46 protein-coding genes (2 of these 46 only partly in view) are annotated in these 57,671 nt (G+C 71.5%); 26 read left to right on the forward strand and 20 right to left on the reverse strand.

The window, feature by feature from the left end:
• On the reverse strand, positions 1–1,995 hold the 5' portion of the coding sequence (locus ACH4ZA_RS19525) for a SpoIIE family protein phosphatase (RefSeq protein ID WP_398430584.1). It extends 225 nt beyond the left edge of the window; the window shows 1,995 of its 2,220 coding nt (coding positions 1–1,995); its start codon is at positions 1,993–1,995; its stop codon lies off the left edge, out of view.
• A gap of 151 nt (positions 1,996–2,146) precedes the next feature.
• Here ACH4ZA_RS19525 and ACH4ZA_RS19530 point away from each other — a divergent pair, with 151 nt between their 5' ends.
• From ACH4ZA_RS19530 to ACH4ZA_RS19545, 4 genes are all read left to right on the forward strand, one after another.
• Positions 2,147–3,577, forward strand: a complete 1,431-nt coding sequence (locus tag ACH4ZA_RS19530; protein WP_398430585.1) for a HEAT repeat domain-containing protein — start codon at positions 2,147–2,149, stop codon at positions 3,575–3,577.
• Between the two features lie 116 nt (positions 3,578–3,693).
• Positions 3,694–4,416, forward strand: a complete 723-nt coding sequence (locus ACH4ZA_RS19535) for a hypothetical protein (RefSeq protein ID WP_398430587.1) — start codon at positions 3,694–3,696, stop codon at positions 4,414–4,416.
• A 268-nt stretch (positions 4,417–4,684) separates the two neighbouring features.
• A complete protein-coding gene (locus tag ACH4ZA_RS19540; RefSeq protein WP_398430588.1) occupies positions 4,685–5,392 on the forward strand; it encodes a sigma-70 family RNA polymerase sigma factor in 708 nt (235 codons plus the stop codon).
• Positions 5,393–5,547: 155 nt separating this feature from the next.
• The gene (locus ACH4ZA_RS19545; RefSeq protein WP_398430589.1) at positions 5,548–6,645 is read left to right on the forward strand and encodes a magnesium and cobalt transport protein CorA; all 1,098 of its coding nucleotides are present in this window, start codon (positions 5,548–5,550) and stop codon (positions 6,643–6,645) included.
• A gap of 40 nt (positions 6,646–6,685) precedes the next feature.
• On the opposite strand, the gene ACH4ZA_RS19550 is transcribed toward ACH4ZA_RS19545, so the two are convergent.
• Positions 6,686–7,456: a methyltransferase domain-containing protein gene (locus ACH4ZA_RS19550; RefSeq protein WP_398430590.1), complete on the reverse strand. Its 771-nt coding sequence runs from the start codon at positions 7,454–7,456 to the stop codon at positions 6,686–6,688.
• A 351-nt stretch (positions 7,457–7,807) separates the two neighbouring features.
• Here ACH4ZA_RS19550 and ACH4ZA_RS19555 point away from each other — a divergent pair, with 351 nt between their 5' ends.
• On the forward strand, positions 7,808–8,392 hold the full coding sequence (locus ACH4ZA_RS19555; RefSeq protein WP_398430591.1) for a TerD family protein: 585 nt from the start codon (positions 7,808–7,810) through the stop codon (positions 8,390–8,392).
• 85 nt (positions 8,393–8,477) lie between these two features.
• On the opposite strand, the gene ACH4ZA_RS19560 is transcribed toward ACH4ZA_RS19555, so the two are convergent.
• The 5 genes from ACH4ZA_RS19560 to ACH4ZA_RS19580 all read right to left on the reverse strand — a co-directional run bounded on the left by ACH4ZA_RS19560 (position 8,478) and on the right by ACH4ZA_RS19580 (position 14,474).
• The gene (locus ACH4ZA_RS19560; protein ID WP_398430592.1) at positions 8,478–10,478 is read right to left on the reverse strand and encodes a ricin-type beta-trefoil lectin domain protein; all 2,001 of its coding nucleotides are present in this window, start codon (positions 10,476–10,478) and stop codon (positions 8,478–8,480) included.
• Between the two features lie 132 nt (positions 10,479–10,610).
• Positions 10,611–11,312: a response regulator gene (locus ACH4ZA_RS19565; protein ID WP_398430593.1), complete on the reverse strand. Its 702-nt coding sequence runs from the start codon at positions 11,310–11,312 to the stop codon at positions 10,611–10,613.
• Positions 11,313–11,407: 95 nt separating this feature from the next.
• Entirely contained in the window at positions 11,408–12,055 is a 648-nt protein-coding gene (locus tag ACH4ZA_RS19570; RefSeq protein ID WP_398430594.1) for a CBS domain-containing protein, read from the reverse strand.
• A 59-nt stretch (positions 12,056–12,114) separates the two neighbouring features.
• Positions 12,115–12,579 (reverse strand): Crp/Fnr family transcriptional regulator, encoded by a 465-nt coding sequence (locus ACH4ZA_RS19575; RefSeq protein ID WP_398430595.1) that lies wholly within the window; start codon positions 12,577–12,579, stop codon positions 12,115–12,117.
• A gap of 182 nt (positions 12,580–12,761) precedes the next feature.
• Positions 12,762–14,474 carry a SulP family inorganic anion transporter gene (locus tag ACH4ZA_RS19580; protein WP_398430596.1) on the reverse strand — a complete coding sequence of 571 codons (1,713 nt, stop codon included), beginning with the start codon at positions 14,472–14,474 and terminating at the stop codon, positions 12,762–12,764.
• A 332-nt stretch (positions 14,475–14,806) separates the two neighbouring features.
• Between ACH4ZA_RS19580 and ACH4ZA_RS19585 the strand changes: the two genes are divergently transcribed.
• The 3 genes from ACH4ZA_RS19585 to ACH4ZA_RS19595 all read left to right on the forward strand — a co-directional run bounded on the left by ACH4ZA_RS19585 (position 14,807) and on the right by ACH4ZA_RS19595 (position 18,920).
• Positions 14,807–15,829, forward strand: coding sequence for a zinc-dependent alcohol dehydrogenase (locus ACH4ZA_RS19585; protein ID WP_398430597.1), 1,023 nt, complete (start codon positions 14,807–14,809; stop codon positions 15,827–15,829).
• 5 nt (positions 15,830–15,834) lie between these two features.
• The gene (locus ACH4ZA_RS19590; RefSeq protein WP_398430598.1) at positions 15,835–16,707 is read left to right on the forward strand and encodes a universal stress protein; all 873 of its coding nucleotides are present in this window, start codon (positions 15,835–15,837) and stop codon (positions 16,705–16,707) included.
• A 494-nt stretch (positions 16,708–17,201) separates the two neighbouring features.
• Positions 17,202–18,920 (forward strand): GAF domain-containing protein, encoded by a 1,719-nt coding sequence (locus ACH4ZA_RS19595; protein ID WP_398430599.1) that lies wholly within the window; start codon positions 17,202–17,204, stop codon positions 18,918–18,920.
• An 80-nt stretch (positions 18,921–19,000) separates the two neighbouring features.
• On the opposite strand, the gene ACH4ZA_RS19600 is transcribed toward ACH4ZA_RS19595, so the two are convergent.
• Entirely contained in the window at positions 19,001–19,666 is a 666-nt protein-coding gene (locus tag ACH4ZA_RS19600; protein ID WP_398430600.1) for a CBS domain-containing protein, read from the reverse strand.
• An 82-nt stretch (positions 19,667–19,748) separates the two neighbouring features.
• The gene (locus ACH4ZA_RS19605; RefSeq protein WP_398430601.1) at positions 19,749–20,351 is read right to left on the reverse strand and encodes a hypothetical protein; all 603 of its coding nucleotides are present in this window, start codon (positions 20,349–20,351) and stop codon (positions 19,749–19,751) included.
• Between the two features lie 463 nt (positions 20,352–20,814).
• On the opposite strand from ACH4ZA_RS19605, the gene ACH4ZA_RS19610 reads away from it, so the two are divergent.
• Complete coding sequence (locus tag ACH4ZA_RS19610) at positions 20,815–22,047, forward strand: PP2C family protein-serine/threonine phosphatase (protein ID WP_398430602.1); 1,233 nt, start codon at positions 20,815–20,817, stop codon at positions 22,045–22,047.
• A gap of 14 nt (positions 22,048–22,061) precedes the next feature.
• Here ACH4ZA_RS19610 and ACH4ZA_RS19615 read toward each other — a convergent pair whose 3' ends face one another.
• Positions 22,062–22,472, reverse strand: a complete 411-nt coding sequence (locus ACH4ZA_RS19615; RefSeq protein ID WP_398430603.1) for a hypothetical protein — start codon at positions 22,470–22,472, stop codon at positions 22,062–22,064.
• A 290-nt stretch (positions 22,473–22,762) separates the two neighbouring features.
• On the opposite strand from ACH4ZA_RS19615, the gene ACH4ZA_RS19620 reads away from it, so the two are divergent.
• Positions 22,763–23,437: a potassium channel family protein gene (locus tag ACH4ZA_RS19620; protein WP_398430604.1), complete on the forward strand. Its 675-nt coding sequence runs from the start codon at positions 22,763–22,765 to the stop codon at positions 23,435–23,437.
• A 51-nt stretch (positions 23,438–23,488) separates the two neighbouring features.
• On the opposite strand, the gene ACH4ZA_RS19625 is transcribed toward ACH4ZA_RS19620, so the two are convergent.
• The gene (locus tag ACH4ZA_RS19625) at positions 23,489–24,514 is read right to left on the reverse strand and encodes a 6-phosphofructokinase (RefSeq protein WP_398430605.1); all 1,026 of its coding nucleotides are present in this window, start codon (positions 24,512–24,514) and stop codon (positions 23,489–23,491) included.
• A 431-nt stretch (positions 24,515–24,945) separates the two neighbouring features.
• On the opposite strand from ACH4ZA_RS19625, the gene ACH4ZA_RS19630 reads away from it, so the two are divergent.
• On the forward strand, positions 24,946–25,422 hold the full coding sequence (locus ACH4ZA_RS19630; protein ID WP_398430606.1) for a 4-oxalocrotonate tautomerase family protein: 477 nt from the start codon (positions 24,946–24,948) through the stop codon (positions 25,420–25,422).
• Positions 25,423–25,497: 75 nt separating this feature from the next.
• Here ACH4ZA_RS19630 and ACH4ZA_RS19635 read toward each other — a convergent pair whose 3' ends face one another.
• Positions 25,498–26,211: an SDR family oxidoreductase gene (locus ACH4ZA_RS19635; protein WP_398430608.1), complete on the reverse strand. Its 714-nt coding sequence runs from the start codon at positions 26,209–26,211 to the stop codon at positions 25,498–25,500.
• A 171-nt stretch (positions 26,212–26,382) separates the two neighbouring features.
• Here ACH4ZA_RS19635 and ACH4ZA_RS19640 point away from each other — a divergent pair, with 171 nt between their 5' ends.
• The 7 genes from ACH4ZA_RS19640 (at position 26,383) to ACH4ZA_RS19670 (ending at position 36,053) form a co-directional block, all read left to right on the forward strand.
• The gene (locus tag ACH4ZA_RS19640) at positions 26,383–26,952 is read left to right on the forward strand and encodes a TetR/AcrR family transcriptional regulator (protein ID WP_398430609.1); all 570 of its coding nucleotides are present in this window, start codon (positions 26,383–26,385) and stop codon (positions 26,950–26,952) included.
• A gap of 253 nt (positions 26,953–27,205) precedes the next feature.
• Positions 27,206–28,297: a LacI family DNA-binding transcriptional regulator gene (locus ACH4ZA_RS19645; RefSeq protein WP_398430610.1), complete on the forward strand. Its 1,092-nt coding sequence runs from the start codon at positions 27,206–27,208 to the stop codon at positions 28,295–28,297.
• 391 nt (positions 28,298–28,688) lie between these two features.
• Positions 28,689–30,077, forward strand: a complete 1,389-nt coding sequence (locus ACH4ZA_RS19650; protein WP_398430611.1) for an ABC transporter substrate-binding protein — start codon at positions 28,689–28,691, stop codon at positions 30,075–30,077.
• A 98-nt stretch (positions 30,078–30,175) separates the two neighbouring features.
• Positions 30,176–31,120 (forward strand): carbohydrate ABC transporter permease, encoded by a 945-nt coding sequence (locus tag ACH4ZA_RS19655; protein ID WP_398430612.1) that lies wholly within the window; start codon positions 30,176–30,178, stop codon positions 31,118–31,120.
• The gene (locus ACH4ZA_RS19660; protein ID WP_398430613.1) at positions 31,117–32,055 is read left to right on the forward strand and encodes a carbohydrate ABC transporter permease; all 939 of its coding nucleotides are present in this window, start codon (positions 31,117–31,119) and stop codon (positions 32,053–32,055) included. The genes ACH4ZA_RS19655 and ACH4ZA_RS19660 overlap by 4 nt, the downstream gene beginning before the upstream one ends.
• Positions 32,056–32,101: 46 nt before the next feature.
• Positions 32,102–34,228 (forward strand): beta-galactosidase, encoded by a 2,127-nt coding sequence (locus ACH4ZA_RS19665; protein ID WP_398430614.1) that lies wholly within the window; start codon positions 32,102–32,104, stop codon positions 34,226–34,228.
• A gap of 127 nt (positions 34,229–34,355) precedes the next feature.
• Entirely contained in the window at positions 34,356–36,053 is a 1,698-nt protein-coding gene (locus ACH4ZA_RS19670) for an RICIN domain-containing protein (RefSeq protein ID WP_398430833.1), read from the forward strand.
• A 166-nt stretch (positions 36,054–36,219) separates the two neighbouring features.
• Here the strand turns inward: ACH4ZA_RS19670 and ACH4ZA_RS19675 are convergent, their stop codons facing one another.
• The 3 genes from ACH4ZA_RS19675 to ACH4ZA_RS19685 all read right to left on the reverse strand — a co-directional run bounded on the left by ACH4ZA_RS19675 (position 36,220) and on the right by ACH4ZA_RS19685 (position 39,185).
• Positions 36,220–36,846 (reverse strand): HAD family hydrolase, encoded by a 627-nt coding sequence (locus tag ACH4ZA_RS19675; protein WP_398430615.1) that lies wholly within the window; start codon positions 36,844–36,846, stop codon positions 36,220–36,222.
• A 35-nt stretch (positions 36,847–36,881) separates the two neighbouring features.
• A complete protein-coding gene (locus tag ACH4ZA_RS19680; RefSeq protein ID WP_398430616.1) occupies positions 36,882–37,871 on the reverse strand; it encodes an LLM class flavin-dependent oxidoreductase in 990 nt (329 codons plus the stop codon).
• Positions 37,872–37,976: 105 nt separating this feature from the next.
• Positions 37,977–39,185, reverse strand: coding sequence for an MFS transporter (locus ACH4ZA_RS19685; protein ID WP_398430617.1), 1,209 nt, complete (start codon positions 39,183–39,185; stop codon positions 37,977–37,979).
• Between the two features lie 89 nt (positions 39,186–39,274).
• Between ACH4ZA_RS19685 and ACH4ZA_RS19690 the strand changes: the two genes are divergently transcribed.
• Entirely contained in the window at positions 39,275–40,036 is a 762-nt protein-coding gene (locus tag ACH4ZA_RS19690; RefSeq protein WP_398430618.1) for a DeoR/GlpR family DNA-binding transcription regulator, read from the forward strand.
• 20 nt (positions 40,037–40,056) lie between these two features.
• Here the strand turns inward: ACH4ZA_RS19690 and ACH4ZA_RS19695 are convergent, their stop codons facing one another.
• Complete coding sequence (locus tag ACH4ZA_RS19695; protein WP_398430619.1) at positions 40,057–41,637, reverse strand: GMC family oxidoreductase; 1,581 nt, start codon at positions 41,635–41,637, stop codon at positions 40,057–40,059.
• A gap of 194 nt (positions 41,638–41,831) precedes the next feature.
• Between ACH4ZA_RS19695 and ACH4ZA_RS19700 the strand changes: the two genes are divergently transcribed.
• Positions 41,832–43,415, forward strand: coding sequence for a GMC oxidoreductase (locus ACH4ZA_RS19700; protein WP_398430620.1), 1,584 nt, complete (start codon positions 41,832–41,834; stop codon positions 43,413–43,415).
• A 28-nt stretch (positions 43,416–43,443) separates the two neighbouring features.
• On the opposite strand, the gene ACH4ZA_RS19705 is transcribed toward ACH4ZA_RS19700, so the two are convergent.
• The gene (locus tag ACH4ZA_RS19705) at positions 43,444–45,051 is read right to left on the reverse strand and encodes a PucR family transcriptional regulator (RefSeq protein WP_398430621.1); all 1,608 of its coding nucleotides are present in this window, start codon (positions 45,049–45,051) and stop codon (positions 43,444–43,446) included.
• Between the two features lie 126 nt (positions 45,052–45,177).
• Between ACH4ZA_RS19705 and hisD the strand changes: the two genes are divergently transcribed.
• From hisD to ACH4ZA_RS19735, 6 genes are all read left to right on the forward strand, one after another.
• On the forward strand, positions 45,178–46,503 hold the full coding sequence (hisD, locus tag ACH4ZA_RS19710) for a histidinol dehydrogenase (RefSeq protein ID WP_398430622.1): 1,326 nt from the start codon (positions 45,178–45,180) through the stop codon (positions 46,501–46,503).
• Between the two features lie 95 nt (positions 46,504–46,598).
• Positions 46,599–48,209 (forward strand): APC family permease, encoded by a 1,611-nt coding sequence (locus ACH4ZA_RS19715; RefSeq protein WP_398430623.1) that lies wholly within the window; start codon positions 46,599–46,601, stop codon positions 48,207–48,209.
• Entirely contained in the window at positions 48,206–48,874 is a 669-nt protein-coding gene (locus tag ACH4ZA_RS19720; protein ID WP_398430624.1) for a ThuA domain-containing protein, read from the forward strand. Before ACH4ZA_RS19715 ends, ACH4ZA_RS19720 begins: the two co-directional genes overlap by 4 nt.
• Before the next feature lie 36 nt (positions 48,875–48,910).
• A complete protein-coding gene (locus ACH4ZA_RS19725; RefSeq protein ID WP_398430625.1) occupies positions 48,911–50,698 on the forward strand; it encodes a thiamine pyrophosphate-binding protein in 1,788 nt (595 codons plus the stop codon).
• A 173-nt stretch (positions 50,699–50,871) separates the two neighbouring features.
• Positions 50,872–51,603, forward strand: coding sequence for a hypothetical protein (locus ACH4ZA_RS19730; RefSeq protein WP_398430627.1), 732 nt, complete (start codon positions 50,872–50,874; stop codon positions 51,601–51,603).
• A 936-nt stretch (positions 51,604–52,539) separates the two neighbouring features.
• Entirely contained in the window at positions 52,540–53,673 is a 1,134-nt protein-coding gene (locus ACH4ZA_RS19735) for an SGNH/GDSL hydrolase family protein (RefSeq protein ID WP_398430628.1), read from the forward strand.
• Positions 53,674–53,934: 261 nt separating this feature from the next.
• Here ACH4ZA_RS19735 and ACH4ZA_RS19740 read toward each other — a convergent pair whose 3' ends face one another.
• The 3 genes from ACH4ZA_RS19740 to ACH4ZA_RS19750 all read right to left on the reverse strand — a co-directional run.
• Positions 53,935–54,342 carry an FKBP-type peptidyl-prolyl cis-trans isomerase gene (locus ACH4ZA_RS19740; RefSeq protein WP_398430629.1) on the reverse strand — a complete coding sequence of 136 codons (408 nt, stop codon included), beginning with the start codon at positions 54,340–54,342 and terminating at the stop codon, positions 53,935–53,937.
• 203 nt (positions 54,343–54,545) lie between these two features.
• Positions 54,546–56,171, reverse strand: coding sequence for a serine hydrolase domain-containing protein (locus ACH4ZA_RS19745; RefSeq protein WP_398430631.1), 1,626 nt, complete (start codon positions 56,169–56,171; stop codon positions 54,546–54,548).
• On the reverse strand, positions 56,168–57,671 hold the 3' portion of the coding sequence (locus ACH4ZA_RS19750; RefSeq protein WP_398430632.1) for an alpha/beta fold hydrolase. It continues 359 nt past the right edge of the window; 1,504 of the gene's 1,863 nt are visible here — the last part of the coding sequence; the start codon falls outside the window, past its right edge; it ends in the stop codon at positions 56,168–56,170. The genes ACH4ZA_RS19745 and ACH4ZA_RS19750 overlap by 4 nt, the downstream gene beginning before the upstream one ends.

Genomic DNA, 57,671 nt, shown 5'->3' on the forward strand with positions numbered 1-57,671 from the left:
GACCTCGGTGGACGAGTAGGACACGTCGGGATCGATGCCCAGCAGCAGCCCCGGCGGCAGCCGCAGGATCTCCACGCCGCCGTCGGGACGGCGCAGCAGCGGGGGCGGGTGCCCGGCGGTGGCCAGGCACGCGCGCTGCTCCATGAGATCGATCTGGGCGTAGAGACAACTGGTGAACAGTCCGGGGTCGAGATCGGTGAGCAGCCGGTTGGTGCGGGCGAGAACCTCGTCCGGGGGCGCGCCCGCCGTGGCGTGGACGGCGGTGCGGACCTGCCCCATCAGGGCGGCGGCCGTCATGTTGTGACCCTGGACGTCGCCGATGGCCGCGGCGGCGGTGGTGGCGTCGAGGCGGATCAGGTCGTAGAAGTCGCCGCCGACGTCCATGCCGCGGGTGGCGGGGAGATAGCGGGCGGCCACCTCCAGGCCGGGGACGTCGGGCAGCGCGTGGGGCAGCAGGGCGGCCTGGAGGTCGTGGGCGAGCTGGTGCTTGGTGTCGTACAGGCGGGCGCGGTCGAGGGCCTGCGCGATCAGTCCGGCGGTGGAGGTGAGGACGGCGCGTTCCTCGGGGGCGAAGACGCGGGGCCGGCGGTAGGCGAGCACCAGGGAACCGACCGGGTGGCCGGAGGTGATCAGCGGCAGGAAGGCCCAGGCTCCCATGCCGTCCTGCAGCACCGCGGGCGGATAGGCGCGCTTGAGCTCGGCGAAGTCGCCGAAGAAGGCGGGCACGCCCGTCGCCAGGGTGCGCACCGCCGGGGTGGCGGAGGTGAGCGGTTCGGCGTCGAAGCGCTCCATGATGTCCGCGGGGTAGCCCCGGGAGCCGATGATTTGCAGCCGGCCGTCCTCGGCCGTCATCAGTGCGAGCGCCCTCGCGCCGAAGGCCGGCAGCACCTGGTCGGCGACCTGGTCGACGACGTCCCGCACACCGACCGCCTCGGTGAGCGTGGCCGCCAGATGCATCAGGTGGTACAGGGTGGCGGCCCGCCCTGGAGCGCCGGTGGACGCGACGCCGTCCGCCGACACCTCGTCCGCCGACACCTCGTCCGACGGCGCCTCCTCCGAGGCGACCCCGCCCGGCGCGACCCCTCTGGGCCGGGACGGGACGGCGGACGCCGCGTGGGCGTGGGCCGAGTGGGTGGGCGTGATGTGCACGCTGACGCCCGAGGCGTCCGGGGTGAGCCGGAACGACAGCCACCGGTCGGGAGGGCGCAGGGCGGTGAAGGACACCGGCTCCCTGCTGAGCACGGTCGCCCGGTAGCTGTCCTCGGCGATCGGCTCGTCCAGCCAGGGCAGGGCCTCCCACGGCTTCCGGCCGAGCAGGCCCTCGACATCGGCGCCGAGCAGTTCGGCGGCCCCGGTGCTGACGAAGGCGATACGGCCGTCCACGCCCAGTGAGCAGCAGCCGCCGGGGATGCGCTCGACGAAGTCGACGGCCGCCTGCGCCTCGGCGGGTCCCGTGACGCGGGCGCGCAGCGGCGGCAGCATCAGCGGTTCCGCCCCGGGCCGCACGGGCCGCCCGTCCTCGGCGGCGTGCCGCAGGATCAGTCCCAGCCGGTGGCACGCCCCGGTGATGGCCTCCCGTTCCTGCGGGCTCAGCTCCGGCGGGTGCGAGGCGGGCCAGTGCAGCACCAGCCCGCCCCAGGTGTCGGCGCCGGTGGCCACCACGGCGGCGGCCAGCGCGAAGCGGTACGGCACGACGAGCGCCAGTCGCGGGTAGCGGCGCGCCATCTCCTCCTGCCCGCCCACCCACACCAGGCGCCGCTCCCGGACGGCGTCGGAGACCGGTGAGACGGTGTTCAGGGCCACCCGCGCCCACGGCATGGAGATCTCCCACGGGGTACCGCCCAGCGCGGCCAGCCGCAGGACCGGCTCGTCCTCCCGCAGCAGATAGACGGCTGCGACGGAGGCGCCGGTGCGCCGCGCGAGATCGACCAGCACCGGCTCCAGCAGCTCCGGACCGGAGCCGGCACGGCGGTCTTGGGCGGCGGCGTCCGCCACGTTCTCACCTTCCCCAAAACGCAGGGCCAGGGAGCGCGGTCAGAAGTGACTCCCTCACCATCGGACCCTACGCCCCCTGCGCGCGCCGGTCTCGCAGTACGCGAGCCGAGTGGCGGCATCGATGTCAGTGCCCGGGTATACCGTCCCCGTCGTGGACCGAGACTCACTGATCGAAAGGCTCTCCGGCTCCTGGGAGGAGACCCGGTCCGCCCGGGACGCCCTCGTGGAACGAGGCGCCGAAGCCGTGGCGCCCGTGCTGGAGGCGCTGTGCGACGAGCAGTCGCCCGTGGACTGGACCGTTTCCGCCGACGTGCTGTGCCGGATCGGCGAGCCCGCGCTGGCCCCGCTGGCGTCGGCTCTCGCCCGGGCCTCCTCGGCCGGCTCCCGCGAAACGGCCCGCAGGGCCGGCTGGGCGCTCGGGCGCCTGAAGGTCGCGGGCCCGGGGGCGTACGTACCGCTGCTGAGCCACCCGCATCCCAGGGTCCGCGAGGACGCGCTGTTCGCCTTCCAGTGTCAGAAGGAAGCGGCGCTGGAGTTCACCGATCAGCTTCTCCCGCTGCTGGGGGATCCGCAGCACAGTGTCCGGCAGCGAGCCGTATGGGCGTTCGTGGCCGTCGGCGGCGGAGCCGTGCCCGCACTGCGGCGGGTGCGCCGAGATCCCGCGCCCGGACCGCGGCTGAGGGCCGGCGCGCTGGAGGCGCTCGCGGCCGTCGGCGGTCCGGCCGCGCTGGAGGCGGGGGACCTGGCCGCATGGCGACGGTTGACGAGGATCAGGCGGAGCGCGGAGGTCCCGGAGGCCATGCACCTGTGCGGGTCCTGGTACGCGGTGCCGAGCGCCGATCAGAGCGCGGTGCTGGACGCCTTCGATCTGGGAGCCGCCGAACCGGTCACCCTGCGCACCGGGGCGGCCGCCTGGAACCACGACAGCCACGACTGGCGGTCCGGCGGCGGACACGCCGGCTGCGCCCGGGTGTTCGTCAGCCCGGCGCTGGACGGCTGGACGCTCGTCTTCGGCGACCCGTCCGAGGACGCCCACCGCATGGCGGACGCCGACGAGGCCCTGCGCGACGAGGTCCGCGAACGCGTGGTGCGCGAGCGGTGCGCGGAGCTCGGCAAGCGGTTCGGGGCGGCGCACTGGTATGGGATGAGCTGCGGGGACGACTGGACCGCCTGGTGCATCGCCGAGGGCGGCGAGGTGGTGCGCTACTACGACGCCTTCGACGCGGCCGAGGGCGACGAGGACGCGGACGGTGTCGACGCGGAGCCGGTGGGCGGCGCCGGCGACGGGCGAGCGGCCCACCCGGCCGAGGCCGGGTATCTGTTGCCCCATCAGGACGGCTTTCCCGACGATGCCTTCGACGGAGTGGACCTCTCGGACAGCGAGGCGTTCCAGGCCCGATACCGCCAGGTGAAGGAGGAACTCGCCGTCCCCGACACATGTTACGCCGTCGACGTGGCGCGCAGGCTGTCGGTCGACCCCGGCTCCCTCGGAGCGGAGACGGCCGTCAGCGGGCACGGGGTGCTCGCACTGACCGCGTGCGGCCGCCGGCACGGCCATCCGGCAGGGGCGCTTCCGGTCTGAGGCATCGCCTCATGTCGCTGTGTCCTGTATCACTCTTCTCGGAGTGAGTGACGGGCCGGGGTGCTGTGCGTACCCACCCGTGACGAGCGGAGCCCGGATGCGAGGATGAGGCCGTCATGACTGCTGGGTGGGGTGCGCGCACGGTACGCGCCGCGGTGTTCGCGGCCGTCTGTGTGCTGCTCGCTGCTCTCGGACACGTACTCATGTCGGGCGGCGCCGTGCCGTGGTGGACGATGTCCGCCGGTTTCGCCGCGACGAGCGGCGTCGGCTGGACGCTCGCGGGCCGGGAGCGCGGACTCCCGCTGGTGGTGTCCGTCGTGGTCGTCGCACAGGGGGCGCTCCACTCGGCCTTCTCCTGGAGCCGTTCGGCGGCGCCGGCGTCCCTGGACGTCTCCACGGCGCAGGACATGAGCGTCCCGTCGACGGGGTCGATGTCCGCGGGTTCGATGTCCATGGACGCGATGGACATGGGCTCGATGGCTTCCATGGGCGCCATGGGTTCCGGGCACATGGGTCACGCGGCGCAAGCCGAGCACCTCGGTCACCTGGTTCACGGCGCCGGCGGCATGTCGTCGCTGGGCATGCTCGCCGCCCACACGCTGGCCGCCCTGCTGACCGGTCTGTGGCTGGGGCACGGTGAGCGGGCCGCGTTCCGGCTCCTGCGCGCCGTGGCCGGACGCCTTGCCGCTCCGCTGTTCCTGCCGCTCGCGGCCCTGCCCGTGCCACCGCGCCGGCCCCGCCTGCGGCCGGCGCGCGAACGCGCCGAGCGGATCACGCGGCTGACGCTCACGCACACGATCATCTCTCGGGGGCCTCCGGCCGGGACCGCTGTCGTCTGAGACAGCCGGTTTCCCGAACCGCCTTGCCGGCCCGCGTCCGTCGCGGCCGCCGGCTCCGAGGCTTCGGGCACGGGACGTGCACAGGTCGTACGTCCCCATCCCCTCCCGTCCCGGGACCTTCCGCGGCGGCGGACCCCGCCCACCATCCCGTGCACCATCCCGCACACCCGTCCGGGCGCCCGCCCGGGCGTCGTGCCGTGCGTGCTGGGCCGTGCCGTGCTGGGCCGCGTCGCGTCGATCGTCCCGGACCACTCGAGAAGGACATCAGGTGATCACTCCTGTCCTCCCCCTGTCGTCCGAGCAGCGCGACACAGGGCGAACGGCAGCCGGTCGGCGGCCCACGACGACGTCGCCCGACGACGCGGCCACCGGCTGGGCGCTCGCCGCCCGCACCGGCGACCCCGACGCCGTCGACCGGTTCGTACGGGCCCTGCATCCCGACGTCGTCCGCTACGTCACGTACCTCTCGGCCGACCGCCAACTGGCCGACGACCTCGCGCAGGACACGTTCCTGCGGGCGCTCGGCAGCCTGCACCGGTTCGAGGGGCGCTCGTCGGCGCGCACCTGGCTGCTGGCCATCGCGCGCCGCACGGTCGTCGACAGCCTGCGGCACGCCGCCGCCCGGCCGAGGCGGGCCGACGTGGACGACTGGACGCTCTCGGCCGAACGCGCACAGCCCGGCGGCCTGCCCGGCTTCGACGACGGCGTGGCGCTGCTCGACCTGCTCGACACGCTGCCCGCCGAGCGCAGGGAGGCGTTCGTCCTCACGCAGTTGGCGGGCCTGCCCTATACCGAGGCCGCCGAGGCCGGCGGGTGCCCCGTCGGGACGATCCGCTCACGGGTGGCCCGGGCCCGCGCGACCCTCCTCGGCCTCCTCGAGGAAGCGGAGGAGGCCTCGGGGGCCGCGGGGGGCTCAGCGGCCTCAGCTGCCGCGGCCGGGCAGGCCGCCCGGGTCGTGGCCGCCGTCGCCGCCTGAGGGGAAGTCCCGTCCTGCCCGGCGCCGCGAGCGCCGGGCAGGACGCCGGAGCCTCCGTGCGCCGTCCGGGGACCGGGGTGTTCCGGCGGGTCCGGTTCACGTCCGGCTCATGGGTGTTTGGCACACTGTCCGGACCCCGGTGAAAGAGGTCCCGCATGTCGATGGTCGGCCACCTGCGCAAAGTCGCGAACCTGGCGCGGCGCAGCCGACGGCGCGTGGACCTCAGCCATCCGGCCCGCTCGCCGCTCGGCTCGACGGTCGTCAACTGCGTCGTCTACCGCGACGGAGTCCGTCGACCGGCGACCGACTCCGTGGACGAGGCGGTGCGGTACGCCCGCAAGCACCGGGGCGCATTCGTCTGGCTGGGGCTGCACGAGCCGAGCGTGGAGGAGTTCGCCGGAGCCGCGGAGCTCTTCGGACTGCATCCGCTCGCCGCCGAGGACGCCGTCCACGCCCGCCAGCGCCCCAAGGTCGAGCAGTACGGCGACGTCCTGTTCGCCGTGTTCAACACCGTGACCTATGTCGAGCACGCCGAACTGACCGCGACCAGCGAGGTCGTCGACACCGGGTCGATCATGGTCTTCACCGGCCCCGACTTCGTCGTCACCGTGCGCCACGGCCGGCACGGCTCCCTCGGGCCCCTGCGGGAGGACCTGGAGGCGGATCCGCAGCAACTGGCCAAGGGCCCCTCCGCGATCCTGCACGCCGTCGCCGACCACGTCGTCGACGACTACGTCACCGTCGCGGACGCGGTGCAGGGCGACATCGAGCAGGCCGAGACCGACGTGTTCTCCCCGCTCAGCCCGCGAACCGCCGACGCCGGCCGGATCTACCAGCTCAAACGCGAACTCCTCGAGTTCAAGCGCGCCGTCGTCCCGCTCACCCGCCCCCTCGACCGGCTCGCCACCGAGCCGAGGAGCTGCGTCGACCCGGAGATACAGACGTACTTCCGCAACGTCGCCGGCCATCTCCTGCGCGTCACCGAGCAGATCGCCGCGTTCGACGCCCTGCTCGACTCCATCCTGCAGGCCCACCTGGCGCAGGTCACCGTCGCCCAGAACGAGGACATGCGCAAGATCACCGCCTGGGCCGCGATCATCGCGGTACCCACCATGGTGTGCGGTGTGTACGGCATGAACTTCGACCACATGCCCGAGCTGCGCTGGCGCTTCGGCTACCCCCTCGCGCTCGCCGTCATGGCCGCGGCCTGTGTCGTCATCCACCGCGGCTTCAAACGCAACGGCTGGCTCTAGAAGGCTTGTCGCCCCCACCGCCGCGCCGAACGCGGACGGGTCACTCCGCCTTGCGGAAGACGAGCACCTCCGTGGAGGCGACGCCCAGGGGCGCGGTGAAGGCCGCCTCCAGGCTGCAGCCGAGCGACGCGAAGAGGTCCACGCACATGGTGCGGGGCAGGGCGGCCGGAAAGGAGCCGTGCCCCGTCCCGCCTTCCGTCGCCCAGGTGCGCACCGCGGCCGGGTCCAGGCAGGTCTCGGTCATCACGTCGAAGACGATCCGGCCGCCGGGCCGCGTGACCCGTGCCATCTCGAAGAAGTAGCGGACGGCGCAGAGGAAGGTCACGGTGTTGAAGACCTTGTGCGCCTGAACGAGGTCGACGCTGCCGTCGGGAGTCGGCGCGAGACTGGACCCCTCGGTCGGCCGGGCGATCACGCCGAACGTGTTCACCAGGTACTCGGCCCAGGGCTGCGCCGTCTCGTAGATCTCGTAGCGGTCCGGCGAACACTCCTTCAGCGTCTTCTCCAGGTACCGTCCGGAGCCGGGGCCGATCTCCAGCACCGTCTTCGGGCCGGCGGCGAAGACGCCGAGAGCGCGCAGTTCGTCGATGGTGGACTGGGTCGCCCCGGGTGTCCCGTTCATCACCGCGTCGATGTGGTCGCCGACCGACAGACCCGACGCCCGTGCGGCCCGCATCGTCGCCTCGAAGGGGATGAAGTCGTCGACGCCCCCCAGGTTGTTGCTGCTGCGCACGATGTCGAATCCCGTGCGGCTCAACAGCCGCCTGGCCCCGGACTTCCATGCCGACGTGCCCTTGCCTGCTGCGCTCATCAGGCATCTCCCCAGGTCGTTGCCACCCTCGCGGTCAGCATAGGATTTTCGGACTCCGGTGCGCAGCAAGACGGCGAATTAGCCCATTCGGCGAGATACCGCCCCACCGCGACCACCGCCCCGCCGCACGGGTGTTCGGCGGTCGGCCGTGCCGGCCCGCAGGCGCCCACGCCGACCAGCCCGGTCTCGTGGGCGGCGATGACGGCCTGGACGCGGTCGCGCAGTTGCACTCTGCCGAGGACGCGCGAGACAGGGGTCGCCGTCCGCCGAGCCGACCGCGATGCGGGAACCGCGGAGGCACCAGGCAGACTCTGCGTGTAGTAGTCACTTCACGCAAAGGATGAGCCACGGATGATCACCCTCACCAAGGAAGACGGCCCGGCCGACCTGGACGGCGTCACCCGCCTGTCCATCGGAGTCTCCTGGGACCCGACCGCCGGCAGCAGCGGCGGGGTGCTGGGCAAGCTGCGCCGCAAGACCGGCACCGACCTCGACCTGATCGCCGTCGCCATGCAGGGCGGGGATCCGGTACGCCTCGCGGGGCTCGACTCGCTCGACCCGATGGGCAACGGCTCCCTGGTGCACAGCGGTGACAACCAGACCGGGCACGGGGACGGGGACGACGAGACGGTGACCGTCGAGTTCGCCCGGATACCGGCCAACGTCACGTCGATCGTGTTCATCGCCGCGGCCTACAAGAAGGGCAGTTCCTTCCAGAAGGCGCGCAACATCAGCTTCAAGGTCTATGACGCGACCGGCGGCACCTCCCAGCAGGTCGCCGACATCTGGCCGAGCCTGCTCACCCAGGACAACGGCTGCGCCGTGGCGAAGGCCGTGCGGGACGGCGGCAGCTGGAAGCTCGAGGTGATCAACGTGACGGGCAAGGTCAAGCAGGGCGACGAGCACGCCCTGATGCGTTTCGCCGTCAGCAAGTAGCGCGGTGCGTTCGTGTGACCGGCGAGGGCGCTGTCGCGCCCTCGCCGGTCAGGCCGAGCCGTGGTGACGGGTGCTCAGCGGGTGCTCAGTCGAGCGTCCACTTCTGGTTGCTCTGCCCGTTGCAGGTCCACAGGAGCAGCTTGGTGCCGTTGGCGGTCGCCGCGTTCGAGGCGTCGAGGCACAGACCCGAGAGGTTGTTGGTGAGGGTGCCGTCGGAGTGGGTCGTCCACTTCTGGTTCGCGCCGCCCGTGCAGTCCCAGATGATGACCTTGGTGCCGTTCGCGGTGCCGCTGTCGAGGGCGTCGAGGCACTTGTTGCCGTAGACGACGAGTTCTCCGCGCGAGGTCGGGGTGAAGGTCTCGTTGCGTCCGCCGGAGCAGTCCCAGATCTGCGCCTGGGTGGCGTTGACATAGGTGTTCTTGTCGATGTCCACGCAGCGGCGGGAAGCGGACCCGACGAGGGCGACGCCGTCGGTGCCGGGGAGGGCCTGGACGCGGAGGGCGTCGACGTCCGGGGCGGCGCCGCCCGACACCGCTGCGAACTTCACCGTGTTCGCGCCCTTGGCCAGGTGCGCCAGCACGGACACGGTGCGGTAGGTGCCGGCCGAGCCGGTCGGGGGGAAGGAGACGACGTACGGGTACTGGCCGCCCACCTGGACGGTGGCCTTGCGGGCGGTGGCGCCGCCGTTGGCGTAGGTGATGTCGATGAGCTTGGTGCCCGCCGACGAAGCGGTGACGCCCGTGAAGGTCGGGGTGGTGGCGGTGGTGGTGTCCTCGTAGGTGCTGCCGGAGGTCTCGGTGCCGGTGACGGTCAGCAGCACCGCGTCGTTCGCGGGGACGGACGTGGTGTAGCCGGTGGCGAACGATCCGGCGTCGGTGCGGGTCCAGGCGTTGCGCACGGCGGCCGATGCGCCGGTCAGGCCGAGGTCGGCCCAGCGCACGGTGATGTCCGCGGCGGAGCCGGTGCGGTTGAACAGCATCACCGCGCGCTTGCCGGCGCCGGAGAGCACCTTGCCGTAGACCTGCAGGCCCCGGGTGTCCTCGGCGACCTTGACGCCCTGCAGTCCGCGCGGGTCCTGGTCGACGGCGAGGACCTCGGGGTTGGTGAGGATGTCGCGGGTCTCCGTGCTCATGGTGGCCACGTTGTTGCCGGCCAGCAGCGGGGCGCCGGCGATCGACCACAGGCTCATGTGCAGCCGGTTGCGGGCGGCGGTCATGCCGCTCAGGCCCACCATCATCATGTCGGGGTCGTTGTAGTAGCCGGTGTGCTGGGCGGCGGGCTGCAGGGCCTGGTCGAAGTTGCGGTACATCTTCGTCAGCCCCGGCGTCTCCTTGTAGAAGAGGACGTCGTCGCTGGTGCGCCACAGGTCGCCGTGTCCGGTCGCCCAGTTCCAGGGCAGTCCGGTGCCCCACTCGCAGAAGGACAGCACCAGCCTGCGTCCGGTGACCGCCGACGCGGCCTCGTTCGCGGCGGCGATCTGCTTGTACTGGGTCTCCTGGTTCAGGCCCTCCACCCGGCCGCCGCACCAGTCGATCTTGACGTAGTCGAAGCCCCAGCGCTGGAAGGTCTCCAGGTCCTGCTGGTAGTGGCCCTCCATGCCGGTGTTCGGGGCGGCGGGGCGGGTGGTGGGGTAGTAGTAGCCGCAGCCCTGCTTGCCCGCGTCGGTGTAGATTCCGGCCTTCAGGCCCTTGCCGTGGAGGTAGTCGGCGATCGCCTTCATGCCGCCGGGCCACAGCTTCTCGTCCACGACGATGTCGCCGTTCGCGTCACGGGCGCCCTGCCACCAGCCGTCGTCGAGATTCACGTACTTGTATCCGGCCGCCGCCATGCCCGAGGAGACCAGAGCGTCGGCCTGCTGCTTGATCGCGCCGGAATCGATGCTGCTGAACAGCGAGTTCCAGGACGCCCAGCCCATCGGCGGGGGCGTGACGTCGATCTGACCGGTGCTCACGGCGACCGGTTCGGCGGGCAGGGACGCCGGCTGCCCCTCCCGGTCGAGGGTCGCCAGGCCGGCGACGGCGAGACCGACGGCGAGGATGCGGGCGGTGATACGTCTGACCCGGAGTCGGGCAGCGGTGGCGGGCATGCGGCTCTTCCCTCTTCTGTCCGATATTTCGGATGCCATTCGGTAATTCGGTCAGAAGGTAGAGCTGGGCCCGCTGAGGGTCAATGGTTTTGTCGTTTCGCGTGGGATTTTGTGTGACTGCCGGACGTCACGTCACCGAGCCCGGCGTTCCCCCGCGTCCGGCTGCTCCAGGTGGGAGGCGAGGACCGCGGCCTGCACCCGGCGCTGCACGCCCAGCTTGGCCAGCAGACGGGAGATGTGGTTCTTCACGGTCTTCTCGGAGAGGTAGAGCCTCTGGCCGATCTCGCGATTGGTCAGCCCCTCGCCGATCAGGGCCAGAATGTCCCGCTCGCGCGGTGACAGGCCCGCCAGCTCGGACGGCACGGCGGGCGCGTCCGCCGGGTCGGCCCGCAGCGAGCGCATCAGCCGGGCCGTGGTCGCCGGGTCCAGCATCGACTGGCCCGAGGCCACCGTGCGCACCGCCGACACGAGGTCGGATCCCTTGATCTGCTTCAGGACGTAGCCCGACGCGCCGGCCATGATCGCGTCGAGCAGGGCCTCCTCGTCGTCGAACGAGGTCAGCATCAGACAGGCCAGGTGTGGCATCTGGCTGCGCAGTTCCCGGCAGACCGAGATCCCGTCGCCGTCCGGCAGCCGCACGTCCAGGACGGCGACGTCGGGGCGCAGCGCGGGGCCGCGGGCGAGCGCGTGGTCGACGGTGCCCGCGTCGCCGATCACCGAGATGTCGGGCTCGGCCTCGAGGAGGTCCGCCAGGCCGCGGCGGACGACCTCGTGGTCGTCCAGCAGGAACACCCGGACCGGGTTCTGCTCACTGAACGTGCGAGGCTCTGGCATGGTGATCCCTCGTTTCCCGGCAAAGGACGGACCGCGACCGGCTCCTGATCCCGATCATCACGCGCCCGGGCCGGATGCACCAGGGCCGACCGGCCCTACTCCCGCGCCGGCGTCGGCCGTGCGAGGTCGAACGTCACGTCCACGACCCCTTCCACCGCGCGGACCAGCCGTGCCGCCACCGGCACCAGGGAGGTGTCCCTGACCCGGCCGGCGAGCGTCACGACGCCGTCCAGCACCTCCACGCGCACGCCGGAGTCCGGGGCGGGGAACAGGTACGACACGATCTCGCGCCGGACCTCCTCGGCGATCTCCTCGTCGGTGCGCAGGAAGACCTTGAGCAGGTCGGACCGGCTGACGACGCCCTGCAGCAGGCCCACGGCGTCGACCACGGGCAGCCGCTTGACCTTCGCACGGGCCATGGTCCGGGCGGCCTGGGCGAGCGTGGTGTCCGGGTGCACGGTGAGGGCGGGGGAGGTCATGAGTTCCCCCGCGGTCACGGCCCCCGCCTTCGCCGGGGCGGCCGCCCCGGGGAGGCCGGGGCCGCCGTCGCGGTACTCCTCCTTGAGCAGGAGGTCCGCCTCGGAGACGACACCGACGACCCGGCCCTCGCCCTCGACGACCGGCAGCGCGCTGACCTGCCGGTCCCGCATCAGCTGCACGATCTCCCTGAAGGCCGCCCCCCGGCCGATCGCGGCGACCGTGCGGGTCATGACATCGCTGACGATGTGCGGGGCGCCGTGCATGTCCACTCCTTCGGTGACGGTGACGTGACGGTGACGGTGACGGTGCCGGACGGGTCGGCTCAGATGAGGGTGCCGGCGCCGTAAGGGGCGTACAGGTCGAGGAGGCGGGTCCGGGCCGACCGCAGACGGTGGGCGAGGACCCGGCCCACCCACTGGCCGACCTCGTGCCCCAGGGCCGGGTCGTCCCGGCACATCGACCGGACGGCGGTGGCGTCGAACTCGTAGGCCCGCACGGGCGTCATCGCCTCGGCGCCCAACTGCCAGGCGTGCGGCGGGAACAGCCAGGACCAGCCGACCAGTTCGTTGTGGCCGAGGCTCTCGATGACGGCGGCCCGACGGCCCGGCACGTGCATGTCGAGGTCGACCCTTCCGGTGCGGATGATCCAGAAGCGGTCGGCGCGCTCGCCCTCTTCGAACAGGCGCGTTCCCTGGGGGACGCAGACCTCGCGTGCGAAGCGCATGAGCCGTTCGCGGTGTTCGGCGGACAGCGAGCGCACGATGTCGGGGGTGGAGGTGGCGGGCATGACGGGCCTCCCTTGCCGGGCTTCGGACTTCCGAGGACAGCGTGCTCTGAGGGGATGACGAAGACCATGGGCCGGGTGGTCCAGTGATCGGGCCCTTTCGGCCCCGACGGGCCGGCTTCGGCGTCCCGGGGAACGAGAGCGACCGTGCTCCGTGAGCGGTTCGGGGAGCGGGGCGCGGCCGGCTACGGACGGTCGAGCCATGCGCGGTAGGCGGCCACCGCCGTCGGCAGGGTCGGGAAGACGAGGTCCCCGCCGACCGACTGCGCGAGGCCGTACTTCTCGAGGTCGTCCCACAGGTCCTGCTTCACACGGGCGAGGGCGAAGACGATGCCGCGGTGGACCAGTTCGCGTCGCAGATCCTCCACCGCGTCGAGGGCCGTGATGTCGACCTCGACATTGGCCTCGGTGTTGAGGACGAACCAGCGGACGGGGGCGCTCTGCCCGTCGACGGCGGCCAGGGCGCGACGCCGGAAGTCCTCCGCGTTGGCGAAGAACAAGGGCGAGTCGTAGCGGTAGACCAGGAGACCCGGGATGGTGCGGGCCTGCGGGTAGTCGTCCACGTCGTGCATGCCGGCCACCCCGGGGACCACGCCCTCGACGGCGTCGTGCGGGCGCGCCACCCGGGTCAGCAGTTCGGCCACCGACAGGCCGACGGCCACGACCACCCCGTACAGGATGTCCAGTGCGAGGACCCCGGCGAGGCACCCGAGCGCCAAGAGCAGTTCCCTGCGGCGGAAGGACGCCAGCCGGCGGAAGCCCGCGAGGTCGATCATGCGGACCGCCGCGTAGACGACGAGTGCGCCGAGCACGGCGGAGGGCGTGCGCGTCAGCAGCGGACTGAGGAAGAGCAGCACGGCGAGCACCACCGCTCCGGCCACCAGCGAGTACACCTGGCTGCGGGCGCCTCCCGTGGCGGCGAGTGCGGTGCGGCTGGCGCTGCTGCTCACCGGGAATCCGTGCAGCATCCCCGCGCCCAGGTTGGCCGCGCCGAGGGCGAGGAACTCCTGGTCGGCGTCGAGCCCGGGGTCGTCGGCGTCGCGGTCGGCGAAGGCCCGCGCGGTGAGGATGAAGTCGGTGTAGGCGACCAGCAGCACGCCGAGCGCGGGCAGGACGAGGTGCGGCAGCTCGCTCAGGTCCGGGACGGCGAGGCCCGGCAGACCGGACGGCACCTCGCCGATCACCTTCAGCCCGTACCGCCCGTCGAGGTCGAACAGCACGACGGCGGCCGTGCCGAGCACGAAGGCGACGAGCGGGCCGGGCACGGCGGGAGCGAACCGGGCCGTCAGGAAGAGGAACGCGAGGACGACGGCGGAGAAGACGACGGTCGCCGGGTCCGCCTCGGGCAGGTGCACGAGGAAGGACCACAGCTGCGGGAAGAACTCGGTGCCGCTCGTCCGCACCCCGGTCAGCTTGGGCAGCTGATCGACCGTCATGATGAGCGCCACGCCCGCCAGGTACCCGATCAGTACCGGGCGGGACAGCAGGTCCGCGAGGAAGCCCAGCCGCACCGCCCGGGCCACCAGGCAGAGCAGCCCGACCGTGACCGCGAGGGCCGCTGCCAGGGAGGCGTAACGCGCGGCGTCGCCCGCGGCGAGCGGTCCGATCACGGCGGCCGTCATGAGAGCCGTCGTGGACTCCGGGCCGACCGACAACAGCCGTGAGGTTCCGAAGACTGCGTACAGACCCAGCGCCGGCAGGATCGCCCACAGACCGGCCACCGGAGGCAGCCCGGCCACGCCCGCGTAGGCCATGACCTGCGGCACCAGATACGCGGCCACCGTCACCCCGGCGAGCAGATCACCCGTCAGCCACGCCCGCCGGTAGCCGAGGAGCGCGACCGCACCGGGCATCGGACGGCGCCACCGCGCAGGTCCTCCGGCCGACCCCTTGGCCATCTGCCGCCTTTCGCCGTCTGCCCTCATGATCCACCGCTGTGCGACCCGGTACGAGACCTCGGCCGGGTCGGCGCGTCGCCGTACCGCGTCGCCACGCGACGGCCCCGCACACAGGGCCGTTCGGCCCCATCGCCGCGGACGTTCGGCATCAGGCGTCACGCGGCGTGCGGGACCAGGGTAGGTCGCGTCGGGCGGCGCACCGACCGTTCAGCCCCCGGACCGGTCCCCGCAGCAGTGCCCCCGGCCGACCCGGCCCGGACCACAGCCCCAGCACCCCTGTCACTCCCCATCACTCCCCATCACTCCCGGTCACTCGCGAGGAGAAGAGAACCATGAAGGCAGCGGTCGTACGAGCGTTCGGCGAGCCTCTGGTCATCGAGGAGCGCCCCGACCCCGAGCCCGGCCCGGGCCAGGTCCGCGTCCGCGTGGAGGCGTCCGGGCTGTGTCACACCGACATCCACGCGGCCCACGGGGACTGGCCGGTGAGGCCGAACCCGCCGTTCGTCCCCGGGCACGAGGGCGTCGGCCTGGTGGAGGCGCTCGGCGAGGGCGTCGAGCGTCTCTCCGTCGGGCAGCGGGTCGCCGTCCCCTGGCTGGGCAAGGCCTGCGGGCGGTGCGAGCACTGCCTGTCCGGCTGGGAGACGCTGTGCGAGCGGCAGATCAACACCGGCTACGGCTGCGACGGCGGCCACGCCGAGAAGATGCTCGCCTGGGCCGACTTCGCGCAGCCGGTGCCCGACGGGATCACCGCCCTGGAGGCCGCCCCGCTGACCTGCGCGGGAGTGACGACGTACAAGGCGCTGAAGGTGGCCGGCGTGCGGCCCACGCAGCTCGTCGCCGTCTCCGGCGTCGGCGGCCTCGGCCACCTCGCCGTGCAGTACGCGAAGATCGCCGGCGCCACCGTCGCCGCGATCGACGTGACCGACGAGAAACTCGAACTGGCCGCCGAACTCGGCGCGGACATCGTCGTCGACGCCCGCAAGGAGAACGTCGGCGAGGTCCTCAAGCGGCACGGCGGCGCCCACGCGGCCATCGCCCTCGCCGTGAACGACGCGGCCTTCGAGGCGGTCAACTCCGGGCTGCGGCGCGGCGGCAAGCTCGTCATGGTGGCCCTGCCGGCGCACGGCACGGTCCGCGTGCCCGTCTTCGACACCGTCCTGAACGGCACCTCGGTGATCGGCTCGATCGTCGGCACCCGGCAGGACCTCGCCGAGGTCTTCCAGCTGCACGCGGCGGGCCGCACCGAGGTCGTCCACGAGGCCCGCCCCCTCGCCTCCGTCAACGACTCCATCGACGAGGTGCTGCGCGGCGAGGTCAAGGCCCGGATCGTCTTCGACCTGGACGCGGGACGGTGAGCGCCATGGCTCTCCCCGTCGTCGTCGGAGTGGACGGCTCGGAGCCGAGCCTGCGGGCCGTCGACTGGGCGGCCGACGAGGCCGCCCTGCGCGGGGTCCCGCTGCGGCTGGTGTACGCCTCCCTCTGGGAGCGCTACGAGGGCGAGTCCCTCGCGGAGGACGTCGCAAAGCCGTCCGAGCAGGTGCGGGCCGAGGACATCGTGCGGGTGGCCGCGGAGCGCGCCCGACGCCGGCAGGCCGGCGTCGGGATCTCCACCGCCGTACTGCCGGAGGATCCCGAGTACGCGCTCGTCCACGAGGGACACACCGCCTCCGCGCTGGTGCTCGGCACCCGAGGCCGCGGCGGCCTCGTCTCGACGCTGCTCGGGTCGGTCGGCCTGACCGTCGCCGCCCATGCGGACTGCCCGGTGATCGTGGTGCGCGGCGGCCACGACGACCAGGTCCGGGCAGGCGCGCGCGGCCGGGTGGTCGTGGGCGTCGGCGAGGAAGGCACGGGCTCCGCCGCCCTGCGCTTCGCCGTCCGGGAGGCGCGACTGCGCCACGCCACGCTGGACGCCGTACGGGCCTGGCGGTGCCCCGCGCACGAGAGCGCGGACCACCCCCTGCTCTCCGGGGAGCCCGCGCGGCCGCATGAGCAGCACGCCGTCGAGGTCCTGGACCAGGCGCTGCAGGAGACGCCCGAAGAGACGGAGCTGCGCCGGCGGACGGTCGAGGGACCTGCCGGGAGGGTCCTGGTCGACGCCTCGCGCGGAGCCGGCCTGCTGGTCGTCGGGGCCCGTCGCAATCCGGGACACCTGGGGCTCCAGCTGGGGCGCGTGGCGCACACGGTCCTGCATCACTCCCACTGCGCCGTCGCCGTCGTCCCCGAGCAGGAGTGACGGGAGTGGCCTTCCCCATCGGCGATTTCAGGAACCCCGCCGTGCCCGAGGCCGAACACCACGACGCCACCGCACCGACGGACGGCGAGCCGCGCAGACGTGCACCGACAGGCGGCCGACAGCACCACCGCCCGACCGGCGGCCTCTGCCGCCCACCGACCGTCGCCCGCGGGGAGGGCCGTCCGGCGCGCGGGGTCGGCCGGACGGCCCAAGCGGGCCCGGCCATGACCGGGCGTCGAACCGTTCGCCGTCACGGGACGCCGCATCACGGTCTGAACGCTCCGAACTCTCTCAACGCTCCGAACCTCCGCACCGGACAGGCAGGGGCTGCCGGTCCTCCCCTCGGGCCGGGTCCTCCCCTCGGGACCGGCCGGCCCGGCGGGAAACCGCCGGCGCCCGGCCGGGCCCGCTACCGCGCGCTCCCGCGGCGCACTAACGTGAACATGATCGGAGGCGTGTGCGTCCGAGCGTCGAGGGGAAGCGGAGGAGCACGCGTGGGAAGCCCGGAGGAGGCCCGCGTACGGCTGCCCCAGCTGCGACTGGACGAGCTGCTGGAAGAGTTGCAGGCGCGGCTCGATGCTGCCCGCGGCACCCGCGACCGCGTGCACAGCCTGCTGGAGGCCGTCCTCGCCGTCGGCCGCGAGCTGGACCTCGAACAGGCCCTGCGCAGCATCGTCGAGGCGGCCGCGGTGCTCGTCGACGCCGAATACGCGGCGCTCGGCGTGATCGGTCCGGACGGAAAGCGGCTGTCGGCGTTCCACACGGTCGGGGTCGGCGAGGAGCAGATCGCCGAGATCGGGCCGTATCCGCAGGGCCACGGCATCCTGGGCGAGCTGATCAGGCACCCGGAGCCGCTGCGCCTGGCGAAGATCTCCGACCACCCGGCCTCGTACGGCTTCCCGGCGCACCACCCGCCGATGAACACCTTCCTCGGCGTCCCGATCCGGGTGCGCGACCAGGTCTTCGGCAACCTGTACCTGACCGAGAAGCGGGGCGGCGCCCAGTTCGACGAGGACGACGTCTCGGTCACGCTCACCCTGGCCGTGGCGGCCGGGGTCGCGATCGACAACGCCCGCCTGTACGCCGAGTCCCGGCAGCGCGAGCGCTGGCTGCGGGCGAACGCGGAGATCACCCACAGCCTCATGTCCGGCGGTGCGCGCACCGACGTCCTCGGGCTGATCGCCGAGCGAGCAGGCGAGCTCACCCAGTCCGCCCTGGCCGCGGTCGCGTCGCCCATGGAGGACACCGGTGCGCTCGCCGTGGAGGTCGCCGTCGGCACGGACGCCGAGGCGCACCGGGGCCTCGTGCTGCCCATGGACAGGAGCCTGATGGGACTGGCCTTCGCCGGTGCGGCTCCGATCACCAGCGTCGACGTCGACAACGACGAACGGATCTCCCTCGAGCCGCCCCGGTTCAAGGGGCTCGGTCCCGCGGTGGCCGTGCCCATCGGCACGGGCGAGACGGGCGCACGAGGCGTGGTGCTGCTGGCGCGCGAGACCGGCGGGCCGCCGTTCTCGGCGACGGAGACCGAGACGCTGCAGGCCTTCGCCGCGCAGGCCGCCATCGCCATGGAGCTGGCCGAACGCCGTGCGGACGCCGAGCAGATCGCCGTGCTGGAGGACCGTGACCGGATCGCCCGCGACCTGCACGACCTGGCGATCCAGCGGCTGTTCGCCACCGGCATGACCCTCCAGAGCGCGGGCCGCTTCATCGAGCACGAAGGGGCCTTCGAACGCGTGACGCGCGCGGTGGACGACCTCGACGAGACCATCAAGATCATCAGGTCGACGATCTTCGGACTGCGCACGCGTGACGACGCCCGGGAGACCGGTCTGCGGGCCCGCGCCGTACGCGTCGTGGGGGAGGCGGCACCGGTCCTGGGCTTCGCCCCGAGTGTGCGGATGGAGGGGCTGCTGGACACCGACGTTCCGCGCGAGACCGCCGACCACGTGGTGGCCGTGCTCTCCGAAGCCCTGACCAACATCGCCCGGCACGCCCGCGCGAGCCGTGCCGACGTGGTCCTGGCCACGGACGGCCGGGAGGTACGACTGACGGTCGCCGACGACGGCGTGGGCATTCCCGCCGACGGCCGCCACAGCGGGCTGCGCAACATGGCGGAACGGGCCGGGCAACTGGGCGGCCGGCTGGAGCTCGGCAGTCCTGAGGGCGGCGGAACCACCCTGATCTGGCGAGCGCCGTTGCGCAAGGCATAGGGCGCGCCCCGGCCGCGCCCGCGCCCCAGCCGCGCCGCGGTCGTCGTGCCGCGGTCGTCGTGCCCGCGGTTCGCCGCGCCTCACACCGGGTCGCGGGGCCCCGGTGCCACGCCGAGGCGGCAGTGGACGTCGACGATCCCCTCGACCGCCCGCGCCAGACGCTCGGCCACCGGTATCAGCCCCATCCCGTCCACCCAGCCCGTGAGGGTGGCCACACCCTCGACGACCTCCACCCGGACGTGGTCGGCGGACAGCGGGAACAGCCGGTCGACGACCTCGTGACGCACCTCCTCGGTGAGGTCCGCGTCGTCCCGGAGGAACACCTTGAGCAGGTCCGAACGGCTCACGACTCCTTCGAGCCTGCCCTCGTCGTCGATGACGGGCAGGCGCTTGACGTCCCGCCGTGCCATGATGCGCGCCGCCTCGGCGAGCGTCGTGGCGCCGTGCACGGTGACCGCCGGGCTGCTCATCAGCTCCCCGGCGGTGAGCGCGCCGGCCCTGGCCAGGTCGGGCAGACGCCGCAGTTGTGTGAAGCGGTCCGGATCGCTGTCGCGGAACTCCTCCTTCGGCAGCAGGTCGGCCTCCGAGACGACCCCGATCACCCGGCCGTCGCCCTCGAGCACGGGCAGGGCGCTCACCTTCCACCGCTCCATGATCCGGACGACGTCCTTGAACGGCGCGGCGCTGCCGACGGCGACGGCGGCGCGTGTCATCACGTCGCTCACCACGTGCGGGCTGTTGCGCATGGCGACCTCCGTGGACGAGAGCGGGGCGGGGACGGCGCCGCGGAACGAACGGGTGCGGCAGGCCGGTTGGCCGATGGCGCCGTCATGGCCGGAACCGTGCGGACCAACGGGGTTCGACCAGGTCCCACTCGGCGTCCCACTGCGCATACCGTCTGCGGTCCAGGAGCCGGCGCACCCCCGCATGGGTCGCGTGGAGCCCGGCGGCCACGCCGAACGCCGTCATCCCGCCGATCAGCCACCCGCCGGCGGCCGCGTTGAGCGTGGTCGCCGGCGCGGTGGTGACCGTTCCGTGCCGGTCGACCCATACACGCACGGCGGCGCCCGCGGGCGTACCCGTCCGCACCAGGGTCGACCCGGTCCGTACGGCGCCGTCGGGGTCGGTCCAGCGGACCTGCGCCGGCCGCTTCGCCCAGTCGCCGCCCCTGACGGCCGACGCCGGCCGGGCGGTGACCTGATGCCGTTCCGCCGTCTGGGCCCGTACGGTGCGCATCGACGCCTCGTACGACGCCAGACCGGCGCCGATCGAGGCCGTCGGCAGGCCGACGAAGAGAACGACCACCAGGACGCGCCGGAACCAGTGCTCGAACCGGTCGGACGTGCGTCTCAGCGAGTTCGCCCCCTTGGGGGCGTCGTCGCCGCGCCTCGACGGCGGACCGGATGCGTACGGCGGATCCTGTGCGTCCATGAGTCGGCCTCCAGCCGCTCGCCGGCCGTTTCGCGCCACCTGTCACCTGTCACCTGTCACCTGGCACCTGTCACCACCTTCCTGTCACCACCGTCGGACGACGAGAGGCCGGGTGCACGGGGCCGAAGGTCCCTGGTGCTCGGTATCCGGCCCGCCTCCCCGGGTGGCAGGGGCGCCCGAGTGCGCGCTTCACCTCCGTCAGACGATCTCGAGGACGTCGTCCACGGGCCGGCGCGGCGTACCCGGGCCCGCGGGACCGTATCCGGGCCGGAGAACCATCTGGACGAATCCGTCCTGGGCCGAGGGTCCCGGACCGGGTGGGACATCGGTCCCGACCCGGCCGTCGCGGTGAGGCCGCCCAGGTGACGGCCATGGGCCGGAAGGGGCAGTACCAGGGCCCGGCGGCGCTCTCCCTCCTATGGTGGAGCAGCACAGTGACGGGCGGCACCGAGGCGGGCAGCACATGAGGGAACCGCGGATCGACTACGCGGCCGTGTTCCGGGCCCTCCCCGGCATGGTGGCCCTGCTCACCCCCGACCTCGTGTACGCCGACGCCAACGAGGACTTCCTGCGGTTGGCCGGACGCACCCGCGAGCAGCTGCTGGGCCGCTACATGTTCGACGTCTTCCCCGAGAACCCCAACGACGCGGCGGCGGCCGGCATGCGGGAGACCCAGGCGTCGATGATGCGGGTGGTGGCCACCGCGGAGCGCGACACCATGGCGTTGCTGCGTTACGACATCGAGGACCGCGCGCGGCCCGGCCACTGGGTGGAGCACTTCTGGAGCCCGGTGAACGCCCCCGTCCTCGGCCCGGACGGGGACGTGGTGCTGATCGTGCACCGGGTGGAGGAGGTCACCGAACTCATCCGGGCCCGCGAGGGCACGGGCAGCGACAGCAGCCGGGCCCGTGTGCTCGAAGCCGAGCTGTACACCCGTGCCCGTGAGCTGCAGGACGTGAACGAACGTCTGCGCCGCGCCCACGCGCACGATCGCGAGGTCGCCCTGGCTCTGCAGGCGGCGATGCTGCCCGCCCCGACGCCGGTCGGGCATCACAGGGCGGCCGTTCGCTACCGGCCCGCCGTCGGCACCCTCAACGTGTGCGGCGACTGGTACGACCTGGTCGACCTGCCCGGTGACCGCATCGCGGTCGCCGTCGGCGACGTCGTCGGTCACGGCCTGCGGGCGGCCGGCGTCATGGGGCAGCTGCGCAGCGCGCTCAGCGCGGCCGCCCGGGTCGCCGACGGCCCCGCCCGGGCCGTGGAGGCCCTCGGCCTGTACGCCCGTCATGTCGACGGCGCCGAGTCGAGCACCGTGGTGAAGACGTTCATCGACTGGGCCACCCACACCCTCACGTACAGCAGTGCGGGCCACCCGCCGCCCGCCCTGCTCGACCCGGAAGGCGCCGTGACCTTTCTCGACCAGGCGACCGACCCGCCGCTCGGTGCGCGTCCCGAGCACGTCCGGCGGCCCGAGGCCAGTACGGCCTTCACCGAGGGCGCCACTCTGGTCCTGTACACCGACGGCCTGATCGAGCGTCGCCATGAGGACATCGACGTGGGCCTGGCCCGTCTGGCCGACTCCCTCGTCCGCCACGGACAGTCCGACCCCGAGGCGTTGGCCGATGCCCTTCTGGCCGACCTGCTGCCCTCCACCGGCGCCACCGACGACACCGCGCTGGTGGTCCTGCGCCTGTGACCCGCGCCCCTTCCTCAGTCCTCCCGCCGCACGACGCACAGGGCCCAGATCACGAAGGCGTACAGCGCGATCAGGGTGAGCGACCAGACGGGGTAGTACGGGATCGACAGGAAGTTCGCGATGAGCAGCAGCCCCGCGATGCCGACCGCGACGACCCGCGCCCACGTGGAACGCGAGAAGAGGCCGACGCTCACGGCCATGGCGATGACTCCGAGGACCAGCTGGATCCAGCCCCAGCTCGTCAGGTCGAACTTGAAGACGTAGTTCGGGGTGGTGACGAACACGTCGTCGTCGGCGATGGCCATGATGCCCCGGAAGAGATCGAGGACACCGGCGATGAACAGCATGACGGCGGCGAACGTCACCAGCCCGCCGGCCCCCGCACGGGCCGATTCCGAGCGGTGATGAGTCGTGGTCGTGCTCATGGTGGATTCCTCACTTCCTCGGTGAGATGCAACGCCGAGCGCTGCACCTCCGAGCCTGCGGGCGTTCGGGCGGCGGGTGATCACCCGCCGCGGGTGAAGTCGGCGGACCGCGTCGGCCGGCAGGACACGCGGATCACCCTCTGCGGGCGATGCCGCAGCCGGCGGGGAGAGGTCCACTTGACCCCTGCCGTGACGACGTCACCCGACGTCACCGACGACGGGCTCCGGCCGGGAAATGTGGGAGACGCCCGGCCCCGCGCCGGACGGTCCTTCGAGCCGAGGACCAGGACATGACCCGACCGGATCCTTCCCGGGACAGCCGCCCGGCGGGCCTCGCCGCGCGGGGGTCCGGGTCGGTCCGCCGCCAGGCGGTGCGCGCGGGTCTGCGTACGGTCGCGACCGCGACCGGACTCGTCGTGGGGTACTACCTGCTGCCCATGGACGCGGAATTCTCGGGCGGCTCGGCCGTCGGCGTCGTCGTGGGGCTGATGGGCATGCTGGCGCTCTTCGCGTGGCAGATCAACACGATCGCCCGTTCCGCTTCCCCCCGGCTGCGGGCCGTAGAGGCACTGTCCACCACTGTTCCGCTCTACCTGCTGCTCTTCTCGGCGGCCTACTACCTGCTCGAGCGCAGCACGCCCGGCAGCTTCACCGAGCCCCTCACGAGGACCGACTCGCTGTACTTCACCCTCACCGTGTTCAGCACGGTCGGCTTCGGCGACATCACCGCCGTCACGCAGACGGCGCGCGTCCTCACGATGGTGCAGATGGTGGGGAACATCCTGCTCGTCGGCGTGGCCGCCAAGGTGGTGGCCGGCGCCGTGCGGACCGGTCTGCACCGCAGGGAGATGGGGGCGAGAGGAGAGGGGACGGACGGGGCAGGGAGCGCGGGGAGCGGGGGAACGGGCGGCGCGGGAGCGGGGCGCGAGGGCACGGGCGGCGGGGACGGGGCGGGCGGTACGTGACCGGTGCGTCGGCTCCCCGCGTCGCCGCCGGTGCTGCGACGTGTGGGCCGGTCAGCCGAAGAACACCTCGAACTCGTCGTACAGCGACGGGTCGACGCGCTTGGTCCTCGCCGTGGCCTCGGCGAGAGGGACGCGGACGATCCGGGTGCCCTGCACGGCGACCATGACGCCGAAGTCGCCGTCCTTGACGGCGTCGATGGCGTGCAGTCCGAAACGCGTGGCCAGCCAGCGGTCGAAGGCGCTCGGGGTGCCGCCGCGCTGAACGTGCCCCAGCACCGTGGTGCGGGCGTCCTTGCCGGTGCGCTGCGAGATCTCCCGGGCCAGCCACTCGCCGACGCCGGACAGCCGCACATGGCCGAACTCGTCCCGCGACCGGTCCTTGAGGATCACCTGTCCCTCCTTCGGGGCGGCCCCTTCGGCGACCACGACGATCGGCGCGTAGTTGATCCTGAACCGGTTCTTCACCTGCTCGCAGACCTGATCGACGTCGAAGGGCCGCTCCGGGACGAGGATCACGTTGCCGCCGCCCGCGATGCCGGCGTGCAGGGCGATCCACCCGGAGTGCCGCCCCATGACCTCCACCACCAGGGCGCGCATGTGGGACTCGGCCGTGGTGTGGAGTCGGTCGATCGCCTCGGTCGCGATACCGACCGCGGTGTCGAAGCCGAAGGTGTAGTCGGTGCCGAAGACGTCGTTGTCGATGGTCTTGGGCACGCCGACCAGGGGGATTCCCTGACGGCTCAGTTCGGCGGCCACGCCGAGCGTGTCCTCGCCGCCGATCACGACGAGCGCGTCCACCTCGTGCGCGGCAAGGGTGTCCTGGATGCGTCGCAGCCCGTCCTCGTGGGCGAGGGGGTTGGTGCGGGAGGAGCCGAGGATGGTTCCGCCGCGGGGGAGGATGCCCCGCACCCTGGCGACGTCCAGCGGCAGGACGACGTCCTGGAGCAGGCCGCGCCAGCCGTCCCGCGATCCGACGAAGTCGAAGCCGTATGCGTCGACGCCCTTGCGGACGACACTGCGGATCACGGCGTTCAGCCCGGGGCAGTCACCGCCGCCGGTCAGCACTCCGACCCTCATGGGCTTTCTCCCATCCGCTGGACGGCCCGCGCGGCGGCGGCCTCCGCGGTGACCAGAACCGCTGCCGGGAACACGGACCGCCTGCTTCAAGCGTCCTCCCGTTCGCCCCGCGGCGGCCACCCGGCGGCCGTCCGGCGGACGCCGGGCCGCCCGGAGACGCACCGTGACGCGGGCGACCGGTTGCCGATGAAGGACAACCCGTCGATCAGCCGTGCGGACGTCGCCGCCTTCATGCTGCAGGCCGCCGACAGGGACGAGTGGATCCATCGGAGCCCTGTGATCACCGATTGAGTCACGCCAGGCACCGGGCGCCAGGCACCGGGCTCCAGGCACCGGGCGCCAGACGCCGGCGCCTGGAGCCGGGGACGAATATGACAGCCGTTATAGAGGGGTGCAGCCTCCGCCTATAACGATCGTCATAGGAGGATGTCGTGACCATCATCACCGTGAACACGCCCAAGGGGCGCCTGGACCTGGAGCAGCGTCGTCAGCTGGCCGAGACGCTGACGGACGCGGTGCTGGTGCCCGAGGTGGGGCAGCACGCCCCGGCCGCCCGCGTCGGCTTCCAGGTGCACTTCGTGGAGCGCGAGAGGGACATGGCGGCCATCGGCGGCAGGCTGCTGGCGGACCTCGCGCCGGAGGTCGACGTGATGGTGATCGATCTGGCGGTCATGGACGCGGCCTGGCAGCCGGAGGTGCGCGCCGAGGTGATCGAGCGCGTCCTGGCCGCCATGGCGGCCGCCTGCGGGCTGGAGGAGCCCGCGCCGGCCTGGTGGGTCAACTTCCGGGTGATCGACGAGGGCGGCTGGGGCTCGTCCGGCGGTGTGCAGTCGATCCTGCCGCTGCTGGAGAGCGGGGTGTTCACCGACGAGCGGGTGAGGGCGGTGCGGGCCGCGTTGGGCGTCTGACGACCGGCCGCGCGCCCCGGACGGCCGCCTGAAACCATGCCCGGGACGGCCGCAGCGGGGGCCGTCCCGGGGCGGTCACGCCGCGGCCTGTGCCGCCAGTTGGGGATACAGGGCCGCGAGGTCGTCCGCGAGGCCTGCCTTGACCTGGCGGGAGATGTCGTCGGCGAGGACCTCGTGGGCGTCCGTCTCGATGCCGTCGAGGGCGAGTGCGGCGACGGCCCGGGGGTCGGACTTGGGCGCGTCGACGCCGGAGGCGAGATCGGTGTCCACATAGCCCACGTGCAGTCCGGTGACGTTGATCCCGCGCGGCCTCAGTTCCAGGCGCAGTGAGTTGGTCTGTGACCACAGGGCGGCCTTGGAGGCGCTGTAGGAGCCGCCGAGCGCGATCCACGAGAGGACGGAGTGCACGTTGAGGAGGTGGCCGCCGCCGTTGCGCTCGATCACCGGCACCAGGGCCCGGGTGAGCAGGAGCGGGCCGTAGAAGTTGGTCTCGAACTCCCGGCGCACGTCGTCGACCGGGGAGTCGAGGAAGGACGCGCCGACCGAGGCGCCGGCGTTGTTGATCAGCACGGTGATGTCCTGCGCCCGTGCGGCGGCGGCCGCCACGGAGGCCGGGTCGGTGACCTCCAGCGCCAAGGGCACGGCGTCGGGGTGCGTCACGCTGCGCGGATCGCGGGCCGTGGCGTAGACCCTGCCGGCGCCGCGTGCGTAGAGCTCCTCCACCAGCGCCTTGCCGATGCCCCGGCTGCCGCCGGTGACGAGGATGTTCGCGCCCTTCAGAGTGGTCATGACTGCCTCCGCACAATGAGAAACCGATCGGTTTCCACCAAGATAAACCGATCGGTTTCTCGGTGCAAGTGTCATGGGCGGTGCGTCTGTGCCCGAATGGTCGGGCCGGGCCGCCCCCGTTGCGGAAACCGATCTGTTTTCAATGGGTCGGAATCGCGTTAGCCTCGCCGTATGACCACCGATGTGAAGTCGAGTCCCCGAGCGCGGCTGCTGGAGGCGGCGGCCACGCTCATCTACCGAGACGGCGTCGGCGTCGGCGTCGACGCCCTGTGCAAGGCTGCGGGGGTGTCGAAGCGTTCCATGTACCAGCTCTTCGACAGCAAGGACGAGCTGCTCGCGGCGAGCCTGGAGGAGTGCGCCTCCGCCTACGTGGCGACGCTTGTGCCCCCGGCCGGCGGCGACCGTTCGCCCCGCGGGCGGATCATGTACGTGTTCGACCGGTTGGCGTCGGAGGCGGGCGCCCCCGACTTCCAGGGGTGCCGGTTCCTCGTCGTGCAGATCGAGCTCAAGGATCCCAGTCACCCCGCGAGCCGGGTCGCCCACCGGGTCAAGGGGAACCTCACCGCCTTCTTCCGCACCGAGGCCGAACGGGGCGGGGCGAGCGACCCGGACCTGCTGGCCCGGCAGCTGATCCTGATCTTCGACGGCGCCAGCGCCCGTGCGGGAATCGGGGCCGACACACCCACCGGTCTGGTCGCCCCCACGGTGGCCGTGCTGCTCGACGCGGCGGGCGTGCGCTGACGCGTCGCGCCTGTCCCGAGCCCTGGCGGGAGTCCGGATCTCCCCGATCCCCCGCCATGGAAAGGGAGTTGAGGGGCGGAGCTGCGCCCGGCGAGGTCCGTCGAGACGGCCGGGCGTTGCTTCGGGATGACGGCAATGTTGCGGAAACTCTTGACGCGCCCCCTCTGGCTGCGTAGATATGTCAGCGCAGTCATGTCAGCGCAGTCATACCGAACGACCGTGTTGCGCGACTGCCGGAGATCAGGAGAGACCCATGGCACGACTGGCAGGCCGCAGCACCGGCGCCGCACCACGCAGCATCGACGTGGCGCGGCTGGCGGGCGTCTCGCAGAAGACGGTGTCCAGGGTCATGAACGGTGAGCAGTACGTCTCCGGCGACGTGCGCCGACGTGTCCTGGAAGCCGCTGAGACCCTCGGCTACCGGCTCAACCACGCCGCCCGGGCCCTGGCCTCGGGCCGGACCCGGTCCATCGGCGTGGTGACGCTCGGCACGGCGCTCTACGGCCCCGCCTCACTGCTGATGGGCCTGGAGCGGGCCGTGCGGGACACGGGGTACACGCTCCGCGTGGTCAACACCGTGGAAGGCGACGCCGCGGGCATCGCCGGCGCCGTCGACTCGCTCCTCGAGCAGGGCGTGGACGGCATCGTCGTCTCCGAGCCGATCGACGAGGAGGGCGACGCCGACCTCTCCATCCCCGCCGACGTGCCGTTCCTGATCCTCGGGGCGCCGCCGCCGTTCACCGTCCAGCGGGTGGTGACCGCCGGGCTCGTCGCCCACCAGCTGGCCCGGGCCGTCACCGAGCATCTCCTCGGCCTCGGGCACCCGACCGTCCACCACCTCGCCGGCCCGCAGCGCTGGTACGCGGCCCGGGACCGGATGGAGGGCTGGCGGGCGACGCTGGCCGCGCACGGCAGGCGCGAACCGCCTGTGATCGCGGGCGACTGGTCGGCCGCCTCCGGGTACCGCGCGGGACACGAGCTGGCCGCGGACCACGACGTCACGGCGGTGTTCGCCGCCAACGACGACATGGCGATCGGCCTGATCCGCGGCCTGCTGGAAGCGGGCCTCCGGGTACCGCAGGACATCAGCGTCGTCGGCCTCGACGACATACCGGTGGCCGCCTACGTGACCCCGCCGCTGACGACGGTGCGCCAGCCGTTCGACGCGACGGCCCAGGACGGCCTCAAACGTCTGGTGCACGCCATCGAGAACCCGGACTCCGACCCCATCCCGGCGGAGGACCCGCCGGTCAACCTCGTGGTGCGCTCCTCGACGGCGCCCCCGCCGAACCGCACGACCGCGTCCGCCCGGACGGCCCCCGCGCCCCGGAGGACCACGGTCTGACCGCCGGGCGCCCGCACCCGGTTCCCCGATCACGATGGGAGACCAGCCCACCCACAGCCCACAGCGCGCCACGCTCATCCGCCTCCCCCCACACCCGCACCCCGCACCCGAGTGCGCGAGCCGGCCCGGCCGTATCCGGTCGTCGCCGCGCCCACTCACCAGCGCGGGGCCCGGACACCGCTCCCAGAGCCGCCTGCCCGGGCCCACGCCCCTCCTCCCGCCTCCTCGGGCGTGAGCCCTTCTGCCGGCCGACGAGCGCGACGCGCTCGGCCCCGCGAGGAATCCCCACCCCGCCGGTCCCGCCGTCCCACCCGTCGAACCCGGCCTGCAGACGCCCCGACAGCACGTCGCCCTGTGCGCCGATTTCCCTACGCCCTCTGCGGAGTCCACCATGTCGAAAATCCTCTCAGCCGCCTCCTCGGCACCCCTGAACCGCCGTGGCTTCCTCGCCGCGACCGGAGCCCTGACGCTCGCCAGCGCGCTCTCCGCCTGCGGCGGCGGTGACAGCGGCTCCGGCGGCTCCTCCGCCAAGGCCGTCAGCCAGGCCGACATCGACAAGGCCATGAAGACGCCCACCGAGCTGACGTTCTGGACCTGGGTCCCGAACATCGACAAGGAGGTCGCGCTCTTCCAGCAGAAGTACCCGGCCGTCAAGGTCAAGGTGGTCAACGCCGGTCAGGGCACCCCGCAGTACACCAAGCTGCGCACGGCGCTGAAGGCCGGCAGCGGCGCCCCCGACATGGTCCAGATCGAGTACCAGGCGATCCCGACGTTCACGATCACCAACAGCCTGCTGGACCTGCGGCCCTACGGCGCCGCCGCGTTGAAGAACACGTTCGTCGACTGGACCTGGGGGCAGGTCAGCGGCACGAACGGCGAGGTGTGGGCGATCCCGCAGGACACCGGCCCGATGGGGATGCTCTACCGGCAGGACATCTTCGACAAGCACGGCATCGCGGTCCCCACCACCTGGGACGAGTTCGCCGCCGCCGCCCGCAAGCTCCACAAGGCCGACCCCGACGTCTACCTCACCAACCTCGCCGCCAACCAGGTCGCCGCCTGGCACGGTCTGCTGTGGCAGGCGGGCGCCAAGCCGTACGTCACCTCCGGCAAGAGCGACATCACCATCAGCGTCGACGACGCCGTCTCGCAGAAGCTCGGCGCCTACTGGGGCGGCCTGGCGAAGGAAGGGGTCATCGGCGTCGAACCCGACTTCACCGACTCCTGGTACGCCGCGCTCAACAAGGGCAAGTACGCCACCTGGATCACCGCTGCCTGGGGCCCCGTCTTCCTCTCCGGCTCCGCCAAGGCCACCGCGGGCAAGTGGCGAGCGGCCCCGCTGCCGCAGTGGGACGCGTCCAAGCCGAGCTCGGGCAACTGGGGCGGTTCGACCACCGCCGTCATCCGGTCCACCAAGAACCCCATCGCGGCGGCCCAGTTCGCGAAGTTCCTCAACAGCGACCCGGCCAGCGCGAAGATGTTCGCCACCGAGCAGTTCTTCTTCCCCGCGACCAAGGCCCTGCTCGCGGACGCCTCCTTCGTGGGCGACGCGCCGGCCTTCTACGGCGGTCAGAAGGTGAACCAGGTCTTCGCCGACATCAGCTCCACGGTCAGCTCCTCCTTCCAGTGGCCCCCGTTCCTCGACCAGGCGGCCACCGACTGGACCGAGACCGTCGGCAAGTCCCTGGCCGACGGCGCCGACACCGCCCGCGCGCTCGGGACCTGGCAGTCGAGGCTCACCACGTACGCCGAGAAGCAGGGCTTCACCGTCAAGGGCTGACGGACCGCCGGGTCCCGCTCCACGGCGCGGGACCCGGCCCGGTTCCCACCCTCCCCTCGCCACCCCGCACAGCAGCATCCTCTTCCCAGAAAGGGCCGATGATGACCGCCACACCCACGGCCTCCCCCAAGGGCCGGCGTCGAGACGGGCCGGGACGCCCCGGGCGCGGCGGCGCTGGCCGGCGCCGGTCAGCAGGGCCGCTGTTCGTCGCACCGTTCATGGTGCTGTTCCTCCTGCTCTTCCTCGCGCCGCTCGGCTACGCCGCCTACCTCAGCCTCTTCCAGGAGCGGCTGATCGGCGGCACCGCGTTCGTCGGCCTCGACAACTACACCCAGGCCCTCACCGATCCGCAGTTCCTCCACGGCGTCGGCCGCGTGGCGCTGTTCTTCGTGATCCAGGTGCCCGTGATGCTGCTGCTGGCACTGCTGTTCGCGCTCGCCCTCGACAGCGGCCTGCTGCGGCTCGCCCGGGTGATCCGGCTCGGCATCTTCGTGCCGTACGCCGTGCCGAGCGTGGTGGCCTCGCTCATGTGGGGCTATCTGTACGGCCCGGACTTCGGCCCGTTCGCCCAGATCGCCCGGAAGATGAGCCTGCCCGTCCCCGACTTCCTCAGCGACGGCTGGATGCTCGGCAGCCTGGCCAACATCGTGACCTGGGAGTTCGTCGGCTACAACATGATCATCCTGTACGCCGCGCTGCGCACGATCCCGACCGAGCTGTACGAGGCCGCGGCCGTGGACGGCGCAGGCGCCTGGCGCATCGCCTGGTCGATCAAGATCCCCGCCCTGCGCCCGGCGCTCCTGCTCACCCTGCTGTTCTCCGTCATCGGCAGCTTCCAGCTGTTCAACGAGCCCAAGCTGCTGATGAACATCGCCCCGGACGTCATCACGAGCTCCTACACCGCGAACCTCTACGCGTACACGCTCGCCTTCACCGGCCAGCAGGTCAACTACGCGGCCACGGTCTCCTTCCTCCTCGGCCTCGTCATCGTGATCGCCTCCTACGCCGTCCTGCTCACCGCGAACCGCAGGAGGACCCCGTGACCGCTCTCACGCAACCGGACACCGTCGCACCGACCGACGAGCGCACCGGCGGCACGAGCCGCGGCAGGCGACCCCGGCCGTCGGGCCGCCGCCGCAGCACCCCGCTGACCATCGCGATGCTGGCCGCACTCGCCTACTTCCTCCTCCCGCTGCTCTGGCTGCTGATCGCCTCGACCAAGAGCACACAGGACCTGTTCACCACCTTCGGCCTGTGGTTCTCGCACGCTCCGCAACTGCTGACGAACCTCGGGGACACCTTCACCCAGGACGACGGCGTCTTCGTGCGATGGCTGCTCAACACGGTCGTGTACGCGGGCGTCAGCGCGGTCGGCGCCGCGCTCCTCGCCGCCGCCGGCGGTTACGGCTTCTCCAAGTTCCGCTTCCGCGGCGACCGCACCGCCTTCAACCTGGTCCTCGGGGCGGTCATGGTGCCGACCACGGCCCTGGCGATCCCGACCTATCTGCTCTTCGCCAAGGCGGGCCTGGTCAACACCCCGTGGGCGATCATCCTGCCCTCCCTCGTCAACCCCTTCGGCCTCTACCTGATGCGGGTCTACGCCGAGGACGCAGTCCCGGACAGCATTCTCGAGGCCGCCCGCATCGACGGCGCAGGCGAGGCCCGGATCTTCTTCCGCATCGTCCTCAGGCTGCTCAGCCCCGGACTGGTGACCGTCCTGCTGTTCACGCTGGTCGCGACCTGGAACAACTACTTCCTGCCGTTGATCATGCTGAACGACCCGGACCTCTACCCGGTCACCGTGGGCCTCTCCTCGTGGGCGGCCCAGGCGCAGAACGGCGGCGCGGGCGCCAGCAGCGACATGTTCGCCCTGGTCGTGACCGGCTCCCTGATCTCGATCGTCCCGCTCGTCGTGGCGTTCCTGCTGCTCCAGCGGTACTGGCAGAGCGGCCTCGCCTCCGGCGGCGTCAAGCAGTAGCCCGCGCCCCTCACCCCACTCCACGTCTTCCCGGAGGTCTCCCCCTATGGCGGCTCTGCCTGCCCGTGTCCTGTTCGGCGCCGCGTACTACCACGAGTACACGCCCGCCTACGATCCCGAACTCCGCCCGGACGAACGGCTGAAGACCGACCTGGACCTGATGGCGGAGGCGAACTTCAACGTCATCCGGGTCGGCGAGTCGGTCTGGTCGACCTGGGAACCCAGCAGCGGCAGCTTCGACCTGGACTGGCTCCAGCCGGTTCTCGACGGCGCCCACGAACGTGGCATCTCCGTCATCCTCGGCACCCCGACGTACGCGGCGCCGCAGTGGCTGGCCCGCCAGTACCCGGAGATCACCGCCGAGCGTGCCACCGGGCAGCGGATGGGCTGGGGAGCCCGGCAGGAGATCGACTTCACCCACCCCGCGTTCCGCTTCCACGCCGAGCGGGTGATCCGGAAGATCGCGGCACGCTACGCCGACCACCCGGCGGTCATCGGCTGGCAGGTCGACAACGAACCGGGCCTGCACCTCTTCCACAACCGCGGTGTCTTCCAGCGGTTCGTGGACCACCTGCGGGAGAAGTACGGCGACGTCGAGACCCTGAACCGCGAGTGGGGACTGGTCTACTGGTCGCACAGGCTGTCCGACTGGTCCGACCTGTGGACGCCCGACGGCAACGAACAGCCCCAGTACGACGTCGCCTGGCGGGAGTTCCAGGCCCGCCAGGTCACCGAGTTCATCGGCTGGCAGGCCGACATCGTCCGCGAGTACGCCCTCGACGGGCAGTTCGTCACCACCTGCATCTCGTACACCCGCCAGGGGGTGGCCGACGACGAGCTCGCCGCCCGACTCGACATCGCCTCCGGCAACCCGTACTACGACATGCAGGACGGACTCCTGCTCCCCGACCCCACCCCCGACACCCACGAGCAGGTCTGGAAGACCACCGGCGTCTGGTCGATGTACCAGACCGCCGACTGGATGTTCTCCTCCCGCCAGGAGCCCTTCCTCGTCACCGAGACCAACGCCCAGAGCATCGGCTTCCCGTGGGACAACCGGCCGGGCTACGACGGCCAGTGGCGCCAGGCGGCCTGGGCGCACGTGGCGCGCGGCGCGCGGATGATCGAGTACTGGCAGTGGCAGACCCTGCGCTTCGGCGCGGAGACGTACTGGGGCGGCGTCCTCCCGCACAGCGGACAGCCGGGCCGCACGTACGCCGAAGTGGCCCGTCTGGGCGCGGAGTTCGAGAAGGCCGGTCCGCTGGTCGCCGGACTCGAACCGGACGCAGACATCACGATGGTCTATTCGACGCCGAGCAAGTGGCTCATGCAGAAGTACCCACCGCTCGCGACAGCGGAAGGCGGACCGGACGCCGCCGCCTACCACCGCCTCTTCGACCCCTTCTACCGCGGCGCCTTCGACGCGCGCCGTCAGGTGCGGATCGTCCACGCCCGGCAGCTCGGGGACCTGACCCCGACGGAGGCCGCACGGCGCCACCCGGTCCTCGTCGTCCCGGCCCTGTACGTCGTCGACGACGTCACCCTCGACCGGCTGGCGGCCTACGCCGAAGCGGGCGGCCACCTGGTCCTCGGACCCCGCACCGGCTACGCCGACCACGAGGCCCGTGCCCGGCTCACCCCGGCCCCCGGCCGCCTCGCCGACGCGGCGGGGGCGACGTACGACGAGTTCGGCAACCTCCACGGGGAGGTCCCCGTGCACAGTGCGCCCGGCAGCCCGCTGCGGCTCCCGGAGTCCGCCACCGCGACCCACTGGATCGAGTGCCTGAACGTCACCGACGCCGAGGTGCTCGCCGGATACGACCACCCGCACTTCGGCCGCTGGCCGGCCGTCACCACCCGGCCCCACGGCGCGGGCCGGGTCACCACCGTCGGCACGGCGCCGGGCCGCGACCTCGCCCGGGCGCTCGCCGAATGGCTGGCGCCCGCCCCGGGCCACGCGTGGCAGGACCTTCCCGAGACGGTCACCGCGACGACCGGCGTCTCTCCCGACGGCCGCCGGGTCCACATCGTTCACAACTGGAGCTGGGAGTCCGCACGCGTGAGCGCGCCGGCCGATCTCTCCGACGTTCTGGACGGCACGTCCGTTCCCGCCGGCACACCGCTGGACCTCGGTCCCTGGGACGTCCGCGTGCTGATCACCGCAACACCGTGATTTCCCCGAAGGAGGGGCAGTGAAGAGAAGTACCGCAGCAAAGGCGCTGGGCAGCTCCATCGCGGCAGCGGCACTGCTGGCCGGCTCCGTGGCCGGCGCGCAGGCGTACAACCCCACGGGCGGGACCATGTACCGGCTGGGCGGTGAGCCGTGCCTGAAGGGGCGGGGCAACTGCGCGGTCTACCCGAAGTCGGCCGAGCTCCCGAGCGGGCGGCTGGTCGCGTCGTTCGAGAAGTCGACGGTCGTGACGTCGTCGGGCAGCGCGGCCGGACAGACCCTCCCGGTCTACAAGAGCGACGACGACGGGACGAGCTGGCAGCCGCTGTCGGAGGTCAAGGCGCCCGCCGACCTCTCCAAGGACCCGAAGTACGCCAAATACACGAGCAACTGGACCAACCCCTACCTGTACGTCCTCCCGCAGAAGGTCGGCGGGATGAAGGCAGGCACGCTCCTGCTGGCCAGTGTCGTCTCCGGCGACGACCACTACTACACGGAGCACAAGGCGGCCGACCCGAACTGGACCCCGTCCAACGACGGCGACCGCAGCGATCTGGCCATCGCCCTGTACTCCAGCACCGACGACGGCAGGACCTGGAAGATCGTCAACGTCGTGGCGACGGGCGGCTGGCAGGGCGGAAGCGCGGGCGCGGTCGGCCAGAACGTCGCCGCCGCCAACAAGAACCGGCAGGTGGACCCGCTCTGGGAGCCGTACCTGATGGTCTACAAGGGCAAGCTGGTCTGCTACTACTCCGACGAGAACGACTACGTCGGCTTCGACCCGGTCACCGGCGTTCCCAAGCCGGACCCCGCGAACGACACGGCCGCCGACTCACACGGCCAGATCCTCGTGCACCGGACCTGGGACGGCAGGAGCACCGACTGGAGCGCCCCCGTCGTCGACGTCTCCGGATCCGTCCAGGACATGGGCGGCGGCAAGACGGAGACCGGCGGCGGCCGGCCGGGCATGACCAACGTCGTGCCCACGGCCGACGGCAAGTGGATGCTCACCTTCGAGTACTGGGGCGGCGGGGCCAACACCCGCTATGTCATCGCCGACGACCCGCTGAAATTCTTCCGGCGCAGCCAGACGGGCATGCCGGTCGGCTCGCTGCCGGTCGTCGCCGGTTCCCGTCCGCTCGCGGGCGGCGGCAGCCCGGTCCTGATCCGGCTGCCCGGCGGGCGCCTGGTCTACAACGCGGCGAACAGCGGCAGCGTCTGGGTCAACGACAGCGGACGCAGCGACGGCGTGTGGACGGAGTACCAGACGACGTCGTCGGCCGGCTACAGCCGCAACCTCCAGTACGTCGAAGGCACCGGCCGCGTGGCGATCCTCAACAACCAGGGCACGTCCACGATCGCCTTCGCCGAGGTCGACCTCGGCGAGTCGGCCGGCGCCTACTACCGGCTGGTCAACCGCAGGACCGGCCAGGTGATCGGCACCGGCAACAGGACGAACGACGCGAACCTCGGCAACGGGAACACGCCGGACGTGGCCCTGGAGGACTCCGGCGCGGCGGCGAACCGGGACACCCAGTACTGGCACGTGGTGACCGAGCCCAACGGCGGCACGACCCTGCTGAACAGGTCGGGCGGCCGTGCCGCGGCCGTCTGGACGGGCAACGCCACCGCCGGGCAGCGCATAGGCCAGTGGGTCGACAACAGCGCGACCGGCAGCTGGACCCTCGTCAAGAGCTCCGACGGCTACTACAGGCTCCAGGCCGTCAGGAACACGAGCCTCTTCCTGACCGGCGCGTCCACGTCGGCGCCGCTGACCCTCCAGACCGCGGCCGACGACGGCTCGCAGGACTGGAAGCTCGTCCGCTAGCCCCTGGTGGTCCGGCAGCAGTGCCGGACCACCGCCCGCGCCGCATCCGCGCCGAAGCATCGACGAGAACACCACAACCGAGCAGTTCGCCGAGGAAGCCCGCTGGAACGCGGCCTGCCACCGGCTCGCCCAAGCCCTGTGAGGGCGGTCCCTCAGGACCGGTCGCTCAGCGCGTGACCGCCCCCAGCCAGGTGTCGACGACGGCCGCGAGGGCGTCCTGACCGGTGAACACGTGTCCGTTCATGCCGACGGCCTGCGCCGCGCGGACGTTCTCCTCGCGGTCGTCGACGAAGAGGACGTCGGTGGGTGCGGCGTGCAGGGCGCTCACGCAGTGCCGGAAGGCGGCCGGGTCGGGCTTGGCCGCACCGATCTTCCCGGAGAAGGCGACGTGGTCGAGACCGTGCAGCCAGGACTGGGCGGTGACGAAGGCGTCCGCGTGGTCTGCGGGGATGTTGGACAGCAGGGCGACCCGGGCACGGTCGCGCAAATGCTGCACGTAGGCGACCATGCGGTCGTCGACGCGGGACCAGCTGTCGATGTCGGCGAGCCTCAGCTCCTCGATCGCGCAGGCGTCGGCGGGGCGGGACACCGCGTGCAGGACGTCCGTCCAGTACGCGGCCGCGGTGTGCCGTCCGGAGTCGTAGGGCGGGCGGTGGGTCCAGTAGGCCGTGGTGAAGGCGTCGGGGGAGGCCTGGCAGCGGGCGGCCATCTTCTCCAGGGCGCCCGGACGCTGGTGGCGGGCGATGACCCCGAAGAGGTCGAAGAGTACGACGCGGCGGCGTTCGGCGGACATGGCGGTCCCTTTCCTTGAATTCTCGGCCGTTCGGTTCAGTGCCGGTGGGGCAGGGCGCGGGCGAGTGAGTCGAGCGCGTCCAGCGGGTCGGGTCCCGCCGGGGCGAGGACGACGCTGGTCGCACCGGCCGCATGACGGGCGTCGATTGCCGCGCAGGCCTGTGCGGGGGTGCCGGAGATGCTCAACGCGCGGACCCAGTCGGCGGGCATCGTTCGGGCGAAGTGCCGCGCGTCGGGGCTCGCGGCGCGGTGCGCGCGCAGCTCCTCGGCGAAGGGCAGGGGGTCGATGTGCGCGGCCCACTGCGGTTCGCCGACCGATTCCAGGACGGTGCGGACGCGGGCCGACGCGGCCTCCTCGTCGTCGTCCACGGCGGCGGCGTCGTAGACGACGATCTCCGCAGGGTTCGCGGCGGCGGGGCCCAGGTGGCGCAGGGAGGCGGTGATGTAGCCGGGTGCGGCGGGCTCGGCCAGGAGGAGTCCGTCGGCGACCTCGCCCGCGACCGCCTGCGACTTGGGACCGCGCACACCCAGGATCACCGGCGGGACGACGTCCGGGACCTCGGTGACGACCACGCCTTCACAGCGCACGTACCGGCCGTTCTCGGGGCCGGGCTCACCGGCGATGAGCAGGCGCAGCGCTCTCGCGTACTCCTTGATCAGCGTCAGCGGACTGGCGGGCCAGGAACCGGCCTGGCGCATCCATCCGGGCATGCCGTGACCGATTCCCGCGATGAGCCGGCCGGGGTGGAGCTGCGCGAGCGTGGCCAGCTCCATCGCGGCGAAGCACACGTTGCGGGCGCCGGCGGGCATGATCCCGATGCCGACCGTGAGCTTCGTGGTGGCGGCCAGGACGGTGGCGGCCTGGGCGACACCGCCGCGCCAGCCGAGGTCCTCCACCACCCAGACCTGGTCGAACCCCAGCTCCTCGGCGCGCCGGACATAGGGCAGCACCTCTGCGACGGGGAGGTCCAGGGGCAGCATGACACCGACACTGCGGTGGGCGGGACGTGCGTGGGGCTCGGACATCGGGGGCTCCTTCGGTCGGCTCGGGGCTTCGTGGACCGGCCGTGGCGACCGGGGGAGGGGAGAGCTTGTGCGGCACGGTTGTCAGGGACCGTGCCGCACAAGCGGTCAGTGGCTGCCGACCGCCGCCTCGCGCGGGCGGGTGCGGTCCGGTGCGGTGTGCAGCACTCGGGCTCCCACGGCGGTGGTCACGCACAGCAGGGTCAACAGGACGAAGGCGTGGTCGAGGGCCACGAGTCGGGTCAGCCAGCCGATCACGGCGGGGCCGGCGAGCATCCCGACGTAGCCGAGCCCGGCGACGCGGGAGACATTGGCCCCGGCGGCGGAGGGGTCGGCGTGCCCGGCCGCGCTGAACAGCTGCGGGACGCAGCCGGACAGGCCCAGGCCGAACAGCGCCCAGCCGGCGAACACGGTCCACAGCGACGGGCCTAGGGTCACGAGGGTCATTCCGACGGCGGCCGTGGCCGCGCCGTGCCGCAGGATCGCCATGGAGCCGAACCGCGCGGCGATCCGGTCGGCGAGCAGCCGTCCGACGGTCATGGCCGCGGCGAAGGCGCCGTAGGCGAAGGCCGCCGTGCCGGCGGGCGCACCGAGGACGTCCTTCATGTGCAGGGCGCTCCAGTCGTTGGCGGCGCCTTCGCACAGCATGACCATCAGGGCCAGGACGGCCAGCAGCCAGACCCGGCCCGTCGCGCCGCGGCCCCCGGCCGTCGGCGACGTCTCCGTCTCCTCCGCCGGGCCGGGGCCTTCCGCCGCGGGGGCGGCCGGCAGCAGGGCGCGAGCCGAGGCCAGGGCGACCACGATGCCCGCTGCTCCCATGGCGGCCATGCCCACGGCCGGGGGCAGGCCGGCGCTCGCCGCGCCCGCTCCGGCGAGTGCGGCGAGGACGCCTCCTATGGAGAACGTGGCGTGGAAGCCGGACATGACGGGGCGGCCGTAGGCCTTCTCCACGTGTATCGCGTGGGCGTTCATGCTCACGTCCAGGCAGCCGTTGCAGAACCCGAAGACCAGCAGTGCGGCGGCCAGCGTCCACGGATCGTGGGCGAGGCCGGGCAGGAACAGGGTCGCGCCGCACAGGACGCCGCCGGCGGGCACGACGGTGCGGGTGCCGAGGCGGTCGGTCAGGGGACCGGCCACCTGCATGCCGGTGAAGGCTCCGAGCCCGAGGACGACCAGCAGGCCGCCGAGGGCGGCGTGGCTGATGCCCACGCGCTCCTCGACGGCGGGGATGTGCACGACCCAGGTGCCCAGCAGCGTGCCGTAGAGGACGAAGTAGGCGTAGGTCGCCACTCGGGCGTCTCGCAGGGAACGATCCATGCCGCCATCGTAACGAACATTTTCCATGTTCGAAAATCGAGCGAATGAACATGTTACTTGTTCATTCTCCGGTGGTGTTCAATCGCGGTATGAGCAACGCACACCGGCACGGGTTGATCGCGAAGGCCGTCCGGGACTCCGGCGGCGCCACGGTCCAGGAACTCGCGGAGCTGACCGGCGCCTCCGAGATGACCATCCGGCGCGACCTCGACACCCTCGCCGCCCAGGGCGTCCTCGAACGCGTCCGCGGAGGCGCGCGCACGCTGCTGCTCCGCGGCGAGGAACCCCCCTTCGCGCTGCGCTCCCACGAGGCGGTCGGCGTCAAGCGCCGGATCGCCGCCGAGGTGTGCGCCCTCATCGCCGACGGCGAGAGCGTCGTGCTGGACAGCGGCACCACCTGCCTGGAGGTCGCGCGGCTCCTGCGGGAACGGCCCGTCACCGTGATGCCCCTGTCCCTGCAGGCCGTCCACCTGCTCGGCGGGACGCCCGGCCGGGCCACACTGGTCGTGCCCGGCGGACAGCCCCGCGCCGCCGAGGGAGCCCTCACCGGCCCCCTCGCCCTCGCCTCCCTGGCCGCCCTGCGCTTCGACACGGCCGTCATCGGCTGCTGCGGGCTGACCGCGGCCGACGGGCTGACCGCCTACGACCTCGACGACGCCGCGGTGAAGAAGGCGAGCATCGCCTCCGCCCGCCGCGTCGTCGCGGCCGCCGACGGCAGCAAGCTCGGCCACACCGCCTACGCCCACGTCGGGCCGGCCGCCCTCCTGAACACCCTCGTCACCGACACCGGAGCCGCCGCCGACGAAGTCGCCGCCCTCGAGGCCGGCGGCACCGTCGTCCGTACCGTCTGACGGACCTCCCGGCCCCGGCGTCACCCCGTCGACGTCCTCAGGAGCGAGGCGGCCTTCTCGCCGATCATGATGGCGGGAGCGTTCGTGTTCCCGGTGACGAGGGTCGGCATGACCGACGTGTCCGCCACCCGGACGTTCTCGAGCCCGTGCACACGGAGTTCGTGGTCGACGACCTTGCCCATCATGCAGGTACCCGACGGGTGGTAGAAGGAGAAGGACTGCGTGCGGATGAAGTCGTCGACGTCCTGGTCACGGTCCGAGAGGGGGGCGAGTCCGGCGTCGGCGGCCGCGCGCAGATCCGACTGCAGCACGGCCGTCAGCCGCTGCTCGCGGGCGATGCGCATGCACAGCCGGACGCCCTCCCGCAGCCGCCTGCGGTCGTCGGGGTCGGCGAGGTAGTTGTGGAAGATGCGCGGCTTGGCGTAGGGGTGGGAGTGCCGCAGTCGCACCCAGCCGCGGCTCGCGGGCCGTGCGACATACGGACCGAACGACATCCCGGGCTCGAGCGGCGCGGCCAGACCCTCGTCACGGACGATGCCCAGCGCGGCGTGGACCTGGATGTCCGGAGCGGGCACGTCGTCGCCGGAGCTGAAGAAGCCGCCGACCTCGTTCCAGGCCATCGGGCCCGCGCCCTGCTCGCGCAGGAGCCGCTCCTCCGCGGAGGTGTCCGGTCCCAGGAGCGGTTCGGCGTCGCTGAAGAAGCTGATGAAGCACCCGGTGTGGTCCTGCATGTTCCTGCCGACGTCGGGCAGGTCGTGCAGCGGGGTGACCCCTCCCGCGGAGAGCTCGTCGGCCGGGCCGACGCCCGACTGGAGCAGCAGGTGGGGCGAGTTGTAGGCGCCGAGGGACAGCACGATCTCCCGGTCGACCCGGATCGTCCGGACGGTTCCGAGGTGGTCGACCTCCAGGCCGGCGGCCCGCGCGCCGTCGAAGCTCAGGCGCAGAGCGGTCGTCGAGGCAAGCACGGTGAGGTTCGGACGGCCCGCGGCCGGCTCCAGGAACGCCATCGCGCTGCTGCACCGCAGACCGTTGCGCTGCGTGACCTGGTGATAGCCCACGCCCTCCTGCCCGGACCCGTTGAAGTCCGGGTTGAGCTTGTACCCCGCGTCCTGGGACGCCTCGACCCATGCCGTCAGCAGCGGATGGACGGAGCGGGGATCGCTGACGGTGAGGGGGCCGCCGACGCCGTGGAAGTCGTCGGCGCCGCGCTCGTTGTCCTCGGACTTCTTGAAGAACGGCAGGACGTCGTCGTATCCCCAGCCGGGGTTGCCGAGCCGCTCCCAGGTGTCGTAGTCGTAGCGGTGACCGCGGACGTACAGCATCGTGTTCATCGAGCTGGTGCCGCCGATCACCCGCCCGCGGGGCAGATAGGCGCGGCGTCCGCCGAGCCGCGGCTCGGGCTCCGTCCCGAAGTCCCAGTCGAACTGTGTCTTGAGCTGCTGCGAGAACAGAGCGGGGATCTCGAAGAGGCGGCCGCGGGCCGGCGGCCCCGCCTCGATCAGCGCGACCGTGACATCGGGATCCTCGGACAGCCGGGCCGCGACCGCGCAGCCGGACGAGCCGGCCCCGACGACGACGTAGTCATACGATTCCCTGTCCATTGCGCCTCCGTGGAACTGCGTCGCCTGATCGGCGTGTGGTGCTTCCTGGTGAGGTTAGGGACGTCAGACCCGCGCAGCCCATGCACGAAGTGAGCGACTCGGGCGGCAGCCGTTACTCATTCCGTGCATGTGCCGCATCCGTGCCACTGCTTAGGCTCGTTTCGCAAACACCGCCGCGAAGAGGGGCCCGACTCATGTCCGACCCGGTCCGTCAGGACTACACACCCCCCGAGCTGCGCCCCGGTGCCCTCGTCTCACCCGGCACCGCCGAGGAGATCGGCACAGACGTCCTGATCATCGGCTCCGGCATGGGCGGGTCCTCGCTGGCCTGGGCGCTGAAGGACTCCGGTCTCGACGTACTCGTCGTGGAGCGGGGCAGTTTCCTTCCCCGTGAACCGCAGAACTCGCAGCCGGCCGAGATGTACCTCAAGGGCCGGTACAAGAACGCCGGCCATTGGTACGACGGCGGCACCGGCAGGCCGTTCGCACCCGGCGTCTACTACTGGGTGGGGGGAAACACCCGTTTCTACGGCGCCATGCTGCCCCGTTTCCGCCGCAGCGACTTCACCGAGGTGCAGCACCACGAGGGCGTCTCGCGCGCCTGGCCCTTCGACTACGACGACCTGGAGCCCTTCTACACCGCGATGGAGGAGCTGCTCCAGGTGCACGGGCAGACCGGCGAGGACCCGACCGAGCCGCCCCGCTCCAAGCCCTACCCGTATCCGGCGCTGCGGCACGAACCGGAGATCGAGCGGTTCTCACGGTCGCTGCGCCGGCAGGGCCTGCACCCGTTCCACACGCCGAACGCCCTGAACATCGAGACCCAGGCCGATCGCGCCGCCGTGACGACCGCCGACGGCTGTCCGGACGAGACGGGCATGAAGTCCGACGCGGAGAACCGGCTACTCCTCCCCGCGCTGCGCGACGGCGTGAACATCCTCACGGGCGCGGAGATCACCCGCCTGATCACCTCGCCCGACGGCCGGAGAATCGTCGCCGCCGAGGCACGGCACGCGGGCCGCACCCTCCGCATCAACGCCCGGTCCTTCGCCCTGGCCGGCGGGGCCGTCAACTCGGCCGCACTGCTGCTCCGTTCGGCCGACGACGCGCACCCCCGGGGTCTCGCCAACTCGTCGGGCCTGCTCGGCCGCAACTACATGGTCCACAACAGCACCTTCTTCGTCGGGGTCAACCCCCTGCGGACCAACCCCACGAAGTGGCAGAAGACGCTCGGCCTGAACGACTTCTACGAAGCCGGACCGGGCACGCGCTTCCCGCTCGGGAACCTCCAGATGCTGGGCAAGCTGCAGGCCCCCATGCTCAAGCCCGCGCGTCCGTGGGCGCCGACCTGGGCCCTGAAGCTCATGGCGGCCCGAAGCCTCGACATCTACCTGACGACCGAGGACCTCCCCTCCCGGGACAACAGGGTGCGGGTGGACGGCGACCGCATCCTCATCGACTGGACGCCGACCAACCTCGCGCCCCACCACGAACTGGTGCGCCGGGTCACCCGGGCGGTCCGCAGAGCCGGCTACCCGCTGATCTTCACCCAGCGCATGGGGATCGAGACCAACTCCCACATGTGCGGAACGGCCGTCGCGGGTCACGACCCGACGCGGAGCGTGCTCGATCCCCTGTGCCGCAGCCACGACGTGGAGAACCTCTGGCTGGCCGACTCGTCGTTCTTCCCGTCCTCCGCGGCGCTGAACCCGGCGCTGACGATCGGCGCGAACGCCCTGCGCATCGCCCCGTCCCTCGCCCGGGCGACGAAGGACTGACGGCACGGCGGGCGGACGCGCCGCGAGGTCACGTCCGCCGCAGGGTCGGCCTGCGCAGCAGGTCGTGTCCGCGCACGGCCAGCTGCAGCCGCTGCTGGTTGTTGACCTGAGTGAGGTCGAGGCCGAGGATCTCGGAGAGCCTGTCCAGGCGGTGGTAGAGGGTGCGTCGCTGGATGAAGAGCTCCTCCGCCGCGCGTGCCTTGTTGCCGCCGCAGTCGAGGAACGTGCGCAGGGTGGGCAGCAGGGGGTTCTTCGCCAGCGCGTCGTGCTCCAGAAGCGGACCGAGCTCGTCCTCGACGTAGCGGCGGAGCTCGGGACCCTCGGAGAGGGCGACCAGGAGGCGCAGCGCCCCCAGATCGTCGAAATGGCGCACTTCCGCGGTCGAGGCCGCGGCCGCGACGGACGCCGCGCTGCGGCTCTGGCGCAGTGCCAGGGGGAGCACCGCCGGCTCCACGATCCGGCTGACGCCGCCCCGTATTCCGTGATCGGTCAGCAGAGCCGGCACCCGGGCGGCGTCGGCCCGGGTGGGCAGGCCCACGACCGCCACGTCGAAGTCCCCGGTGTCGCCCACGACGGCGGGCCAGCCCGCCTCCCGCAGAACGTGGGCGAGGAGGTGGTCCTTGGTCGGCTCCTCGTCCCCGGCCCAGGCCGTGACGACGATCAGGTCCCGTCCGCGCAGGTCCTGGCCGAGCGCCAGAGCGAGGGTCACGAACCGCTCTCCCGTGATGTCGCCGAGCAGCAGCCGGTTGAGCAGCGCCGTCTGACGCTGGGACGCACGGGCGCCGCTCTCCCGCTCGCTCAGCAGCGAGATCGCCACGGCCGCGGCGGCGCGCTCCAGCGTGCGCAGTTCCGGCGGGCTCGGCCGCTTCCCCCCGTGCAGAAGGTGGAGCCAGCCCCACGACTCGCCCCGGAGCACCACGGGCTGGCGAGCACATGGCGCTACCTCGCGGAACGACGCCGCCGAGGCGGTCGGAACCCCGGGGCCCTGCGGCGACAGCGAGGGGTGGCGCTCGTGGATCGCCCGGGAGTGCGCACTCCACGCGTCGACGACCTCGTCGGCCGCCGGGGTCGCGCCTCCGTACGCCAGCATCTGATGGGCGACGTCCTCCAGCACCACGGGGTGCCCGGTGCGCCGGGCCAGTTCCCTGACCACGCCGACGTAGTCCTCGTCCGCCAGGAGCAGGTCCATGAACGCCTGGCTGGTGGCCTCTTCGGCGATCAGCTGTTTGATGCGCATCCCGACCAGCACCTCGTGGACCTGGGCCGACGTCTCGACGAAGGGGATCTCGTCGGCGAGCCCCACCAGGGGCAGGCCGGCCGCCTCCGCCTCCTCGATCACGGCCTCCGGCATGGAGGAGAACATGCGCCCGGCCAGTTCGACGACGAGGACGGCAGCGTGGGCGTCCGCGAGCCGTCGGATGAAGGCGCGCTGCTCGAGCTGGGTCGCGCCCATGCCGAGGCCGGCCGTCAGCAGCATCTCCTGCCCGGTGAGAAAGCGATGGATGTCCGGGATCTCGCCCGTGTGCACCCAGCGCACCGGGCGGTCCAGATTCTTCTCCCCGGCGTACACGCGCACGGTGGTGCGGGTGAACACCTCCAGCTCCAGCGCGGCGCGAACAGTCAGGACGTCAGCCATGAGCCACAACCTCGGTGTGTGCAGGATCCACGGCCAATATTGCACACCCTGTGCCTGTCGCCCCACCTCCCGTTTCCCCAGACTTCAGGGCAAGCCCGCAGGCACGATCCCTGCAAGGAGTGCAGAGTGTCAGCCCAACACAAGATCATCAAGGCCCCGGTCGCCGCGAAGACGTCGCGGACCAGCCGGCCGGAAATCATCGAGACCGTCACCGACGTGATCGCCGACATACGGCAGAACGGCGACGCGGCCGTGCGCCGCTGGTCGCAGAAATTCGACGACTGGAGTCCCGAGTCCTATCGGCTCGGCCCCGACCAGATCGCCTCCGTCGTCTCCTCCGTCCCCGAGACGGTCCTCGACGACCTGCGCTTCGTCCAGAAGCAGGTCCGCGGCTTCGCCCAGGCGCAGCGGGACTCCCTCACCGACTTCGAGGTGGAGACGCTGCCCGGCGTGTTCCTGGGGCAGCGCAACATCCCCGTCGGCGCGGCCGGCGCCTACGTGCCCGGCGGCCGCTACCCCCTCACCGCGTCGGCCCACATGACCGTCCTGACCGCCAAGGTCGCGGGCGTCGAACGGGTCGCCGCGACCACCCCGCCCGACCGGGGGGCGCCGCCGCCCGTCAGCATCGCCGCGATGCACCTGGCCGGGGCCGACGAGATCTACGTCATGGGCGGTGTCCAGGCCGTGGCCGCGCTGGCGCTTGGCACCGAGACGATCGCCCCGGTCGACATGCTCGCCGGTCCCGGCAACGCCTACGTGGCGGAGGCCAAGCGCCAGCTCTTCGGCGAGGTCGGGATCGATCTCTTCGCCGGCCCGACGGAGGTGCTGATCGTCGCGGACGGCACGGCGGACCCGTTCGTGGTGGCGACGGACCTGTTGTCCCAGGCCGAGCACGGACCCGACTCCCCGGCGGTGCTCATCACCACCTCGCAGGAGGTGGGCGTGCAGACCGTCTCCTGGGTGGAGCGGCTGCTGCCCGACCTGTCCACCGGAGAGGTCGCCGGGCGCGCCTGGCGCGACCACGGCGAGGTGATCGTGGTCCCCACCCTGGACGCCGCCTACGAACTCGCCGACGAGTACGCCAGCGAGCACGTCCAGATCCTCACCGCCGAGCCCCGCGAGGCCCTGCACCGGATGCGCAACTACGGCGCCCTGTTCCTCGGGGACAAGACGTGCGTGGCGTACGGCGACAAGGTCATCGGCACCAACCACGTGCTGCCCACGCTGGGCGCGGCCCGCTACACCGGCGGTCTCTGGGTCGGCAAGTACCTCAAGACCGTGACCTACCAGGAGATCGGCGACGCCGGATCCAGCGCCCGGCTCGGTGAGATCTGCGGCAGGGCCTCGCGCATCGAGAACTTCGAAGGACACGCGCGCTCGGGGGACGTCCGCGCCGCGCGTTACGGATCGGCCCGGCTGGACTGGACCGACCACGCCTTCGAGCAGAGCTGATCCGCGATGACGGATCGCGATTTACGCCGGACCGCACGCGCGGCACGGCAGCCGTTCGACAAGGAGCACCTCCCCCTCGACCCACGGAGATCGTCATGTCAGCTACGGACAACGAGGCGCACACGGCGCCCCCATCCACCACCGTGAACCCCTCGGACGGCAGCGCACGCCCCGTCTCGTCGGCCGAGGACGCGGAACTGCTCGCCGTGCTCGGCTACGAGCAGAAGTTCGACCGCAAGGTCAGCCTGTGGGGCAACTTCGCCCTGGGCTTCGTGTACCTCTCGCCACTCGTGGGTGTCGTGTCCCTCTTCGCCGTCGGTCTGGCGACCGCCGGCGGACCGTCCATCTTCTGGATCGGCATCGTCGGGTTCGGGCAGTTCCTCGTCGCGCTGGTCTTCGGAGAGGTCGTCTCGCAGTTCCCGCTCGCGGGCGGGCTCTACCAATGGGTCAGACGGCTGTGGAACGGGCGTTATGCCTGGTTCAACGCGTGGATCTACATCTGCACCATCACCATCGGCATCACCAGCACCGCACTCTTCAGCTCGGACTTCCTGGCCAGCCTGGTCGCCGGAACCGCCGACGAGCCCGGCATCAGCTCCACCCCCGCCCAGCGGCTGTGGATCGCCGTCGGCATGACCGTCGTCTGCCTGATCTGCAACTGTTTCGGCACCAGGACCCTGGCCCTGATCTCGAAGATCGGACTCGCCGCGGAGCTGATCGGCATCGTCGTCGTCGGCCTCTACCTGCTGATGTTCGAACGGCACAACTCCGTCTCGATCTTCTTCGAGACCAGCAGCTCCAACCACGACAACTACTTCATGGCCTTCATCGCCGCCTCGCTCGTCGGCCTCTTCCTCTTCTACGGCTTCGAGGCGTGCGGCGAGATCGCGGAAGAGGTCCCCAACCCCTCGCGCAGCATCCCGCGGGCCATGCAGCTCACCGTGGCCGTCGGCGGAGTCGCCGCGCTCCTCGCGTTCGTCGGGTACGCACTCGCGGCTCCGGACCTCGCATCGATCCTGTCGGGCGAGGACACCAACCCGATCCCCGCGATCCTGCAGAACTCGCTCGGCATCGTGGGCACGAAGGCGGTGCTCACCGTCATCATCACGTCGTTCATCGCGGGTGTGATGAGCCAGCAGGCCGCCGCGAGCCGGATCGTCTTCTCCTTCGCCCGCGACGACATGTTCCCCGGATCCCGCGTCTTCTCGAAGATCTCCCGCAGGCACCGGGTCCCCATGAACGCGTTGCTGGCCGTGAACGTCGTTCCGCTGCTGATCTACGTGTTCGTCTTCTACTCCCCGGACTCCCTCACCAAGATCGTGTCGTTCCAGGTGCTGGCCGGATACGCGGCGTTCATGATGGTCGTACTGGCCGCGCTGCGGATGCGTCTGAAGGGCTGGCGTCCCGCCGGAGCCTGGACCCTCGGCCGCTGGGGCATGGTGGTCAATGTGGCGGCCCTGGCCTACGGAGTGCTCGGGATGGTCCTTCTCGCGTGGCCCACCGGCGGCCCGGGAACCTCGCTCGTGGACCAGTGGATCGCGCTCGTCGGCTTCCTCGTCGTCTCGGCCGTGGGCCTGGTGTACCTGCTGACCGCGAAGCCGGAGCGCAAGTCCACCGCGCCGGAGGGCGACGCGATGGAGGTGGCCGAACGTCTGCGCAGCCGCGCCGCGGCCCTCGGCGGCACGAGTGGAGGAGACCTCGCATGACCCGCGTCCTGTATCTGTACGGAGGCTGGCCGGGGCACAAGCCCTACCAGGTGGCCGAGGAATGGGCTCTCCCGATCTTCAGGAACCTCGGATACGACGTCGAGGAGAGCAACGACGTCTTCTCGCTGGACGCCGATCTCACCGGCTACGACCTCATCGCGCTCAACTGGAACAACGCCCTGCTGTCCGAGGGGCTGACGGCCGCTCAGGAGTCGAGCCTGCTGGGGGCGGTGGAGAACGGCACCGGCGTCGCCGCCTGGCACGGCGCTGCCGCCGCGTTCCGCACCAGCCTCAAGTACCACTGGCTGATCGGCGGCAGCTTCCTCGAACACCCCGCGGGGGAGGGCGTGAAGTACCCCTACGAGGTCACCGTCACGGACACCGGCCACCCGATCACCGCCGGGGTGAAGGACTTCCGGGTCGCGTCGGAGCAGTACTACATGTCCGTCGACCCCAACAACCACGTCCTGGCCGAGACCGCCTTCACCGGCGAACACCTGCCCTGGCTGGAGGGGAAGACGATCCCGCAGGCATGGACCCGGACGTGGGGACGGGGCCGCGTCTTCTACAGCGCGGTCGGACACGACCTCGACGACCTCCAGAACCCGGACGTCACCCGCCTGTGCACCCAGGGCTTCGCCTGGGCCGCCCGTCAGAACGCCTGATCCCACCGTCCGACCCGAGCTGTTTGGGAGCACATCATGCCTGTCCTCACCGGAGGCCAGATCGTCGCGCGGACCCTGCGCAACTACGGGGTCGACGTCGTCGCCGGCATCCCCGGCCACGGCATCTGGTCACTGACCGACGCCTTCCTCGACGACGAGTCCAGGATCCCCTTCGTCCAGACCTTCCACGAGCAGAGCGCCGTCCACCTCGCCGACGGCTACTACCGCGTCACCGGCCGCCCGCAGGCCGCCGTGACCTCCATCGGCGCCGGAGCCAGCAACACCGTCATCGGCATGGGCACCGCGTTCACGGACTCCACCAGCGTGCTCGTCGTCACCGGCGGCCCGCCGACCCACATGCGCGGCCACGGACTGCTGCAGGAACTCGACCGCTACACGGCCAACGACTTCCCCAAGGTGGCCGAGGCCGTCAGCAAGCGGCACTGGGTCGTCACCCGGGTCGAGGAGCTCCCCTTCGTCCTGCACCGCTGCTTCAACTCGATGCTGACCGGCCGCCCGGGCCCGGTGCACCTCGAAGTCCCCATGGACGTACAGGCCGAGGCCGCGAACGTCGAACTCCACGACCTGGAGCGCCGCATCCCCGTCGGCCGCCAGCACCCCGACCCGGAAGCGATCGACCGTGCCGTGGACGTGCTGCGCGCGGCCGACCGCCCGGTCATCGTGGTCGGCGGCGGTGCGATCACGTCCGAGGCGTCCGACCAGGTCCTCGCGCTCGCCGAGCGGTGGCAGATCCCGGTCGTCACCACGTGGAACGGCAAGAGCGCCTTCCCCGAGGACCACGAACTGTTCGCCGGCAGCGTCGGCCAGACCGGCACGATGACCGGCAACGCGATCGCCAGCTCCGCCGACGTCGTCGTCTCGGTCGGCTGCCGCTTCACCGACTGGTCCGCCTCCAGCTACGCCAAGGGCGTCACTTTCTCCATCCCGCCCGCCAAGCTCATCCACATCGACATCGACCCGCACGAGATCGGCAAGAACTACCCCGCCGAGGTGGGCATCGTCGCGGACGCCCAGCGGGCCGTGGCGGCCATCGTCGACTCCCTGCCCAGCAAGGGCGTCGACCGTTCCGAATACCTCGCCGAACTCGGCCGGCTCAAGCAGGACTGGGAGGAGAAGCTCGCCGGCCGCCGTGACAGCGACCGCTTCCCCTTCACCTCCCAGCGCCCGCTCGGCGCCCTGCGCAACGTGCTCCCGCGCGACGCGATCATCGTCGCCGGGTCGGGCAACACCCAGGGCGCGGTCAAGCAGACCTTCCCGGTCTACTCGCCGCGCACCCACCTCACCTCCGGTGGCTTCTCCTCCATGGGCTGGGCCGTCCCGGCCGCCGTCGGGGCCAAGCTCGCCCGACCGGAGAGCCCCGTGGTGTGCGTCCTCGGCGACGGCGACTTCCTGATGACCTCCCAGGAGATCGCCCTGAGCGTCACCGCCGACGCGCCGGTCGTCTTCGTGGTCCAGAACAACGCCGGCTACATGTCGATCCGCGGCGGTCAGCGCAAGCAGACCTCGCGGCACATCGGCACGGAGTTCTCCCACCCCGACGGCTCGCCGTACAGCCCCGACTTCGCGGCCATGGGTCGGGCCTTCGGCATCGAGTCGTGGAAGGTCAACGACGCCGCGTCCCTGGAGCCGACCCTGCGCAAGGCCGTCCAGTCGGGAGCGCCCGCCGTGATCGAGGTGCCCACGGACCGCGACGCCGCGGGCCCCTGGGTCCCCGGCTGGTGGGACTTCCCGATCCCGGCGTACATCACCGACGAGCGCCAGGACGAGTACCACCGCACCCGGGCCACCGAGCAGCACCTCTGAGACGACGCCCCGGCGCCCGGCGCATGCCGACCGCCCGTGCAGCCGAGACCCGGCCGCACGGGCGATCGGCATGCGCCGGAGGCGGCCGGGGCTGCCGTCCCGCCGACGGAAAGCGGATTCCCGTTCGGAAAACCGTTCGAACCGGGATTCCGCCCCCTGTTACCGTTTGCCTCGTGGCGAAACTCAACCAGATCATCGCAGTGGAGAAGGGCGTCAAGGCCAAGGCTCAGCAGGAGTTGACGGCTGCTCACCAGGACGTTCAGAAGCCCGCGCTCCTGTCCGGGATATCCCGTACCTACCAGCCCAAGGACGAGGAGGGCGAGCAGCTGCCGCCCGAGTCGACCCGGGTGCAGCTCAAGGCCGAGGACGTGCTGCGTGACACCGCCGCGGCCCTCACCCGGCTCTTCGACGTGACCGCCACCAAGGACTGGGCGAACTGCACGGCTCGCGGCGACGTCACGGTGGACGGGCAGGTTCTGCTCCGTGACGTACCGGTCTCCTATCTGCTCTTCCTCGAGAAGCAGCTCGTCGACCTGTACACCTTCGTCCGCAAGCTGCCCGTGCTCGACGCCTCGGAATCCTGGTCGCAGGACCCCTCGACGGACTGGTGGAAGACCGAGACGGTCCGCACCATCCGGACGAAGAAGGTGCCCCGCAACCACGTCAAGGCCGAGGCCACCGAGAAGCACCCCGCCCAGGTCGAGGTGTATTACGAGGACGTGCCGGTCGGCTACTGGACCACCGTCAAGTTCTCGGGAGCCCTGCCTGCCCGCCGCGTGAACGAACTCTGCGCGCGCGTCGAGAAGCTGCAGCAGGCCGTCAAGTACGCGCGCGAGGAAGCCAACGGGGCGGAGATCCAGGACCAGCGCGTGGGTGACACGGTGTTCGGCTACCTTTTCGGATAGCCGCCGGATGCCGATCCGGCTAAACTCAGGGAATCCCGCTCGTCGTTGAGCGAGCGGGTGCGCGAGGAGCGCAAGCTGAAACTGAGGCTTGTCGTGACGAACGCGGGACAGTGGAGGTTCGAATCCTCCCCCGGGCACCACATGTCACGCCCGGGTAGCCCAAGAAGGCAGAGGCACCCGCAATCAATCTCAGACTCTTGCTCCAGCTTCAGCATTCGCCGCCGATCGCCGAATCGACCGGGCGCGGGCCTGGCCGTCGGATGCTGGTTCAAATCCAGCCCGTTGCGCTCTCAAGTCATATGCATGCAACGGTAGTTCAATGGCAGAACACGACGACATGAGACTGATCCGCACCCTTTAAACGTGTCGGCGTGTCGCACATGGCGGCAAAGCTGGGCTCGGGAACAGGCTACGTTCCCGGGCCCTCTCCTCTTTCACGACCCGATCTCTCATCATGGCCGACCTGGCGGTGCGGTCGTCGTCCGGGAACTCCCCGGCCCATCGCACGGCGGCCCTCCGGCCTCGAAGCTGACGTCGCCCTCTCCGTACCGACTTTGACCTGCCGTCAAAATACTCGCAGCGTCAGGCGAAGGACTCGGAGTCGTAGTTGATCACTCAATGAATGGCTACCGGCGAGTCCCGTGAGCAATTCCGGGTCGCTCAAGCCTTTCTGGTGGTTACACGTGCCGTCGTTATCGTCATGTTGTCTACTTCCTGTGCTCAAGTGCGTTTCGATCTTGCTAGGTTGGCTCCGCGCCTCCGAGACGAAGCCGGGCGGATCCCGCGGCTTGCGGAGGAAGCAGTTTCTCCCCCAGATCTTCACAAGACTTTCTTTGGGTGTTCGGAAACCGTTTCGGCTGAGTTTCGCTGCTTCCAGCCAGGCTTCACGCCGATCTGTTTCGGCATCCCCCCAACGCATCGGAAAGCACGCAAGTGATGAGACCCCTTCAGCGTTTCGGCCCCCTGCTGGCCGCCTCCGCCGTGACGGTCGTGCTGAGCACGCCCGGGACGGCCGCCGCCGACGACGCGACCGGCGGCAAGGACGCCACGTACTACATCTCGCTCGGCGACTCCCTGGCCGCCGGCTACCAGCCGGACGTCGACAAGGACACCGGCGTCGCCTACACCGACCAGCTCTACACGCAGCTCAAGCAGCGCACCCCCGGACTCGAGCACATACGCCTCGGCTGCACCGCTGAGACCACCGAGTCGCTGATCAACGGCGGAAAGTGCGACTACCCGAACGCCAAGTCCCAACTGGACGCCGCCCTGAAGGCCATGGCCCAGCACCAGGGCAAGGTCGCCTACGTGACCCTCAGCGTGGGGGCGAACGACATCCTCCTGAACTGCGTCAGCCCTGCCGGCACCCTCGACGGAGCGTGCCTGAGCGGCCGGAGCCAGAGCATGGCGACGAACCTCGCCCAGATCGCGGGCGCGCTCCGTAAGGCGGGGACGGAGAAGACGCAGTTCGTCGGCTCGACGTACCACAACCCCTTCCTGGCGGCGTGGTTGCAGGGCGCCGCGGGGCAGCAGGCCGCCAAGGACTCGGCGCCCCTGATCGGGGCCGCCAACGCGGGAATCGCCCAGGTCTTCAAGTCGACCGGCTTCAAGGTGGCGGACGTGGCCGGGGCCTTCTCCTCGGACGACTTCACCACTCAGGTGAACGTGCCCGGCGCGGGTGAGGTGCCGGCGAACGTGGCCAAGATCTGTCGGCTGACCTGGGCGTGCACGAAGAAGGACCCGCACCCCAACGCTGACGGTCACAAAGTGATCGCAGGTCTCTTCGCGGCGGAACTCACCGCGACCGACGCCCCCGGTTCAGGTGCGTCCCCCACCCCGGGTGAGTCGGCCACGCCCCGTGCGGGGGAGTCCGGCGACCCGAGCGAGTCGGCCACGCCGTCGCCCGGTGCGGGCACGGGGGCGAACAACCCGACCGCCGACGGGGGTCTCGCCGACACCGGCGCGTCGAGCAGCACTCCCGTCCTCGCGGGCGCGGGCCTCGCCGTCGCGGCGGTGGGGGCCGCGGCGGTCTTCCTCGCACGCAAGCGCCGTACGAGCAGCGCAAGCTGACGCACGATCAATGACGCACGCCGCCGGCCGAGGGGATGACCTTCGGCCGGTGCCCGCGTCGACCGCCGGCAGCAGAGTGCGATCCGCGGTCATAAACGAGTGAGCTCTGAGAGGCGAGAGGATGACCGTCGCCGGAGCCGGCATCCTCGCGTCGGCGGCGGTCGTCACGACGGTGGCCATCGCCTCGGCGGGGCAGTGAGGTCGGCGCGCACCGGGGCCTGTGCGTTTCCTGCGGTCGTGCGGAAACAGGAGCGGTCTCGGTCAGCGGGCGTTGCTCCAGCCGCCTGTGCTCGAGTACGAGTCGAGCAGGTCCACCACGAAGACGAGGGTCGAGCCCGCCGGGATCAACGGTGAGGGCGACTGTCTGCCGTAGCCGAGACGCGGCGGAACGACGATCTCGCGCCGTCCTCCGACCCTCATCCCCCTCACCCCCCGGTCCCAGCCCTTGATGACCCTGCCGCTGCCCAGGGCGAACTTGAACGGCTGGTCACGGCCCCAGGAGGAGTCGAACTCCTTCCCGGTCTCGAAGGTCACCCCGACGTAGTGGACCCTCACCACCGTGCCCGGCTTCACCTCGGGCCCGTCCCCGACGACCAGGTCTCGGATGGTCAGCTCGGCAGGCGCAGCACCCTTTGGGACGTCGACCTCGGGCTTCGACAGTTCACTCATCCCAGTTCCGTCCCTCTCCGTCGCATACCGCAGTGCCGGCCGACCCGGCACATGGACACTCCACGCGGCGGAGGATCACGCTAACGCGCCTGCAGATTTCCGGGGCGCACCGGATCAGGGGCCGCGCGCACGGCGGTCCGACGCACGGCCGGCGTACGAACCCGCCGCCCGCGGTACGGGGGGCGGTGCTCCGTCCACGCCCGTCAAGGCGCCTGGTGGCGGTACAGCCGTCCGTGGTTGCGCCACCAGGCCACCTTCCCGTCGGGTCCGCGCACGAAGTCGGAGCGCGTGCCGACCGGCTTGCCCTCGGGGTCCAGGTCCAGAGCGAAGTCGGTGCGGTAGAAGGCGAGCCCGACCTCGCCGGTCTGGTCCTCCGCCGAGTCCTCTTCCTCGGAAGCGACCTGGCCCGCGCTGGGGGAGCTCCGGAACGTCTGGGTACCGCGAAGCCGCCCGTTGTGCCGGGTCAGTTCGACCACGACATCCTCCACGGCGCCCTCGTCGTTGATGCGCTGGGCCATGTAGCGGCCCTCGTAGGGCGCCAGGTCCTGCCCACCCAGGACCTCGGCCGTGGCCGGCAGGTTGGTCAACCCGGCGAACCGGCGGAGCGCCCAGTCGTCGGTGAACAGCTCGTCCCTGAGCCGCGTCCCGCCTTCCGAGTTGGTCAGGAGGGTCAGGGCGAAGCCGCGGGCGGGAACCATCAGGAAGCCCGAGATCTGCCCCGGCCAGGTCCCGCCGTGCTGCACGATCCGCGGCCCCTCGGCCGTCGGGCGCAGCATCCAGGTGACTCCCATGCCGTCGAGTTCCACGACCAGCGTGCCGCCGGGGCCGGGTGCGGAGCGCATCTGTTCCAGCGATGCCCTGCTCAGCAGCCGTGTGCCGTCGGGGGCGGTTCCGTCTCCGAGGTGGAAGCGGGCCCAGCTCAGCTGGTCGCGCACGCTGGAGATCAGGCCGCCGGTCGGCGCGAGGCTGCGCGGCTGGAGCCAGAAGGACGGCTCCAGCACGGCCTTGCCGTCGACGACATTGTGCGACGCGGCGACGTTGAAGCCCACGATCTCGTCACTGGAGAAGCGGCTGTGATCGAGTCCGAGCGGATCGATGACCAGTTTGCGCACCGCCGCCTCGTAGGCAGTGCCCGTCACCACCTCGATGATCCGGCCGGCCACGCACAGCGCCGCGTTGTTGTAGGCGAACACCTTCCCGGGGGCGTTGAGTTGCGGAAGTCGGGCCATGGACGCCACGAAGCGGGCCAGCGCGTCGTCACCGGGCCCGAAGTCCTGGTAGTCGTCGCCCAGCCACCCGGGACTGTGGTCGAGCAACTGCCGCACGGTGACCTGGGCCGACGCATACGGGTCGGCCACCGTGAAGTCGGGGAGGTAGCGGCGCACCGGGGCGTCCAGCTCGACCTCGCCCCGTTCGACCAGCCGCATCACCGTGGTGCCGGTGAAGGTCTTGGTGGTCGAGCCGACCCGGAAGACGGTGTCACCGTCGACCGGGACCGGGTGATCCACATTGGTGACCCCGTACCCCTTGACGTACTCCCCGCCGTTCCACAGCACGCCCACGGCCGCTCCGGGAATCGCGTACGCCTTCATGGCCTCCTCGATCTTGGCGTCGAGGGCGCTGAACATCGGGTTCCCGGTGTCACCGGTGTCACCGGTGTCACCGGTGCCGCCGCCGTGGACGGCGGATGGCGGGGATGCGGCCGATGCCGGCGCCGGCCCCAGCGAGACCGTCGCACAGCCCACCGCTGACGCAGCGCTCAGAAAGCGGCGGCGGGACCATCGCACGGGGCCGACGTCGATGTCGTCCAGCCGCAGATCTCTGTTCACGAGGCCTCGACTCCCGCACTGCCGACGACGAACGGCACCGGTCTCACCGAGCTCACGCACCGGGTGTCCGGATGGTCGGGATCGTCGTAGAAGGAGGTGATCACCTTGGCCCCGCACGGATGGTCGAACGTTCCGTGGGCGACGCCGGCCAGGGTCACCACCGTGGAACGGGACAGCGTCCGGGCCACGTAGCGACCCCATTGAGCCCCGGTCTGGGCGTCGAAACTTCCTGAGATGGCAAGGGTGGGGATGCCGCTTCGCGTGACCGCGCGGACGGAGCCGGGTGCCTTCGGGACGTTCCATGCCTGGCATGCCTGTCGCAGGAAAGGCAGCTGGGGCGCCTGGGCGAGGACCGAGCGGGGGAGCTCGGGAAACGCTCGCATCCCCTTGGCGAGCTGCTCGGCGGGGGTCTCGAACGGCACCCATTCGCTGCACCACACGCTCAGCGAGAACCCGTGAGCGAACATCCCCTGCGATCCGGGAAGCCAGGCGGACGCCCACTGTGCGGCGATGCGCTCGGGGTGGCCGTGGGCCAGTTCGTCCACGGCCAGCGGGAAGTCGGCGGGGGCGTGGCTGGCACGCACCGTCCAGTTCAGCAGCGCCCCGCCGTCCAGGACGACCTTCACCCTGCCGACCTGCGGAACCGTCACGTGCGTGGTGACCGGATGCGCCTCCAGCTCACGCACCGTACGCAAGAAGGTGCCGCCGATGTCCGGGTAGCGCCGCCGGCAGGAGGGCTGGGCCGCGCAGGCGCCCACGATGTTGTCGAACGCCTCCCTCATGCTGCTCCACGTCCACCCGGGCGTAGCCACCGACGGCGGTACGACGCCGTCGACGGTCACAGAGCGGACTCCGTCGGGAAACATGCGCATATAGGCGAGCGCCAGCTGCGTACCGTAGGAATGCGACAGTACGTTCCACTCCCGGATTCCCAGAACCCTGCGCAGATCCGCCACATCGGCGGCGTTCTCGCTGGTGTTGTAGGCGGCCGGATCGACTCCCTGGGCTGTCAGGCGTTCGTGGCACCGGGCCGCCGCCTGGGCGTACCGGTCTCCGGTGGAGGGTGCGTCGTAGAGGAGGTGCACGCGCTCCGCGTAGAACCGGTCGATCTCGGGGCACGTCAGCGGCCGCTGGGACGAGAACGTCCCGCGCTGGGACAGGACGACCAGATCACGGTCGCGGTTGATCCCGGCCTCGGTGAGTTCCGCTATGTTCCCGAGGGCGTCGGCGCCGGGCCCGCCTGTGAGGAACACGATCGGATCGGGGTGCGGGGTCGGCGACGCCGAGCGGACGAGTGCCACGGCCAGGCGAAGGGTTCGCGCAGTGGGGTGGGCCCGGTCTTCCGGTACGACGAGGAAGCCGCAGCGGGTGTCCTTCAGCGCCCCGTAAGTGGTAGGGCACGGAGCGGACTCGAACCGCGACGACTGCTGCGTCCGCGCGGGCTCGTGCCGGGGCAGGGAGAGCATCGTTCCGGGGAAGATCCAGTGGCCGCCATCACTG

It is taken from the genome of Streptomyces sp. NPDC020597 (assembly GCF_044335095.1).
In the GTDB taxonomy this organism is placed as follows: Bacteria; Actinomycetota; Actinomycetes; order Streptomycetales; family Streptomycetaceae; genus Streptomyces.

Coding starts and splice junctions, on each gene's coding strand:
- ACH4ZA_RS19535 (WP_398430587.1), top strand. CDS start 3,694: ATGACTGCTGGGTGGGGTGCGCGCACGGTACGCGCCGCGGTGTTCGCG.
- ACH4ZA_RS19545 (WP_398430589.1), top strand. CDS start 5,548: ATGTCGATGGTCGGCCACCTGCGCAAAGTCGCGAACCTGGCGCGGCGC.
- ACH4ZA_RS19550 (WP_398430590.1), bottom strand. CDS start 7,456: ATGAGCGCAGCAGGCAAGGGCACGTCGGCATGGAAGTCCGGGGCCAGG.
- ACH4ZA_RS19555 (WP_398430591.1), top strand. CDS start 7,808: ATGATCACCCTCACCAAGGAAGACGGCCCGGCCGACCTGGACGGCGTC.
- ACH4ZA_RS19560 (WP_398430592.1), bottom strand. CDS start 10,478: ATGCCCGCCACCGCTGCCCGACTCCGGGTCAGACGTATCACCGCCCGC.
- ACH4ZA_RS19565 (WP_398430593.1), bottom strand. CDS start 11,312: ATGCCAGAGCCTCGCACGTTCAGTGAGCAGAACCCGGTCCGGGTGTTC.
- ACH4ZA_RS19570 (WP_398430594.1), bottom strand. CDS start 12,055: ATGCACGGCGCCCCGCACATCGTCAGCGATGTCATGACCCGCACGGTC.
- ACH4ZA_RS19575 (WP_398430595.1), bottom strand. CDS start 12,579: ATGCCCGCCACCTCCACCCCCGACATCGTGCGCTCGCTGTCCGCCGAA.
- ACH4ZA_RS19580 (WP_398430596.1), bottom strand. CDS start 14,474: ATGGCCAAGGGGTCGGCCGGAGGACCTGCGCGGTGGCGCCGTCCGATG.
- ACH4ZA_RS19585 (WP_398430597.1), top strand. CDS start 14,807: ATGAAGGCAGCGGTCGTACGAGCGTTCGGCGAGCCTCTGGTCATCGAG.
- ACH4ZA_RS19590 (WP_398430598.1), top strand. CDS start 15,835: ATGGCTCTCCCCGTCGTCGTCGGAGTGGACGGCTCGGAGCCGAGCCTG.
- ACH4ZA_RS19600 (WP_398430600.1), bottom strand. CDS start 19,666: ATGCGCAACAGCCCGCACGTGGTGAGCGACGTGATGACACGCGCCGCC.
- ACH4ZA_RS19605 (WP_398430601.1), bottom strand. CDS start 20,351: ATGGACGCACAGGATCCGCCGTACGCATCCGGTCCGCCGTCGAGGCGC.
- ACH4ZA_RS19610 (WP_398430602.1), top strand. CDS start 20,815: ATGAGGGAACCGCGGATCGACTACGCGGCCGTGTTCCGGGCCCTCCCC.
- ACH4ZA_RS19615 (WP_398430603.1), bottom strand. CDS start 22,472: ATGAGCACGACCACGACTCATCACCGCTCGGAATCGGCCCGTGCGGGG.
- ACH4ZA_RS19620 (WP_398430604.1), top strand. CDS start 22,763: ATGACCCGACCGGATCCTTCCCGGGACAGCCGCCCGGCGGGCCTCGCC.
- ACH4ZA_RS19625 (WP_398430605.1), bottom strand. CDS start 24,514: ATGAGGGTCGGAGTGCTGACCGGCGGCGGTGACTGCCCCGGGCTGAAC.
- ACH4ZA_RS19635 (WP_398430608.1), bottom strand. CDS start 26,211: ATGACCACTCTGAAGGGCGCGAACATCCTCGTCACCGGCGGCAGCCGG.
- ACH4ZA_RS19640 (WP_398430609.1), top strand. CDS start 26,383: ATGACCACCGATGTGAAGTCGAGTCCCCGAGCGCGGCTGCTGGAGGCG.
- ACH4ZA_RS19645 (WP_398430610.1), top strand. CDS start 27,206: ATGGCACGACTGGCAGGCCGCAGCACCGGCGCCGCACCACGCAGCATC.
- ACH4ZA_RS19650 (WP_398430611.1), top strand. CDS start 28,689: ATGTCGAAAATCCTCTCAGCCGCCTCCTCGGCACCCCTGAACCGCCGT.
- ACH4ZA_RS19655 (WP_398430612.1), top strand. CDS start 30,176: ATGATGACCGCCACACCCACGGCCTCCCCCAAGGGCCGGCGTCGAGAC.
- ACH4ZA_RS19665 (WP_398430614.1), top strand. CDS start 32,102: ATGGCGGCTCTGCCTGCCCGTGTCCTGTTCGGCGCCGCGTACTACCAC.
- ACH4ZA_RS19670 (WP_398430833.1), top strand. CDS start 34,356: ATGTACCGGCTGGGCGGTGAGCCGTGCCTGAAGGGGCGGGGCAACTGC.
- ACH4ZA_RS19675 (WP_398430615.1), bottom strand. CDS start 36,846: ATGTCCGCCGAACGCCGCCGCGTCGTACTCTTCGACCTCTTCGGGGTC.
- ACH4ZA_RS19680 (WP_398430616.1), bottom strand. CDS start 37,871: ATGTCCGAGCCCCACGCACGTCCCGCCCACCGCAGTGTCGGTGTCATG.
- ACH4ZA_RS19685 (WP_398430617.1), bottom strand. CDS start 39,185: ATGGATCGTTCCCTGCGAGACGCCCGAGTGGCGACCTACGCCTACTTC.
- ACH4ZA_RS19690 (WP_398430618.1), top strand. CDS start 39,275: ATGAGCAACGCACACCGGCACGGGTTGATCGCGAAGGCCGTCCGGGAC.
- ACH4ZA_RS19695 (WP_398430619.1), bottom strand. CDS start 41,637: ATGGACAGGGAATCGTATGACTACGTCGTCGTCGGGGCCGGCTCGTCC.
- ACH4ZA_RS19700 (WP_398430620.1), top strand. CDS start 41,832: ATGTCCGACCCGGTCCGTCAGGACTACACACCCCCCGAGCTGCGCCCC.
- ACH4ZA_RS19705 (WP_398430621.1), bottom strand. CDS start 45,051: ATGGCTGACGTCCTGACTGTTCGCGCCGCGCTGGAGCTGGAGGTGTTC.
- ACH4ZA_RS19715 (WP_398430623.1), top strand. CDS start 46,599: ATGTCAGCTACGGACAACGAGGCGCACACGGCGCCCCCATCCACCACC.
- ACH4ZA_RS19720 (WP_398430624.1), top strand. CDS start 48,206: ATGACCCGCGTCCTGTATCTGTACGGAGGCTGGCCGGGGCACAAGCCC.
- ACH4ZA_RS19725 (WP_398430625.1), top strand. CDS start 48,911: ATGCCTGTCCTCACCGGAGGCCAGATCGTCGCGCGGACCCTGCGCAAC.
- ACH4ZA_RS19735 (WP_398430628.1), top strand. CDS start 52,540: ATGAGACCCCTTCAGCGTTTCGGCCCCCTGCTGGCCGCCTCCGCCGTG.
- ACH4ZA_RS19740 (WP_398430629.1), bottom strand. CDS start 54,342: ATGAGTGAACTGTCGAAGCCCGAGGTCGACGTCCCAAAGGGTGCTGCG.